The 54,351-nt window shown below is 67.7% G+C and carries 53 protein-coding genes (1 of these 53 running past the window's edge); 25 read left to right on the forward strand and 28 right to left on the reverse strand.

The annotated features are described in order from the left end of the window. Window positions 1-170: 170 nt before the first annotated feature. Window positions 171-782, reverse strand: a complete 612-nt coding sequence (locus C1I89_RS25630) for a LysE family translocator (RefSeq protein ID WP_102775197.1) — start codon at window positions 780-782, stop codon at window positions 171-173. A 106-nt stretch (window positions 783-888) separates the two neighbouring features. On the opposite strand from C1I89_RS25630, the gene C1I89_RS25635 reads away from it, so the two are divergent. Continuing rightward, the gene (locus C1I89_RS25635) at window positions 889-1,800 is read left to right on the forward strand and encodes a LysR substrate-binding domain-containing protein (RefSeq protein WP_102775198.1); all 912 of its coding nucleotides are present in this window, start codon (window positions 889-891) and stop codon (window positions 1,798-1,800) included. Here the strand turns inward: C1I89_RS25635 and C1I89_RS25640 are convergent. Beyond that, the gene (locus tag C1I89_RS25640; protein WP_102775199.1) at window positions 1,782-2,570 is read right to left on the reverse strand and encodes an exodeoxyribonuclease III; all 789 of its coding nucleotides are present in this window, start codon (window positions 2,568-2,570) and stop codon (window positions 1,782-1,784) included. The two genes, C1I89_RS25635 and C1I89_RS25640, sit on opposite strands and share 19 nt — an antisense overlap. A gap of 97 nt (window positions 2,571-2,667) precedes the next feature. On the opposite strand from C1I89_RS25640, the gene pyrE reads away from it, so the two are divergent. Next, window positions 2,668-3,384, forward strand: a complete 717-nt coding sequence (pyrE, locus tag C1I89_RS25645) for an orotate phosphoribosyltransferase (RefSeq protein WP_102775200.1) — start codon at window positions 2,668-2,670, stop codon at window positions 3,382-3,384. Here pyrE and C1I89_RS25650 read toward each other — a convergent pair. The 5 genes from C1I89_RS25650 to gatC form a co-directional block, all read right to left on the reverse strand. Beyond that, window positions 3,360-3,893 (reverse strand): type II toxin-antitoxin system VapC family toxin, encoded by a 534-nt coding sequence (locus C1I89_RS25650; protein ID WP_102775201.1) that lies wholly within the window; start codon window positions 3,891-3,893, stop codon window positions 3,360-3,362. The genes pyrE and C1I89_RS25650 overlap by 25 nt on opposite strands. Then, window positions 3,890-4,138: a hypothetical protein gene (locus tag C1I89_RS25655; protein WP_102775202.1), complete on the reverse strand. Its 249-nt coding sequence runs from the start codon at window positions 4,136-4,138 to the stop codon at window positions 3,890-3,892. Before C1I89_RS25655 ends, C1I89_RS25650 begins: the two co-directional genes overlap by 4 nt. 115 nt (window positions 4,139-4,253) lie before the next feature. After that, on the reverse strand, window positions 4,254-5,711 hold the full coding sequence (gene gatB, locus C1I89_RS25660) for an Asp-tRNA(Asn)/Glu-tRNA(Gln) amidotransferase subunit GatB (RefSeq protein ID WP_102775203.1): 1,458 nt from the start codon (window positions 5,709-5,711) through the stop codon (window positions 4,254-4,256). Between the two features lies 1 nt (window position 5,712). Further along, the gene (gatA, locus tag C1I89_RS25665; RefSeq protein WP_102775204.1) at window positions 5,713-7,251 is read right to left on the reverse strand and encodes an Asp-tRNA(Asn)/Glu-tRNA(Gln) amidotransferase subunit GatA; all 1,539 of its coding nucleotides are present in this window, start codon (window positions 7,249-7,251) and stop codon (window positions 5,713-5,715) included. A 3-nt stretch (window positions 7,252-7,254) separates the two neighbouring features. Next, a complete protein-coding gene (gatC, locus tag C1I89_RS25670) occupies window positions 7,255-7,563 on the reverse strand; it encodes an Asp-tRNA(Asn)/Glu-tRNA(Gln) amidotransferase subunit GatC (protein WP_102775205.1) in 309 nt (102 codons plus the stop codon). Window positions 7,564-7,790: 227 nt separating this feature from the next. On the opposite strand from gatC, the gene C1I89_RS25675 reads away from it, so the two are divergent. The 5 genes from C1I89_RS25675 (at window position 7,791) to rodA (ending at window position 13,442) form a co-directional block, all read left to right on the forward strand. Then, window positions 7,791-8,834 carry a rod shape-determining protein gene (locus C1I89_RS25675; protein WP_006216320.1) on the forward strand — a complete coding sequence of 348 codons (1,044 nt, stop codon included), beginning with the start codon at window positions 7,791-7,793 and terminating at the stop codon, window positions 8,832-8,834. 84 nt (window positions 8,835-8,918) lie between these two features. Next, window positions 8,919-9,803 (forward strand): rod shape-determining protein MreC, encoded by an 885-nt coding sequence (gene mreC, locus C1I89_RS25680; protein WP_102775206.1) that lies wholly within the window; start codon window positions 8,919-8,921, stop codon window positions 9,801-9,803. Further along, window positions 9,790-10,353, forward strand: a complete 564-nt coding sequence (gene mreD, locus C1I89_RS25685) for a rod shape-determining protein MreD (RefSeq protein WP_181391050.1) — start codon at window positions 9,790-9,792, stop codon at window positions 10,351-10,353. Before mreC ends, mreD begins: the two co-directional genes overlap by 14 nt. 15 nt (window positions 10,354-10,368) lie before the next feature. Continuing rightward, window positions 10,369-12,309 carry a penicillin-binding protein 2 gene (gene mrdA / locus C1I89_RS25690; RefSeq protein WP_102775208.1) on the forward strand — a complete coding sequence of 647 codons (1,941 nt, stop codon included), beginning with the start codon at window positions 10,369-10,371 and terminating at the stop codon, window positions 12,307-12,309. Further along, complete coding sequence (rodA, locus tag C1I89_RS25695) at window positions 12,306-13,442, forward strand: rod shape-determining protein RodA (protein WP_102775209.1); 1,137 nt, start codon at window positions 12,306-12,308, stop codon at window positions 13,440-13,442. Before mrdA ends, rodA begins: the two co-directional genes overlap by 4 nt. Before the next feature lie 80 nt (window positions 13,443-13,522). Here rodA and C1I89_RS25700 read toward each other — a convergent pair whose 3' ends face one another. The 5 genes from C1I89_RS25700 to argB all read right to left on the reverse strand — a co-directional run bounded on the left by C1I89_RS25700 (window position 13,523) and on the right by argB (window position 18,735). After that, complete coding sequence (locus C1I89_RS25700; protein WP_102775210.1) at window positions 13,523-14,584, reverse strand: Ldh family oxidoreductase; 1,062 nt, start codon at window positions 14,582-14,584, stop codon at window positions 13,523-13,525. A 12-nt stretch (window positions 14,585-14,596) separates the two neighbouring features. Then, complete coding sequence (locus C1I89_RS25705; RefSeq protein ID WP_102775211.1) at window positions 14,597-16,090, reverse strand: DASS family sodium-coupled anion symporter; 1,494 nt, start codon at window positions 16,088-16,090, stop codon at window positions 14,597-14,599. Between the two features lie 204 nt (window positions 16,091-16,294). Then, window positions 16,295-16,870 carry a nucleoid occlusion factor SlmA gene (gene slmA, locus C1I89_RS25710; RefSeq protein WP_102775212.1) on the reverse strand — a complete coding sequence of 192 codons (576 nt, stop codon included), beginning with the start codon at window positions 16,868-16,870 and terminating at the stop codon, window positions 16,295-16,297. Between the two features lie 54 nt (window positions 16,871-16,924). After that, window positions 16,925-17,668 carry a pyrimidine 5'-nucleotidase gene (locus C1I89_RS25715; protein ID WP_102775213.1) on the reverse strand — a complete coding sequence of 248 codons (744 nt, stop codon included), beginning with the start codon at window positions 17,666-17,668 and terminating at the stop codon, window positions 16,925-16,927. Window positions 17,669-17,832: 164 nt separating this feature from the next. Continuing rightward, window positions 17,833-18,735, reverse strand: coding sequence for an acetylglutamate kinase (argB, locus tag C1I89_RS25720; protein ID WP_102775214.1), 903 nt, complete (start codon window positions 18,733-18,735; stop codon window positions 17,833-17,835). 246 nt (window positions 18,736-18,981) lie between these two features. Here argB and C1I89_RS25725 point away from each other — a divergent pair, with 246 nt between their 5' ends. Further along, window positions 18,982-19,770 carry a MetQ/NlpA family ABC transporter substrate-binding protein gene (locus C1I89_RS25725; protein WP_102775215.1) on the forward strand — a complete coding sequence of 263 codons (789 nt, stop codon included), beginning with the start codon at window positions 18,982-18,984 and terminating at the stop codon, window positions 19,768-19,770. 23 nt (window positions 19,771-19,793) lie between these two features. On the opposite strand, the gene C1I89_RS25730 is transcribed toward C1I89_RS25725, so the two are convergent. The 4 genes from C1I89_RS25730 to C1I89_RS25745 all read right to left on the reverse strand — a co-directional run bounded on the left by C1I89_RS25730 (window position 19,794) and on the right by C1I89_RS25745 (window position 22,170). Continuing rightward, window positions 19,794-20,285, reverse strand: coding sequence for a peroxiredoxin family protein (locus tag C1I89_RS25730; protein WP_102775216.1), 492 nt, complete (start codon window positions 20,283-20,285; stop codon window positions 19,794-19,796). Beyond that, on the reverse strand, window positions 20,282-21,022 hold the full coding sequence (locus C1I89_RS25735; protein ID WP_102775217.1) for a BON domain-containing protein: 741 nt from the start codon (window positions 21,020-21,022) through the stop codon (window positions 20,282-20,284). The genes C1I89_RS25730 and C1I89_RS25735 overlap by 4 nt, the downstream gene beginning before the upstream one ends. After that, window positions 21,019-21,612 (reverse strand): phosphoheptose isomerase, encoded by a 594-nt coding sequence (locus tag C1I89_RS25740; RefSeq protein WP_165359025.1) that lies wholly within the window; start codon window positions 21,610-21,612, stop codon window positions 21,019-21,021. Before C1I89_RS25740 ends, C1I89_RS25735 begins: the two co-directional genes overlap by 4 nt. 78 nt (window positions 21,613-21,690) lie before the next feature. Further along, the gene (locus C1I89_RS25745) at window positions 21,691-22,170 is read right to left on the reverse strand and encodes a YraN family protein (protein WP_102775219.1); all 480 of its coding nucleotides are present in this window, start codon (window positions 22,168-22,170) and stop codon (window positions 21,691-21,693) included. 66 nt (window positions 22,171-22,236) lie between these two features. Between C1I89_RS25745 and rsmI the strand changes: the two genes are divergently transcribed. Both rsmI and C1I89_RS25755 read left to right on the forward strand, forming a co-directional pair. After that, the gene (rsmI, locus tag C1I89_RS25750; protein ID WP_102775220.1) at window positions 22,237-23,172 is read left to right on the forward strand and encodes a 16S rRNA (cytidine(1402)-2'-O)-methyltransferase; all 936 of its coding nucleotides are present in this window, start codon (window positions 22,237-22,239) and stop codon (window positions 23,170-23,172) included. A gap of 3 nt (window positions 23,173-23,175) precedes the next feature. Next, entirely contained in the window at window positions 23,176-23,757 is a 582-nt protein-coding gene (locus C1I89_RS25755; RefSeq protein WP_102775221.1) for a methylated-DNA--[protein]-cysteine S-methyltransferase, read from the forward strand. Window positions 23,758-23,770: 13 nt separating this feature from the next. Here C1I89_RS25755 and C1I89_RS25760 read toward each other — a convergent pair whose 3' ends face one another. Beyond that, window positions 23,771-24,727 (reverse strand): septal ring lytic transglycosylase RlpA family protein, encoded by a 957-nt coding sequence (locus C1I89_RS25760; RefSeq protein WP_102775222.1) that lies wholly within the window; start codon window positions 24,725-24,727, stop codon window positions 23,771-23,773. Then, a complete protein-coding gene (gene rapZ, locus C1I89_RS25765) occupies window positions 24,724-25,596 on the reverse strand; it encodes an RNase adapter RapZ (protein WP_102775380.1) in 873 nt (290 codons plus the stop codon). The genes C1I89_RS25760 and rapZ overlap by 4 nt, the downstream gene beginning before the upstream one ends. Window positions 25,597-25,790: 194 nt before the next feature. On the opposite strand from rapZ, the gene C1I89_RS25770 reads away from it, so the two are divergent. Both C1I89_RS25770 and C1I89_RS25775 read left to right on the forward strand, forming a co-directional pair. Continuing rightward, complete coding sequence (locus C1I89_RS25770; protein WP_102775223.1) at window positions 25,791-26,525, forward strand: c-type cytochrome; 735 nt, start codon at window positions 25,791-25,793, stop codon at window positions 26,523-26,525. Between the two features lie 9 nt (window positions 26,526-26,534). Further along, entirely contained in the window at window positions 26,535-27,818 is a 1,284-nt protein-coding gene (locus tag C1I89_RS25775) for a c-type cytochrome (RefSeq protein WP_102775224.1), read from the forward strand. 238 nt (window positions 27,819-28,056) lie between these two features. On the opposite strand, the gene hprK is transcribed toward C1I89_RS25775, so the two are convergent. The 8 genes from hprK to C1I89_RS25815 all read right to left on the reverse strand — a co-directional run bounded on the left by hprK (window position 28,057) and on the right by C1I89_RS25815 (window position 34,084). Beyond that, entirely contained in the window at window positions 28,057-28,983 is a 927-nt protein-coding gene (gene hprK, locus C1I89_RS25780) for an HPr(Ser) kinase/phosphatase (RefSeq protein WP_102775225.1), read from the reverse strand. A 21-nt stretch (window positions 28,984-29,004) separates the two neighbouring features. Beyond that, window positions 29,005-29,460, reverse strand: coding sequence for a PTS sugar transporter subunit IIA (locus C1I89_RS25785; RefSeq protein ID WP_102775226.1), 456 nt, complete (start codon window positions 29,458-29,460; stop codon window positions 29,005-29,007). 356 nt (window positions 29,461-29,816) lie between these two features. Further along, a complete protein-coding gene (gene hpf, locus C1I89_RS25790; protein WP_006391806.1) occupies window positions 29,817-30,152 on the reverse strand; it encodes a ribosome hibernation-promoting factor, HPF/YfiA family in 336 nt (111 codons plus the stop codon). A 214-nt stretch (window positions 30,153-30,366) separates the two neighbouring features. Then, entirely contained in the window at window positions 30,367-31,161 is a 795-nt protein-coding gene (lptB, locus tag C1I89_RS25795) for an LPS export ABC transporter ATP-binding protein (RefSeq protein ID WP_102775227.1), read from the reverse strand. Between the two features lie 32 nt (window positions 31,162-31,193). Then, a complete protein-coding gene (lptA, locus tag C1I89_RS25800) occupies window positions 31,194-31,823 on the reverse strand; it encodes a lipopolysaccharide transport periplasmic protein LptA (RefSeq protein ID WP_102775228.1) in 630 nt (209 codons plus the stop codon). After that, window positions 31,820-32,452, reverse strand: coding sequence for an LPS export ABC transporter periplasmic protein LptC (gene lptC, locus C1I89_RS25805; RefSeq protein ID WP_102775229.1), 633 nt, complete (start codon window positions 32,450-32,452; stop codon window positions 31,820-31,822). The genes lptA and lptC overlap by 4 nt, the downstream gene beginning before the upstream one ends. 37 nt (window positions 32,453-32,489) lie before the next feature. Beyond that, on the reverse strand, window positions 32,490-33,098 hold the full coding sequence (locus tag C1I89_RS25810) for a KdsC family phosphatase (protein WP_181391051.1): 609 nt from the start codon (window positions 33,096-33,098) through the stop codon (window positions 32,490-32,492). Further along, a complete protein-coding gene (locus C1I89_RS25815; protein ID WP_102775231.1) occupies window positions 33,095-34,084 on the reverse strand; it encodes a KpsF/GutQ family sugar-phosphate isomerase in 990 nt (329 codons plus the stop codon). Before C1I89_RS25815 ends, C1I89_RS25810 begins: the two co-directional genes overlap by 4 nt. A 102-nt stretch (window positions 34,085-34,186) precedes the next feature. On the opposite strand from C1I89_RS25815, the gene purT reads away from it, so the two are divergent. The 8 genes from purT (at window position 34,187) to C1I89_RS25855 (ending at window position 43,211) form a co-directional block, all read left to right on the forward strand. Next, window positions 34,187-35,404, forward strand: coding sequence for a formate-dependent phosphoribosylglycinamide formyltransferase (gene purT, locus C1I89_RS25820; RefSeq protein WP_102775232.1), 1,218 nt, complete (start codon window positions 34,187-34,189; stop codon window positions 35,402-35,404). Between the two features lie 216 nt (window positions 35,405-35,620). Further along, entirely contained in the window at window positions 35,621-36,166 is a 546-nt protein-coding gene (locus tag C1I89_RS25825; protein WP_102775233.1) for a GbsR/MarR family transcriptional regulator, read from the forward strand. A 121-nt stretch (window positions 36,167-36,287) separates the two neighbouring features. Beyond that, a complete protein-coding gene (locus tag C1I89_RS25830; protein WP_102775234.1) occupies window positions 36,288-37,859 on the forward strand; it encodes a cytochrome ubiquinol oxidase subunit I in 1,572 nt (523 codons plus the stop codon). 10 nt (window positions 37,860-37,869) lie between these two features. Beyond that, window positions 37,870-39,024, forward strand: coding sequence for a cytochrome d ubiquinol oxidase subunit II (gene cydB, locus C1I89_RS25835; protein WP_102775235.1), 1,155 nt, complete (start codon window positions 37,870-37,872; stop codon window positions 39,022-39,024). A 16-nt stretch (window positions 39,025-39,040) separates the two neighbouring features. Continuing rightward, window positions 39,041-39,166, forward strand: coding sequence for a cytochrome bd-I oxidase subunit CydX (gene cydX, locus C1I89_RS25840; protein ID WP_102775236.1), 126 nt, complete (start codon window positions 39,041-39,043; stop codon window positions 39,164-39,166). Beyond that, window positions 39,163-40,920: a thiol reductant ABC exporter subunit CydD gene (gene cydD / locus C1I89_RS25845; RefSeq protein ID WP_102775237.1), complete on the forward strand. Its 1,758-nt coding sequence runs from the start codon at window positions 39,163-39,165 to the stop codon at window positions 40,918-40,920. The genes cydX and cydD overlap by 4 nt, the downstream gene beginning before the upstream one ends. Then, on the forward strand, window positions 40,917-42,611 hold the full coding sequence (gene cydC / locus C1I89_RS25850) for a thiol reductant ABC exporter subunit CydC (RefSeq protein WP_102775238.1): 1,695 nt from the start codon (window positions 40,917-40,919) through the stop codon (window positions 42,609-42,611). Before cydD ends, cydC begins: the two co-directional genes overlap by 4 nt. Before the next feature lie 54 nt (window positions 42,612-42,665). Beyond that, a complete protein-coding gene (locus tag C1I89_RS25855; protein WP_102775239.1) occupies window positions 42,666-43,211 on the forward strand; it encodes an adenine phosphoribosyltransferase in 546 nt (181 codons plus the stop codon). Here C1I89_RS25855 and C1I89_RS25860 read toward each other — a convergent pair whose 3' ends face one another. Beyond that, a complete protein-coding gene (locus C1I89_RS25860; protein ID WP_102775240.1) occupies window positions 43,212-44,102 on the reverse strand; it encodes a LysR family transcriptional regulator in 891 nt (296 codons plus the stop codon). 380 nt (window positions 44,103-44,482) lie between these two features. On the opposite strand from C1I89_RS25860, the gene C1I89_RS25865 reads away from it, so the two are divergent. Both C1I89_RS25865 and C1I89_RS25870 read left to right on the forward strand, forming a co-directional pair. Then, complete coding sequence (locus C1I89_RS25865; RefSeq protein ID WP_102775241.1) at window positions 44,483-44,866, forward strand: DUF4148 domain-containing protein; 384 nt, start codon at window positions 44,483-44,485, stop codon at window positions 44,864-44,866. Window positions 44,867-45,289: 423 nt separating this feature from the next. Next, window positions 45,290-46,402, forward strand: a complete 1,113-nt coding sequence (locus C1I89_RS25870; protein WP_102775242.1) for a porin — start codon at window positions 45,290-45,292, stop codon at window positions 46,400-46,402. A gap of 178 nt (window positions 46,403-46,580) precedes the next feature. Here the strand turns inward: C1I89_RS25870 and ilvA are convergent, their stop codons facing one another. Then, window positions 46,581-48,089 carry a threonine ammonia-lyase, biosynthetic gene (gene ilvA, locus C1I89_RS25875; RefSeq protein ID WP_102775243.1) on the reverse strand — a complete coding sequence of 503 codons (1,509 nt, stop codon included), beginning with the start codon at window positions 48,087-48,089 and terminating at the stop codon, window positions 46,581-46,583. Window positions 48,090-48,158: 69 nt separating this feature from the next. On the opposite strand from ilvA, the gene C1I89_RS25880 reads away from it, so the two are divergent. From C1I89_RS25880 to C1I89_RS25890, 3 genes are all read left to right on the forward strand, one after another. Beyond that, the gene (locus C1I89_RS25880) at window positions 48,159-48,695 is read left to right on the forward strand and encodes a YqaA family protein (RefSeq protein ID WP_102775244.1); all 537 of its coding nucleotides are present in this window, start codon (window positions 48,159-48,161) and stop codon (window positions 48,693-48,695) included. 131 nt (window positions 48,696-48,826) lie between these two features. Further along, window positions 48,827-52,792 carry a DUF3683 domain-containing protein gene (locus C1I89_RS25885; RefSeq protein WP_102775245.1) on the forward strand — a complete coding sequence of 1,322 codons (3,966 nt, stop codon included), beginning with the start codon at window positions 48,827-48,829 and terminating at the stop codon, window positions 52,790-52,792. Between the two features lie 140 nt (window positions 52,793-52,932). Further along, window positions 52,933-54,351, forward strand: partial view of a DUF3857 domain-containing transglutaminase family protein gene (locus C1I89_RS25890; RefSeq protein WP_102775246.1) — the 5' portion only. It continues 453 nt past the right edge of the window; 1,419 of the gene's 1,872 nt are visible here — the first part of the coding sequence; it begins with the start codon at window positions 52,933-52,935; its stop codon lies beyond the right edge, outside the window.

Below are 54,351 nucleotides of genomic sequence, written 5' to 3' on the forward strand. Positions count from 1 at the left end.
GGGGAAAACAATATGTCCCCAAATAATTGCACAGGGAGAAATCGGCGCCGGGCAGGCCGGGCCGCACGTAAATCGGACCATTAGCCATGCCTGGAAGCCTCATCAGGCGGACAGTCCGATTTAATGCGTCCCCATTATTAATTTGAGAAAAGTCACACGCAGGCAACAGTTCAGACCTGCGCGACCGCCAGCGCGCCGCCCAGGGCCATCAGCACGGCCCCCACCACCCGGTCCGCGGTGCGCTGATGGTCCAGCAGCGCGCGGCGCAGCACGGGCGAGGAAACCGACCATGCCACGACGCTGAACCACGCCCAGTGCGCGAACGACATGAACAGCCCGTAGCCGAATTGCCGGGTCAGCGGCGTGCCCGGCGAAACCAGCTGGGTGTAGGTGCTGACCACGAACAGCGTGGTCTTGGGATTGAGGGCGTTGGTCAGAAAGCCGTCGTAAAGCGCCCGCCAGGCCGAGATGACCGGGCGCGCCGACAGGTCGCGGTCGACCGGCGTGCGGTTGAAAAACGTCTTCCAGCCCATGTAGATCAGATAACAGGCGCCGGCCAGCTTGATGCCCTGCAGCACGGGCCGGGCGTAATGGGCCAGCAGGCTGACGCCGAACATGGTGTAGAACACGTGCACCTGCACGGCCAACGCAATGCCGGCGGCGCAGGTCAGGCCGGTGCGCCGGCCATACAGATAGCTGTAGCGGGTCACCATCGCGAAGTCCGGCCCGGGGCTGATGACGGCAAGAACGGTGATCAGGGCGACGGCTATCAGTTCGGTCATGGAAGGGAAGCGCAAGCAAGAGGGAGCCGGTATTGTCCGGCGCTGGCGCACGCCCGAAAAACGATTTTTAATGCCGGATATACGTCAGAAAAACTCACCGATAGCCATGAAACTCCCGCCGCTCAACGCGCTGCGCGTCTTCGACGCCGCCGCCCGCCACCAGGCCTTCGGCAAGGCCGCAGAAGAGCTGAACGTGACCCACGGCGCGGTCAGCCGGCAGATCCGGCTGCTGGAGGACAGCCTGGGAATGCGCTTGTTCGAGCGGCGCAACCGGGGTGTTTTCCTGACTGATCGAGGCGGGCAGCTGCACGAGCTGACCCGCGCGCTTTTCGAGCAGCTCGCCACGGGCCTGGCCAGGCTGCGCCAGCCGGCGCCGGACGCGCCCCTGGTGCTGTCCTGCGAGCCCACGATCGCCATGATGTGGCTGATTCCGCGCCTGCCGGATTTCCAGCGCCTGCATCCGGCCGTGCAGGTGCACCTGTATGCGGCCGGCGGTCCGCTGGATTTCGCGGCCCAGGGCGTGGACGTGGCGCTGCGGCGCAATGATTTCGAATGGGACGCCGCGCTGCATGCCGAGCGGGTGTGCGAGGAATGGACCGGGCCGGTATGCCGGCCGGGCCTGCTGGGTCCCGCCGGCGAGGGCTGGGACGGCGCGCCGGCGCTGGGCAGCGCGACGCGGCCGCAAGCCTGGCGGCAGTGGTCCCAGGCCGCGGGCGGCAGGCCGCCCAGGCGCGCCGGGCCCGCCTATGAGCATTTCTACCTGAGCCTGCAGGCCGCCGCCGCGGGGCTGGGCGTGGCCATCGGGTCAGCCCTGATGGCCTGCGACGCCGTGCGCGACCGCCGCCTGGAGGCGCCGCGCGGCTTCGTGCGCGACGGCTCCGCCTATTTCCTGCTGTCGCCCCGGCCGTATGCCGAGGATCCGCGGGCGCGGGTCTTCCTGCAATGGCTGCGCCGGGAGGCCGCCGAGTCGCTGCGGCAATCCGGCGCCGGGGCCGGCCATCAGAGCGTGGCGTCGTAGTCGATCGTCAGCGGCGCGTGGTCCGAGAAGCGTTCGTCCTTGTAGATGGCGACGCTGCGGGCGCGGGCGGCGATGCCCGGCGTGGCGATCTGGTAGTCGATGCGCCACCCGACGTTCTTGGCCCAGGCCTGGCCGCGGTTGCTCCACCAGGTGTACTGGTCGGGCCGGTCGTCGATGGTGCGGAACACGTCCACGAAGCCGCGCTTGTCGAACACGTCGGTCAGCCAGGCCCGCTCTTCGGGCAGGAAGCCCGAATTCTTCATGTTGCCCTTCCAGTTCTTCAGGTCGATTTCCTTGTGGGCGATGTTCCAGTCGCCGCAGATGATGAACTCGCGGCCAGTGGTCCGGTGCTCGTGCATCAGGGCGTCGATCCAGGGGCCGAACCGGTCCAGGAACCGGTACTTGGCCTGTTGCCGCTCGTCGCCGCTGGAGCCGGACGGCAGGTAGGCGCTGATGACGGACAGGTTCTTCCAGTCGGCGCGGATGATGCGGCCCTCGGGGTCGAATTCCTCGCATCCCAGGCCGGTGTGCACGCGTTCGGCGGCATTGCGCAGATAGATGCCGACGCCGCTATAGCCTTTCTTCACGGCATGGTGGAAGTGGCCGGTATAGCCGGGCGGGTGGCGCAGGTCTTCGGTCAGGTCGTCGTGGGAAATCTTGATCTCCTGCAGGCACAGCACGTCCGCGGCGTGCTTTTCCATCCAGGGTTGCAGGCCCTTGCGAAAGGCGGACCGGATTCCGTTGAGGTTGATCGAGGTAATGCGCAACAAAGCGAAACTCCTATAGGCGGGGCGCGAGGCCCGGGCGATGCCAGGAATTTAACCGACTCGGCGCTCAGGCCAGGGAAAAGCCCCGACAACGGATAAAATGCCGGGGTTTGCCATCTACCGGATCCCTCGCATGACCGCCGCCCAATCCTCCGCCACCGCTCTCGACTTCGTCCGCTTCGCCTTGAACGAGGGCGTGCTGCGCTTTGGCAGCTTCAAGGTCAAGTCGGGTCGTATCAGTCCGTATTTCTTTAACGCGGGGTTGTTCAACAACGGCGGTTCGGTCGGCAAGCTGGCGCAGTTCTACGCGCAGGCGCTGCTGGATTCGGGCGTGGCCTTCGACATGCTGTTCGGCCCGGCCTACAAGGGCATTCCGCTGGCCACCGCCACCGCCGTCGCGCTGGCCGGCCACCCCGACATGCAGGGCAAGAGCGGCGTGCCCTTCGCCTACAACCGCAAGGAAGCCAAGGACCACGGCGAAGGCGGCACCCTGGTGGGCGCGCCGCTTGCGGGCAAGGTCGTCATCATCGACGACGTGATCACCGCGGGCACTTCGGTGCGCGAGTCGGTGGAAATCATCCGCGCCGCGGGCGCCGAGCCGGCGGCCGTGCTGATCGCCATGGACCGCATGGAACGCGCCGGCCCGGACGACGCCCTGTCGGCGCACTCGGCCGTGCAGGACGTGTCCAAGACCTACGGCATCCCGGTGGTGGCCATCGCCTCGCTGGCCGACATCCTGGCGCTGCTGCAGGACGACGCATCGTTTTCCGAACACCGCGACGCGGTGCTGGCCTACCGGACGAAGTACGGGGTGTAGCCGGTGCGCAGGGCGCTGCAACCGATTTCGACGTAATCGGTTGCCGGCGGGATGCCATAGTGAGCAGTGGGCTCCTCGAGCTTGTCGGCTAGCGTCGTCTCGAGGGATACGCCGCAGGTGCCGGCAGCCTGCGCCAGCCGCTTGTCAAAGGTGGCAAGTGGCGCGCCGTGGAACATGGCGAGTTCCAGATAAGTGGCGTCATAAACCGTGATCCGGTGTTCTCTTGCGATCGACACGCTGCTGGCGAGCCAGGCTTGCGTGGGGCGCGACTCGATGATGACCGGCGCGCTTTGCACCAAGTCCGAGAACCTGGCCAGTGCGCTTTCCGTCACCGCCTTGGATCGTTCCACGCGCAACGCCCCGTGAGCGACTTCCAGCGGCCATATCATCGGCACGTACGCGGGATTTTTGTGCAGGAGGCTCAGGATGGTCATGGCTTCCGAACTGAAAGGCTGGGTTGGCAGTTGCAGCCAGCTCAGGGCCACTGAGGCGTCGAGCACGAGTTTCATTCGGGCGCCCCTTTGATGATATGCCACCAGGTCGCTTCGTCCATCTCGATCTTGGGGAAACGCTTGAGTTCTTCAATCGCGTTGTGCGCCTCTTCGGTCAGCAGCGGATTGACTTGGCAGATCTGCGCATGAGCCTGGCCGTTGCGGGTGATGACGACGCGCGCGCCGTCTCGCGCAGCCTGAATCATGTCGTCCAGGCAACTGGCTAGCTCTTCCTGCGGGATGGCGACGTAAGGAATGGCCATGAAGGCGTCTCCGGTCTGGGGCGATCCGGAAATTCTTCGCCAAACAAAAGGCCGCAGCAAGATGCTGCGGCCCTTCGTTTCGTCTGGTACGGGCGCTTGCGCGGCCCGTGATCCATCAGCTGTCCAGCTTCTGCTTGAGCAGTTCGTTGACCTGCTGCGGGTTGGCCTTGCCGCGCGCGGCTTTCATGATCTGGCCGACCAGCGAGTTGAAGGCCTTCTGCTTGCCGGCCCGGTACTCTTCCACGATGGCGGGGTTGGCCGCCAGCACCTCGTCGATCATGGCGCCGATGGCGCCGGTGTCGCTGATCTGCTTCAGGCCGCGGGCCTCGATGATGGCGTCGGGCTGGCCGCCGTTTTCGCCGGCCCACATGGCGCCGAACACCTCGCGGGCCATCTTGTTGGAGATGGTGCCGTCGATGATGCGGCCGATCAGGGCGGCCAGGGCCGGGGCCTGCACGGGCGAGTCGGCGATGTCCTTTTCTTCCTTGTTCAGCGTCGCGGCCACTTCGCCCATGATCCAGTTGGCCGCCAGCTTGGCCTGGCCGGCCGGCAGGGCCTGCGCCACCGCCTCGAAGTAGGCGGCCAGGCCGCGGCTGGCGGTGAGCTGGGCCGCGTCGTAGGCGCTCAGGCCGTAGTCGGACTCGAAGCGGGCGCGCAGCGCGGCCGGCAGTTCGGGCATGGCGGCGCGCACTTCGTCGACCCAGGCGCTGGAGATCACCAGCGGGGGCAGGTCGGGGTCGGGAAAGTAGCGGTAGTCGTGCGCGTCTTCCTTGCTGCGCATGCTGCGCGTCTCGTCGCGGTCGGCGTCGTACAGGCGGGTTTCCTGCACGACCGTGCCGCCGTCCTCGATCAGCTCGATCTGGCGGCGCGCTTCATAGGTGATGGCGCGTTCCAGGAAGCGGAACGAGTTGACGTTCTTGATCTCGGTGCGGGTGCCGAATTCCTTCTGGCCCACCGGGCGCACCGACACGTTGGCGTCGCAGCGGAACGAGCCTTCCTGCATGTTGCCGTCGGAGATGCCCAGCCACACGACCAGGCTGTGCAGGGCGCGGGCATAGGCCACGGCCTCGGCGGCCGAGCGCATTTCGGGTTCCGTCACGATTTCCAGCAGCGGCGTGCCGGCGCGGTTCAGGTCGATGCCGCTGCCGGGCGAGCCGTCGGCCAGGCGGAAGTCGTCATGCAGCGATTTGCCGGCGTCTTCTTCCAGGTGCGCGCGGGTCAGGTTGACGGTTTTTTCTTCCTCGCCGACGAAGAAGGACAGCGAACCGCCCACGACCACGGGCAGTTCGTACTGGCTGATCTGGTAGCCCTTGGGCAGGTCGGGGTAGAAGTAGTTCTTGCGCGCGAACACCGAGCGCGGCGCGATGGTGGCGCCCACCGCCAGGCCGAAGCGGATGGCGCGTTCGGCCGCGCCGCGGTTCATGACCGGCAGGCTGCCCGGCAGCGCCAGGTCGACTTCGTTGGCGTGGGTATTGGGCGCGGCGCCGAATTGGGTGCTGCTGCCCGAAAAAATCTTGGAGTCGGTGGAAAGCTGGGTGTGCGTTTCCAGGCCGATGACGATTTCCCAGTTCATATTAGGCGTCCTGCTGAGCGGGCGTTTCTTTGTGCCAGCCGGTGACTTGTTGGTAGCGGTCGGCGATGGCCAGGAGGCGGCCTTCGTCGAAGTAGTTGCCGATGATCTGCAGGCCGACCGGACGGCGCTGGTCCTGCCCCCCGAAGCCGCAGGGCACGGACATGGCGGGCAGGCCGGCCAGGCTGACGCCCAGCGTGTAGACGTCGGCCAGCCAGTCGGCGGTGGGATCGTCGCGGTTGTCGCCGATGTTCTTGGCCACGGTGGGCGTGACCGGGCCCATGATGACGTCGCACTGGCCGGCGAAGGCGCGCTGGAAGTCCTGCGCGATCATGCGGCGCAGGCGCTGGGCCTGCAGGTAGTAGGCGTCGTAGTAGCCGTGGGACAGCACGTAGGTGCCGATCAGGATGCGGCGCTTGACCTCGTCGCCGAAGCCTTCGGCGCGCGAGCGGCTGATCATTTCGTTCAGGTCGCCGTACTGGGCGGCGCGATGGCCGTAGCGCACGCCGTCGTAGCGGGCCAGGTTGCTGGAGGCTTCGGCCGGCGCGATCACGTAGTAGGCGGGGATGGCCAGCTCGGTGCGCGGCAGCGACACCGGCACGCGCACGGCGCCGAGTTCTTCGTAGCGGGCCAGCGCGGCCTCGACCGCGGCGGCCACGTCCGGCGCCAGGCCGGCGCCGAAGTATTCCTCGGGCACGCCGATGCGCAGGCCCTTGAGCGGCTGGCTGCCGGCGGCGTCGAAGCGGGCCTGGGCGGCGTCGAAATCGCGCCGCACCCGGCCGGGCTCGTTGGCCGCGCCGTCGCACTGCTGCAGGCTGGTGGCGTCGCGCGGGTCGAAGCCGCTGATGACGTCCAGCAGTTCGAGCAGGTCGCGGGCGCTTTCGGCCAGGGGGCCGGCCTGGTCCAGGCTGGAGCCGAAGGCCACCATGCCGTAGCGCGAGACCGTGCCGTAGGTGGGCTTGATGCCGCTGACGCCGCACAGGGCGGCGGGCTGGCGCACCGAGCCGCCGGTGTCGGTGCCGGTGGCCGCGGCCACCAGGCGGGCCGCCACGGCGGCGGCCGAGCCGCCCGAGGAGCCGCCGGGCACGGCGGCGTGGTCCCAGGGGTTCCTGACCGCGCCGTAGGCGGAGTTCTCGTTGCCCGAGCCCATGGCGAATTCGTCGCAGTTCAGCTTGCCCAGCGACACGGCGCCGGCCTGGGCCAGGCGTTCCACGACGGTGGCGTCGAAGGGGCTGACATAGCCTTCGAGCATCTTGCTGCCGGCGGTGGTGCGCCAGCCGCGGGTGACGAACGCGTCCTTGTGGGCGATGGGGATGCCGGCCAGCGGGCCGGCCGAGCCGGCGGCCAGCGCGGCGTCGGCGGCGCGGGCCTGTGCCAGCGTCAATTCGGCGTCAATATGTAAAAAGCTATTCAGGCCGCTGGCCGCTTCGGCCGCCGCCAGGGCGCTTTGGGCCAGCTCGACGGCGCTGACCTGGCGTTGCGCGAGGGCCTCGCGCAGGCCGGCGATGCCCTTGAATTGGGTGTGCAGTGCGGGTTTCGTCATGTCTCAGTCCAGGACCTTGGGGACCAGGAACAGGCCGTCCTGGGCGTCGGGCGCGTTGGCCAGCAGTTCCTGGCGGCGGGCTTCCGAGCTGGTTTCGGTCACGGCGTCTTCACGCAGGCGCAGCACGATGTCCTCATGGGCGGACAGGGGGTGGGCCAGCGGCTCGACGCCCTGGGTGTCGACCGACTGGAGCCGTTCGATCAGGTGGAGGATGCCGTTGAGCTCGGCTTGCGCGAGGGTGCGCTGGTCGGGAGTCAGTTCGATTCTGGCCAGCCGGGCAATGCGGGCCACATCTGTGTCATTGAGCGCCATGGGGAGTGCAAAATCGATAAGCGAAGGCCGAAGGGCGGGACGGGCCAGTATGCATATGCCGAACCCGTTACAAAGCTTGAATAGCCTGCATTTATGCGCTATTTCCGCGGAAATTATAAGTTATGATTCACGGTTTAATCGTCGCGAAGACAGGCGGACCCGTCCCCATCCGGGCCCTACGCCCCGCGGCATGTACCCAATTCCCCCCCAGAGTTAGCTGAGCTCCCATGTTCGGATTCCTGCGCAGTTATTTTTCCAGCGATATGGCGATCGACCTCGGTACCGCCAATACGCTGATCTACGTCCGCGGCAAGGGCATCGTGCTCGACGAGCCGTCCGTGGTCGCGATCCGTCATGAAGGCGGCCCGCACGGCAAGAAGATCATCCAGGCCGTCGGCCACGAAGCCAAGCAGATGCTCGGCCGCGTTCCCGGCAACATCGAAGCCATCCGGCCCATGAAAGACGGCGTGATCGCCGACTTCACGGTCACCGAGCAGATGCTCAAGCAGTTCATCCGCATGGTGCATCCCCGCAACATGCTGGCTCCCAGCCCCCGGATCATCGTCTGCGTGCCCTGCGGTTCGACCCAGGTCGAGCGCCGCGCCATCCGCGAATCGGCGCTGGGCGCGGGCGCCTCGCACGTGTTCCTGATCGAGGAACCCATGGCCGCGGCCATCGGCGCCGGCCTGGCCGTCTCCGACGCCAGCGGCTCGATGGTGGTCGACATCGGCGGCGGCACCACCGAAGTGGCGGTCATCTCGCTGGGCGGCATGGTCTACAAGGGTTCGGTGCGCGTCGGCGGCGACAAGTTCGACGAGGCCATCGTCAACTACATCCGCCGCAACTACGGCATGCTGATCGGCGAGCCCACCGCCGAACTCATCAAGAAGGAAATCGGCTCGGCCTTCCCCGGCTCCGAAGTCCGCGAAATCGAGGTCAAGGGCCGCAACCTGGCCGAAGGCGTGCCGCGCAGCTTCACGGTCTCGTCCAACGAGATCCTGGAATCGCTGACCGACCCGCTCAACCAGATCGTTTCGGCCGTGAAGATCGCGCTGGAACAGACGCCTCCCGAACTGGGCGCCGACATCACCGACAAGGGCATCGCCCTGACCGGCGGCGGCGCGCTGCTGCGCGACCTGGACCGCCTGCTGCAGGAAGAAACCGGCCTGCCCGTGGTGGTGGCCGACGATCCGCTCACCTGCGTCGTGCGCGGTTGCGGCGAGGCGCTGGAACATCTTGAAAAGCTGGGCGCCATTTTCATCAACGACTAATTCCGCGCGCCAGCCCGGAGCCCCGCAGGTTCGCGGCTCCGGCCGCTGCCGCAGCGATGGGCGCGGGCGTCCGGGCTGAAATTCATGCAACGACAAGGGACTCCCCCCCTATTCAGGCGCGGCCCTCCTGCGGAGGTGCGGCTGGTCGTCCTGGTCTTGCTTGCCCTGGCCCTGATCGTCATGGATTCGCAGTGGCGCATGCTGGAACCGGCGCGCCGGGCGGTGTCCGTGGCGCTGTATCCCTTCCAGCGCGCCGTCATGGCGCCGCGCGACCTGGTCGAACAGGTCAACGAATGGGTCAACGCGGCCAATCTCATCCGCAGTGAAAACGAAGCCCTGCAGCGCCAGCGCATCGAACTGGCCCAGGTGGCCACGCACGCGGCCCAGCTGGCCGCCGAGAACGCGCAGCTGCGCCGCCTGCTGGGCGTGACCGATACCGTGGCGCAGGCCGCCGTGGTGGTCGAGGTCATGTACGAACCCACCAACGCCTTCACCCAGCGCCTGGTCTTCAACAAGGGCAGCAAGGCCGGCCTGGCGCCGGGCATGCCGGTGATCGACGAAGGCGGCGTAGTCGGCCAGATCGTGCGCGTCACGCCGATGACGGCCGAGGCCGCGCTGGTCACCGACGAGCAGGTCTCCATTCCCGTGCAGCTGCTGCGCAACGGCCTGCGGCTGATCGCCTTCGGCGGCAACTCGCCGGGCAAGATCGAAGTCCGCTACCTGGCGGCCAATGCCGACATCAAGGAAGGCGATACCATAGTCACCAGCGGCGTGGGCGGCCTGTTTCCGGCCGGCCTGCCGGTGGCCAAGGTGACCTCGGTCGAGCGCGATACGGCCTCGGGCTTCGCGCGCGCCGTGGGCGAACCGCTGGCCCATCCCGAACGCTATCGCCACTTCCTGGTGCTGCAGGTGGACGTGGCCCGCGCCGAATCCAACCGTCAGGAGGTCGATTCCGGTGGATCGGACTAATCAATCCGCGGCCCGGCCCCGCCGCCTGGGCACGCCCAGCAACGTGGAGCCCGACCGCCTGTCCGGTCCGGCGCACGGCCTGTTCGTCTGGGGCACGGTGCTGCTGGTGTGGCTGGTGTCGCTGCTGCCGTGGCGGCTGTGGCAGGGCGCGCCCGACGTGCTGCTGCTGATCATCGGCTTCTGGTGCGTGCACGAGCCGCGCCGGGTGGGCCTGTTCACCGCCTTCTTCTTCGGCCTGCTGATGGACGTGCACGACGCCGGCCTGCTGGGCGAGCACGCGCTGTCCTACACGCTGGTGGCCTACGGCGCGGTGGTGCTGCACCGCCGGCTGCAGCGCTTCGACCTGTGGAGCCAGGCGATGCACATGCTGCCGGTGTTCTTCCTGGCGCGCCTGCTGACGCAGATCATCCACGCCTGGCTGGCCGGCAAATGGCCGGGCTGGGACTGGGGCGTCAGCGTGCTGCTGACCGCGGCCCTGTGGCCCCTGGCGGGCTGGGTTCTGCACCTGCCGCAGCGCGCCGCCGACGACGCCGAATCGTCCTCCGCCTGAGGGCGGCGCCGCGTCATGTTCGAATTCAAGAAAACCGGTCAGCAGCAGAAGCAGCGGTTTCGCCTGCGCGCCTGGGTCGGCGGGCTGTTCGCGCTGGCGTGTTTCGGGGTGCTGGTCGGGCGCTTCTGGTATCTGCAGGTGGACCGCTACGAGGGCCTGTCCGAGCGCGCCGACCGCAACCGCATCGCGGTCGTGCCGATTCCGCCGCGCCGCGGTGAAATCCTGGACCGCAACGGCGAAGTGCTGGCGCGCAATTACCGCACCTATACGCTGGAAGTGGTGCCGGCGCAGGCCGGCAACCTGAACGAGCTGTTCGAGCGGCTGACCGAGGTCGTGTACATCAGCCCGGCCGACCAGCGGCGCTTCAGGCGCCGCGCCGCCGAGTCCAGCCGCTACGCCAGCCTGCAGCTGCGCAACAATCTCAACGACACCGAGGCCGCCTGGTTCGCCGCGCATTCCTTCCAGTTCCCGGGCGTGGAACTGCGCGCGCGCTGGGTGCGCGAGTATCCGCAAGGCGTGTCGGCGGCCCACGTGGTGGGCTATATCGGCCGCATCGCCGAGGGCGACATCGAAGAGCTGGACCGCACCGGCCAGATGGGCAATTACCGCGGCACCGACGTCATCGGCAAAAAGGGCATCGAGAAGACCTGGGAAGAACAGCTGCACGGCAAGACCGGGCTGGAAGAGGTCGAGGTGACCGCCGGCGGGCGTCCCATGCGCACGCTGCGCCGCATCGACCCGGTGCCCGGCTCCGACATCATGCTGTCGATCGACCTGGGCCTGCAGAAAGTGGCCGAACAGGCGTTCGAAGGGCAGCGCGGCGCGCTGGTCGCGCTCGATCCCGACACCGGCGAGGTGCTGGCCTTCGTGTCGCAGCCGTCCTTCGATCCCAATCTGTTCGTCGACGGCATCGACGTGGACAACTGGCGCATGCTGAACGAATCGCCGGACCACCCGCTGATCAACCGGCCGCTGTACGGCACCTATCCCATCGGCTCGACCTACAAGCCCTTCGTCGGCCTGGCGGCGCTGGAGCTGGGCAAGCGCCGCGCCACCGACCGCATCTCCGATCCGGGCTACTTCGAGTTCGGCGGCCAGAAGTTCCGCAACGCCGGCGGCGCGGCCTACGGCATGACCGACATGCACCGCGCCATCGTGGTGTCGTCCGACACCTACTTCTATTCGCTGGGCCCCGAGATCGGGGTGAACGCGCTGCACGATTTCACCAAGCAGTTCGGTTTCGGCCAGATCACCGGCATCGACCTGGAAGGCGAGAAGCGCGGCGTGCTGCCCTCGACCGACTGGAAGCGCTCGGCCTACAAGGACAAGGAGCGCCAGCGCTGGTACGCGGGCGAGACGATTTCGGTGGCGGTCGGCCAGGGCTACAACGCCTTCACGCTGCTGCAGCTGGCGCAGGGCACCTCCACGCTGGCCAACAACGGCCTGTACCGCCGTCCGCACCTGGTGCACGCGGTGCGCGATCCGCGCAGCGGCGTGGCCAAGCCGACCGAATCGACGCCCGACTACCGGATTCCCCTGAAGCAGGCCAACGTCGACGTCATCAAGAACGCGATGGCCGACGTGGTGCGCGTGGGCACGGCGCGGCGCGCCTTCGCCAACACGCCTTACCAGGCGGCAGGCAAGACCGGCACCGCGCAGGTGTTCAGCCTGCGCGGCGGCCATTACCGCGCCAGCGCGATCGACGAGCGCCTGCGCGACCACGCCCTGTTCATGGGCTTCGCGCCGCTGGAGCACCCCCGCATCGCGGTGGCGCTGATCGTGGAGAACGCCGGCTGGGGCGCCAGCGTGGCCGCGCCGGTCGCGCGCAAAGTGTTCGATTACTGGCTGGCCAAGGAGCGCCAGGACCAGGTCGCGCAGCCGCGGCCGCAGCCGCAGCCCGCCGATCCCCTGGCTTCGGTCGAAGCCATAGCCTCCGACGTGGTGCGCCAACGATGAAACGCCTGGGTCTCATTCTGCTGCGGGTGTTCACCGCCTTCGACTGGCCGCTGCTGGCGATCCTGCTGATGTTCGCGGCGCTGGGCCTGACCGTCATGCATTCGGCGGTGGGCGGCACCGACTGGCGCTTCGCCGAGCAGTCGCGCAATTTCGTCATCGCGTTTTTCGCGATGTGGACCATGGCCCTGATTCCGCCGAAGTGGCTGATGAAGCTGGCCCTGCCGTTTTATGTGGTGGGGGTGGTGCTGCTATTGGGAGTGGAGTTTTTCGGCGAGACCAGCAAGGGGGCGACCCGCTGGCTGAACCTGGGCGTGACCCGCATCCAGCCGTCGGAGATGATGAAGATCGCGGTGCCGATGATGCTGGCCTGGTATTTCCAGCGCCATGAGGGCGCGGTGCGTATCCGCGACTTCCTGGCCGCGGCGGCGATGCTGGCCGCGCCGTTCGGCCTGATCGTGCTGCAGCCCGACCTGGGCACGGCGCTGCTGGTGTTCGGCGCGGGCTTTTTCGTGATCTATTTCGCGGGCCTGTCGTTCAAGCTGCTGGTGCCGGTGATGCTGGCCGGCATCCTGGCCATCGGCACGCTGGTCTATTACGAGGACCAGCTGTGCGAGCCGGACGTGGACTGGGTGGTGCTGCACGACTACCAGAAGCACCGGGTCTGCACGCTGCTCAATCCCAGTTCCGATCCGCTGGGCAAGGGGTTCCACACGATCCAGTCGATGATCGCGGTGGGCTCGGGCGGGGTGTACGGCAAGGGCTACATGAAGGGCACGCAGACACATCTGGATTTCATCCCGGAACGGACGACGGACTTCATTTTCGCGGTGTACGCGGAGGAGTTCGGGTTGTACGGGGGGATTGCGCTGCTGGTGCTGTACGGCTTGATGATGGCGCGCGGGTTGACGATCGCGGCGCGGGCGTCGTCTCAGTTCGGGCGGCTGCTGGCGGGGGCGTTGACGATGATGCTGTTCATCTACGTATTCGTGAACGTGGGGATGGTGACGGGGATTCTGCCTGTGGTGGGAGTGCCGTTGCCGTTCATGAGCTATGGGGGGACGGCTTTGTTCACCATGGGGATTGCGTTCGGCATCATGATGAGTATCAGTCGGCATCGGTCGGCTAAGACCTAGCCGCATTTTGTGCGCTTGCGCGAATGCGCTGGGGGGTGATGGGTGGCGCAGGCGCCACCCATCCGGCGGTGGACGGTTGCTCAGCCTTCGTGCGGCAGGGCTTCCGGGACGCCCAGGTCCACGGCCAGTTTGGTCAGGCCTTCCCAGATGCGGGTGTCGAATTCCACGGTGTCCGCGTTGATGGCGCGGTTGCGGGCTTCGTATTCGCCGGGGTATTGCACCGATTCGACGCCGGGTTGGGGCTTGCAGGCGTGCAGGTAGTCGATGAAGGCGCCGACTTCCAGGGAGCGCCAGTCGGTGTTGAAGTCCACCTGCGGGTCCAGCAGGAGCGCGAACATGTTGTTCGTGGCCACGCCGTTGCGGGGGTGTTCCGGCTGGATCGTGCCGCCGCCGGACAGGACGCCGGCCAGCAGTTCGGCCACCAGGCCCAGGGCGTAGCCCTTGTGGCCGCCGAAGGGCAGCAGGGCGCCGGGCGGGTCGGTGAAGAGCGCGCCGGGGTCGGTGGTGGGGTTGCCCTGGGCGTCGATCAGCGCGCCTTCGGGGGCGGGTTCGCCCTTGGCGGCCAGCACGCGGGCCTTGTTGACGGCGATGGAGCTGGTGGCCATGTCCACGATGAAGGGCGGGCGGCCTCCGGGCAGGGGGCCGGCGAAGCACAGCGGGTTGGTGGTCAGGCAGGCCTGCGCGCCGCCGAAGGGGGCCACGGTGGGGGCGCGGTTGATCACGTTGGTGAAGGCCAGCAGGATCAGGCCCTTGGCCGCCACCATTTCGCCGAAGTGGCCCATGCGGCCCAGGTGGTGGCTGTGGCGCAGGGTCAGGATGCACTGGCCGTGCTCCTGGGTGCGCTCGATGGCTTTTTCGATGACCACCTTGCCGACGTACTGGCCCAGGCCGTTGTGGCCGTCGTAGGCCAGCATGGCGCCGCGGTCGTTGACCAGTTCGGGGCGGCCGTCGGGGCGGGCCAGGCCCTCGGACAGCACGCGGCGGTAGTTCGTCAGGATGGACAGGCCGTGGCTGGCGTAGCCCACGCGGTCGGATTCGACCAGGTGTTCGGCCACGTCGCGGGCGATGTCCTCGGGCACGCCTTGCGCCATCAGCACGCGGCGGCCGTATTCATAGGCTTGGGCGATGGAGAGCTTTTTCATGATGCGCGCTCCTTACAGCCAGCCCAGCCAGCGCCAGTAGGTCGCGCCCATCAGCATCATCAGCGCGTAGCCGATGATGGTGACCAGGATGCCGACCTTGGCGAACTGCTTGGCGTTGAAGGTTTCCGTGCCCAGGCACACCATGTTCTGCGGCGCGTTGATGGGCAGGATGAAGCCGTAGCTCACCACGAAGCCCAGCAGCATGGTCATGCCCAGGCGGCTGAAGTCGCCCGGCAGCGTGGCCAGCACCGAGATCAGGATGGGCAGCATCGCCGAGGTCAGCGCGGTGGCGCTGGCGAAGCCCAGGTGGATGATGATCAGGAAGGCCGACAGGATGGCGAAGATGGCCAGCGGTCCCAGGTGGTCCAGGCCGGTGTGGGCCACGACCTGGTTGCCCAGCCATTGGCCGGCCTGGGTGGTCAGCAGGGCGGTGCCCAGGCTGATGCCGACGCCGAACACGATCACGGTGCCCCATGGGATGCGCGATTGCACGTCTTTCCAGGTCATCACGCCGAAGCGCGGCAGCAAGAGGAGCACCAGGCCGAAGTAGGTGGTGGAGGTGGTGTCGAAGCGGTGCAGCTTGCCTTCGGTCGACCAGAACAGCAGCAGCAGGATGGACACGGCCATCAGGCGTTTTTGCGCGCCGGTCATGGGGCCGAGTTCGAGCAGCGATTTCTCGACGGCTTCCTTGCCTCCCGCGATGCTGTCGCTTTCCGGCGGCAGCAGCTTGAGCACGATGATGATGAGCACGGCCGACATGATCAGCGACCAGGGGGCGCCGGCGATCAGCCAGTCCGACCAGGCCACGCGCTGGCCCAGCATTTTTTCCATGAAGCCGACGGTCAGCAGGTTCTGCGCGGCGGCGGTCTGGATGCCGACGTTCCAGATGCTGGTGGCCTGAGCCACGATGATCATGATGCCGGCGGCGATGTTGGAGCGCTTGTCCACGCCGAAGGCCGCGATCACGCCCATCATGATGGGCACCACGGCCGCGCTGCGCGCGGTGGCGCTGGGCACGACCAGGCTGAGCACGATGGTCACGGCGATGCAGCCGATCAGGATGCGGCGCGTGCTGGTGCCGACCCGGGACAGGGTCACCAGCGCGATGCGGCGGTCCAGCCCGGTGAAGGTCATCGCCGCGGCGATGAACAGCGCGCCCGTGACCAGCGCGAGCGCCGAGTTGGAAAAGCCGTTGAGCGCCATGCTGATCGCGGCCGAGGTGCCGTACATCACCTGGGGGTCCTTGATCGTCGGAGCCGTTCCCAGCAGGAAAGCCATCAGCGTGGTGATCATGATCGCGCTGGCTTCGTAGGAAACGGCTTCGGTGATCCAGACCACGACGGCGAACGCGAGGATGGCGAGCATCCGGTGGCCCGCGACCGGCAGGTCGGCCGGCAGAGGCAGCATCAGCACGCCTATCAGCGCGATGATGCCGGCGATCAATCCGATGGGGATTTTGGTTTTCTTTGGCGCCTGTGTGGCAGGCGCGGCGGCTTGCGCGGTCATATCCATCTCCGGTTGAGGTCAAACTGACGACATGCCGCCCCGCGAGCTCGGGCCCTGTTCAATTCGGCATGTCGATGCTACAGAATGATCGTGACGGCATTAAGGAAAACCCGTATTGATGGAGATCAATCGAACTACGAATCACGCTTGTGGAAAACTTGCCTCGCGCATTATGCTCATCGGCCCCCGCCGGCGGCAAGGCGTCTACCCCAGCGCCAGGCGCAACTGTTCATCCAGGTGCAGCGTGGGCGCAACACGCCAGCCGCTCTGCGCATAGCGCAGCCAGCGGCCCAGCACCAGGTGCGTCAGCAGGCTGGCGTGCGCCGACACATTGGCCTGCGGCGGCAGGCCGCCGTCGCTGACCGCAATGCGCAGCGACTGCTTGAGCGAAGCCTCGATGCGGTCGTTGATGTGGTTGATGCGTTCCTGCAGGCGGTTGTCTTCGGTCACCAGGGCGTCGCCCGTAAGCACCCGCGTCATGCCTTTGTTGCGCTCGGAGAAGGTCAGCAGCATGGCGACCGTCTGGTGCGCCTGGGCCAGGCCCTGCGGCTCGGCCGCGGCGATCTGGTTGACCAGCGTGAAGATGCTGGTCTCGATGAATTCGATCAGCCCTTCGAACATCTGGGCCTTGCTGGCGAAGTGCCGGTACAGCGCGGCCTCCGAGACTTCCAGGCGCGCGGCCAGGGCGGCCGTGGTGATGCGGGAGGCGTGCGGCTGCTCCAGCATCTCGGCCAGGGTCTGCAGAATCTGGGTCTTGCGCTCGCCGGGTTTGCTCGCCATGGAAGTGTCTGCTCTCGCGCAGGCTGACGGTGGAGGGGAGGGAGGAGCGCGCCGCTACCGCAGGGGGCGTCGGCGTAACAGCAAATCACTGACGCAGTTTACCCGCAAGTCCACGTAGGCCGGACGCTGCGAGCGGCCGCGGGAGAACGGCGTGCCCGGGTGATACACATGGACGGTGCGCAGGCCGGCGCTGCGTGCGCCGCGCAGGTTGGCCAGGGTGTCCTCCACCAGCACCGCGCGGCGCGCCGGCACGCCTTCGCGCGCCAGCACGTAGCGCAGCAGGGCGGGCGAGGGCTTGGGCCGGAACTCGCCGTGCAGCCGCATGTGCTCGATGGCCCACAGGCTGTCGAACTGGCGCAGGATGCCCAGCCGCGCCAGCACCGCGCGGGCGTAGTGCAGCGGCGCGTTGGTCAGCAGCACCTTGCGCCCCGGCAGCCGGCGCAGCTTGTACGCCAGCGCCTTTTCCGCCCGCACCAGCGGATTGACGTCGAAGTCATGGCTGCGGTGCAGGAACTCGTGCGCGTTCACGCCGTGGTGCCGCACCATGCCGATCATGGTGGCGCCATAGCGTTTCCAGTACAGCGACCGCACCCGGTTGGCGGTATCGACGTCCACGCTCAGCGCCTCGGCCACCGCCATGGTCATGCCATGGTCGATCTTCGGAAAAATCGCGTGCGAAGTATCGTGCAGCGTATTGTCCAGATCGAACAGCCACAGCCGCTCGGACGCATCCGCGCCCGTGCGCCGCGACCGGCGCACCCGCACCCCCGGCCGCAGCAACTGACGATGAACCCGCATCAAACCCTCCGAAAAACGACAGCGCCCCGAATCCGGCGTCAAAAACGCAAGTGCCCCGAATCAGGCAACTCCTCCACGATCCAGGCCGCGCGGATCCGGCTCCGCCGGTCCGCAGCGGCGCCCCCCTGGGGGGGAAGCGCCCCCGGCGCTTCGGGGGGGGAAACTCAATGCGAGCTGATCATCGTGCCCACGCCCTGATCCGTCAGGATCTCCAGCAGCAGGCAGTGCGGCACGCGGCCGTCGACGATGTGCACGGAATTCACGCCGTTCTTGGCGGCGTCCAGCGCCGACGAGATCTTGGGCAGCATGCCGCCGGAAATCGTGCCGTCGGCGAACAGTTCGTCGATGGTCTGGGCCGACAGGCTGCGCAGCAGCTTGCCTCCCTTGTCCAGCACGCCCGGGGTGTTGGTCAGCATCAGCAGCTTTTCGGCGCCCAGCACCTCGGCCATCTTGCCGGCGACGACGTCGGCATTGATGTTGTAGGCCGTGCCGTCCTCGCCATAGCCGATGGGCGAGATGACGGGGATGAACTGGTCGTCCTGCAGGGCCTTGACCACGGCCGGCTCGACCGTGGTGATGTCGCCGACGAAGCCGATGTCGATGGGTTCGGACGGGTTGTCCTTGTTGTCCATCAGCTTCTTGCGGGCCTGGATCAGGCCGCCGTCCTTGCCGGTCAGGCCCACGGCCTTGCCGCCGACCTCGTTGATCATCATGACGATGTCCTGCTGGACCTGGCCGCCCAGCACCCATTCCACGACTTCCATGGTTTCGGCGTCGGTGACGCGCATGCCCTGGATGAAGGTGCCCTGCTTGCCGATGCGGCGCAGCGCGTCGTCGATCTGCGGACCGCCGCCGTGGACCACCACCGGGTTCAGGCCCACCAGCTTCAGCAGCACGACGTCGTGCGCGAAGCTGCGCTGCAATCGCTCTTCCGTCATGGCGTTGCCGCCGTACTTGACCACGATGGTCTTGCCGTGGAATCGTCGGATGTACGGCAGCGCTTCGGACAGTACGGCAGCTTTGACGGCAGGAGACGAAACGGCAGCAGGGTCGGGGGTGTCGGTCATGGCAGCTAAGTCGGCAAAATAAATATATGAAAGATTAGAAAAAATGCCTGCACAAAAACGCGTTCGGAACGCGGTAGCGCAAGCATACGACGGATTGTAGTACCCACAGGTTTCTTATGCTTTAAACCCATGTTCATATGCCCGACAAATAACCGCCATTCAGGTAAATTGTGGCGCTCAGGCCCACGGGCTATGTTGGCCGGACAAATTGTCCCCAATTTTTAATTCCTACATAAGAGGCAACACATGCGTTTGAATCTTGTCCGCTCGGCCCTGCTGGCCTCGGCCTTCCTGGTGGCGGCCAACGCGGCCCACGCCGAAAAAGTGGTGGTGGGCGCAACCCAGGTGCCGCACGCCGAGATCCTCGAAGTCGTGAAACCCAGGCTCGCCAAGGAAGGCGTGGAGCTCGACATCAAGGTCTTCAGCGACTACGTGCAGCCCAATCTGCAGCTGGCCGACAAGCAGCTCGACGCCAACTTCTTCCAGCACAAGCCCTACCTGGACTCGTTCAACAAGGACCGCAAGGCCAATCTGGTGCCGGTGGCCCTGGTGCACGTCGAGCCTTTCGGCGGCTACTCCAAGAAGGTCAAGAGCCTGGCCGAACTGAAGGACGGCGCCAGCGTCGCCATCCCGAACGACCCGTCCAACGGCGGGCGCGCGCTGGTGCTGCTGCAAAAGCAGGGCCTGATCAAGCTGAAGGACCCGGCCAATATCCTCGCGACCGCGGCCGACGTGGTCGAAAATCCCAAGAAGCTGAAGTTCCGCGAACTGGAAGCGGCGATGCTGCCGCGCTCGCTGGATGACGTGGACCTGGCGCTGATCAACACCAATTACGCGCTGGAAGCCGGCCTGGTGCCGACCAAGGACGCGCTGTTCATCGAGGGTTCCGATTCGCCCTACGCCAATATCCTGGTGACCCGCGAGGACAACAAGAACGCGCCGGGCATCAAGAAGCTGGTCGACGCCCTGCACACGCCTGAAGTCAAGACGTTCATCCAGGACAAGTACAAGGGCGCGGTGGTGCCGGCCTTCTGAGGCCGCCAGCGCGGCGGGCGGGCTCAGCCCGCCAGCGCCTTTTCCACCGTGGCGTGGAATTCGGCGACGTCGTATTCGCCCAGGTAGCGCTTGATGATGTTGCCCTTCTTGTCGATCAGGAAGGCGGTGGGCGTGAGGCGGATGTCGCCGAAGGCGCGGGCGATGTCGCCCTTGGTGTCCAGCGCCACCGGGAACGGCAGCTTGCGCGTCTCGGCGAAATTCAGCACGAAGTTGGGCGGATCGTAGTCCATGGCGACGGCGACCGCCTCATAGCCCTGGTCTGCGTACTGCTTGTAGGCCGCGATGGTCTCGGGCATCTGCTTCACGCAGGTCACGCAGCTGGTGGCCCAGAATTTGACCAGCACGACCTTGCCGCGCAGGTCCTGCATGGAGAAGGTCTTGCCTTCCAGGGTCGTGAAGGTGACGTCGGGCGCGGTCTGGGTGGGCCGCAGCACGAACCAGGCGCCGATGCCGACCGCCACCAGGACGGCGAGCGCTACGATGGCTTTTTTCATTTGATGGGCATGACCTCAACGCCGCCGCCCGTGCCGCCCGCGTTGCCGCTGGGCGCGCCGGAGCCGCTTTCGATGGGCGCTTTGGATTCCGTGGTGGGGTTGGACGAGGAACCGCTGTTCGACAGCCGGATCGCTTCCTCGCGGCTGATCGTTTCAAACAGTTTAACCACCTTGGCCACGCCGCCGACGTCGGCGGCGGCATTGGCTGCGTACTCACCTTCGGTCTGGGTCAGCTTGCCCATCAGGTAGACGACGCTGTGGTCGGTGGTGACGGCGATGGTGCCCGACGGCACGTACTTGGTGTTGAGCAGGGCGGTCTTGACCTTGGAGGTCAGCCAGGTGTCGTTGGAGCGCACGCTGAACGAGGCGATGGGGCCGACCGTCAGCTGGTTGACGACCTGTTTGACGTTTTCCACGCCCTGGGCGATGGCGGTGGCCTGGCTCTTGGCCTCTTCGGAGGGCACGTCGCCGGTCAGCAGCAGGTGGCCGCCGTAGGCCATGGCGTTGACGCGGGCGGTTTCGCCCAGCTTCTGCGAGATCTGGCTTTGCGCCTTGAAGGCGATGTTCTGGTCCTCGAGCTGGACGCCGGAGGTCCGGCGGTCGGTCACGACGACCGCCGTGGTGGCGGCGGCGCCGCCCACGATCAGCGGCGCGCAGGCCGTCAGCGACAGGGCGGCGGTGGACAGCGCCGCGGCGAGCATCAGCGGACGGGCAGCGGTACGGACGTCAGAAATCATTCGGTGTCTCCAAGCAGAAGAGCGTCTATGCCGTCGCACAGCGCGTGCAGCAGCAGAATATGGACTTCCTGGATGCGCATCGTGCGATCGCTGGGAACACATAGATGGACGTCCATGGGCGTGATGAGTTCCCCCATGACGCCGCCGCCCTTGCCGGTCAGGGCGAGCACGTGCATTTCACGGGCGCTGGCGGCCTCCATGGCGCGCACCACATTGGGAGAGTTGCCGCTGGTGGAGATCGCCACCAGCACGTCGCCGGCCTGGCCGAAGGCGTTGACCTGGCGCTCGAACACCTCGTCGAAGCCGTAGTCGTTGCCGACCGCGGTCAGGATGGAGGTGTCGGTATTGAGCGCGATGCCGGCCAGGGGCAGGCGCTCGCGCTCGAAGCGGCCCACCAGTTCGGCGATGAAGTGCTGCGCGTCGGCGGCCGAGCCGCCATTGCCGCAAGCCAGAATCTTGCCGTTGTTCGCCAGGGCGCCGAACAGCACGTCCACCGCTATCGCCAGCGGTTCGGCCAGCACGTTCATGCTTTGTTCGTAGGCAGCCATGGCGTCGCGAAAGTGCGACGTCATTCGAGAGGTCATGTCCATGGCCGCGATTATCTCACGGTGCCGTACCGCCGTTCTGTCCAGGCGTAACCGTGGCGGGCGCGGCGTTACGGCCCGGACTCAGTCCAGCGCGAAGGCCGCGCGCAGCCATTCGGCGCGGCCGGCCTCGAAGACCACGGCGTCGAAGCGGGCCGGCGGCAGCCGGCCGTGCCAGTGGCGGCGCGCCAGTTCGGGCAGCCAGTGGGCGGCGGCGCGTGCCAGCCGGGCCTGTTTTTCGGCCCCGATGCTGGCCGCGGCGCCGCCGTAGCGGCCGGCCCGGCGCGCGCGGACTTCGACGAACACCAGCGTGTCGCCATCGCGCATGGCCAGGTCGATCTCGCCGGCTGGGGTGCGCAGGTTGCGCGCCAGCAGCGTCAGGCCGCGGGCCAGCAGCAGGCGCAGGGCGGCGGCCTCGTGGCGGTCGCCGCTGCGCTGGGTGGGCGAGCGTTGCGGACAAGGGCGCGGGGCCGGCGTGCTTGGCGCGCGCCGGCGGCGTTTGGCGGCGCGGCGGCGCGCGGCCAGGGCCAGTTCGCAGGCCAGGCGCAAGGTCTCGTCGTTCATGGGAGGCTCCGGGGGCATGGGCGGCTGCGGCTACACTGACATGGTTTTCCGTGTCAGTAGGCAGCAATGAATTCAAATGTCTCACCCGCGTCCGCCGGCGATGCCTGGTCGCGCGTCGCCGAGCGCGTGACCGAGCAGCATTGGCCGGCCGCGACGCTGTACGTCGTGGCCACGCCGATCGGCAATCTGGGCGACCTGGGCCTGCGCGCCTGGCATGCCTTGCAGCGCGCCGACGTGAGCGCCGCCGAGGACACGCGCGCCAGCCGCACGCTGCTGGACGCCTGGGGCGTGGCCACGCCGCTCATGGCGGCCCACCGCCACAACGAGGCCGCGGCGGCCCAGGCCATATGCGAGCGGCTGCAGCAGGGCCAGCGCGTGGCCCTGGTGTCCGACGCCGGCGCGCCGGCGGTCAGCGATCCGGGCGCGCGCATCGTGCGCGCCGTGCGCGAGGCCGGCTTCAAGGTGGTGCCGGTGCCGGGGCCCAGCGCCGTGATCGCCGCGCTCATGGGCAGCGGCGTCACCACGGACGAAAACCCGGCCTACGCCTTCGCGGGATTCGCGCCGTCCAAGGCGGCGGCGCGCCAGCGCTGGCTGCGCACCTGGTGCGCCCTGCCGGCGCCGGTGGTGATGTTCGAGTCGCCGCACCGCCTCGCGGCGACGCTGGCCGACCTGCTGGAAGTCTGCGGGCCGCAGCGCCGCCTGACCGTGGCGCGCGAACTGACCAAGCGCTTCGAGGAAATCGCCACCTTCGCGCTGGAAGCGGGCGCGGCCTGGCTGGCCGCCGACGCCCATCGCGAGCAGGGCGAATTCGTGCTGATCGTGCACGCCGACGAAACACAGCCCGAGCAGGACGAGGCCGACCCGCGCACCGACGTGCTGCTCGACGCCCTGCTGGAATCGCTGTCGCTGCGCGACGCCGCCCGCGTCGCGGCCAAGGTCTCGGGCCTGCCGCGCGACGTGCTGTACAACCGGGCGCTGGCCCGCAAGAAATCATCGGAATAAGCCATGACGTACCCGACCGTGGTGTCCAGGCCCGCCGATTCCGGCGAACGGCTCACCTACCGCGACATCCCCACGCCGCTGGGCGACATGCGCCTGGTCGCCAGCGCCAAGGGCCTGCGCGGCGCCTGGTTCACCGACCAGGACCTGCTGCCTTCGGCCGAGGGCTGGCTGTTGACGCATTCCGATCCCATCCTGGAGCAGGCCCGCCGCGAACTGGACGAGTGGTTCGCCAGCCGCCGCCGCGGATTCGAGGTGCCGCTGGACCCCGTGGGCACGGCTTTCCAGCACCAGGTCTGGCAGGCCCTGTGCGATCTGGAGTTCGGCGTGCTGGCCAGCTACGGCGAACTGGCGCGCCGGGTCGGCCGGCCCAAGGGGGCGCAGGCGGTGGGCGGGGCGGTCGGGCGCAATCCGGTCAGCATCATCATTCCGTGCCACCGCGTGATCGGGGCGGATACCTCGCTGACAGGCTTCGGCGGCGGCTTGCCGCGCAAGCAGGCGCTGCTGGCGCACGAGGGCAACCTGTACCGCAGCCGCAATGCGCGCGCGCGCCGCGTCTGCGACGGGCAGGCGGAACTGCCCTGGTAGCGCTGCGGCCGGGTTATTGCGCGGCGATGCTGGGCAGGATGCCGATGCGCTCGGACACCAGCTGCACGGCGTCCAGCGCGCTCTGGCGGTCGGGGTAGGGCCCGATCTTGACCCGATAGAGATTGTTCGACTGTTCCATCAGGGCCGGCGGCGCGCCGGCCGTGCCCAGCTGCGTGTTGATGCGGCTGACCAGCGATTGGGCGTTGGCCGGCTGGCTGAACGCGCCCACCTGCAGATAGACATTGCCCAGGCCCGCGGCCGGCGCCTGGCGCACCGGCGCGGAGCCGGGCGCGGGCGCCGTCAGCGGCTGGGCCGTGAGCGGCGCGGGGGCGGCGGCGATGGGCGAGGGCACCGGCATCGAGCCGGTGGCGGATTCGGGTTCCGGGGCGGCGGCCGGCGCGCCCTGCGAGGCCAGGCGCCGGATCTCGTCGGGCGGGATGGCCTCGACGACCACCTGCCCGCTGCCGGGGCCGACGATGCCCAGCTTGTGCGCGGCGGCGTAGGACAGGTCCATGATGCGGTCGCTATGGAACGGGCCGCGGTCATTGACGCGGACCACGACGGTCTTACCGTTGACCATGCTGGTCACGCGCGCGTAGCTGGGCAGCGGCAGCGTGGTGTGGGCGGCGGTCATGGCGTACATGTCGTAGGTTTCGCCGATGGACGTGGAATTGCCGTGGAACTTCTTGCCGTACCACGAGGCGATGCCGCGCTTTTTATAGGGCTGGCCGCTGGTGTCCGGCACGTAGCGCTGGCCGAACACCACGTAGGGCCGGTTCGCGCCGCTGGCGTAGGGTTCGATTTTGGGCACCGCGTCGGGGATCTGGTCCAGGTTCGAGGGCGGATTCGCGTCCGGCCCGTCGTCCTTGTAGTAGCCGCCCTTCTTGCGTCCGCCGGTGGAGGAACAGGCGGCCACGGCGAAGGCCAGCAACAGCGTCAGGATCAGGCGCAGCGGTCGGGACAGGGTCATGCGGATTCGTCGGGCAGTTGGGTGCGGTGGCGCACCAGCAGCGGGTCGTGATCGGCGAAGCGCAGCGCCAGCTGCTCGACCACATAGACCGAACGGTGCTGGCCGCCGGTGCAGCCGATGGCGACGGTGAGGTAGTTGCGGGTGTCCTGCGTGTATTGCGGCAGCCAGCGGTTCAGGAAACCGGCGATGTCGTCGATCATCTGCCCGACCTGGTCGAAGCCTGCCAGCCACGCGGCCACGGGTTCGTCGCGGCCGGTCAGGGGGCGCAGGTTGCGGTCGTAATAGGGATTGGGCAGGCAGCGCACGTCGAACACCAGGTCGGCGTCGCGCGGCACGCCGCGCTTGTAGGCGAAGGATTCGAACGTCAGCACCAGCGGCGCGCGGTCGGCGTGGATCAGGTCGCGGATCCAGACCCGCAGCTGCCCCGGCGTCAGGTCCGAGGTGTCGATGACGTGTTCCTGTTCGCGCAGCGGGGCCAGCAGTTCGCGCTCCAGCGCGATGCAGTCGGTCAGCGAGGGCGCGGTGCCGCCGCGCTGCAGGCGGTCGGTGAGCGGATGGCGGCGGCGGGATTCGGAATAGCGCTGCACCAGCGTGGCGGTGCTGGCGTCCAGGAAGACCACGCGCAGGCTGGTGCCCATGGCGCGCAGCGCGGTGACCACGTCCGGCAGCTCGGCCAGTTCGCCGGGCGAGCGCACGTCGATGGCGACGGCCACGCGCTCCAGGCCCTCGTCGCGGGCGTTGGCGATGAACTCGGTCAGGAACCGCACCGGCAGGTTGTCGACGCAGGTATAGCTGGCATCCTCGAGCATGCGCAGGGCGACGGACTTGCCGGAGCCTGAGATGCCGGTGACTAGGACGACTTTCAACATGGACATGATTGTGGCACGCTTTTCCAGGGCGATGCGGCAAGGCGGCATCTGATATGGCCGTAAACTCGAAATCTGATCTGTACCTTTTTTGCGCCGGTGGCGTAAAGTTGGCCGGCATCAGACAGACTTCATCGACAGATTTCACATACGCGCCCCGCCGTCATGCGCTTCGGGGGGATTGGAATTCGACATAGATGTTAGCCTTCATTTCCTTTCGTAGTGTTTCACTGCCGCGGTTTTGGGCAATTCCGATCCTCGCCGCCGCTTTTGCGGCCACGCCAGCCCAGGCCCAGGAGACCCTGCGCCCGGACACCATGGCGGCGCGCGTGGCGGCCTGTACGGCCTGCCACGGCGAGCAGGGCCGCGCCGGCGCCGACGGCTACTATCCGCGCCTGGCCGGCAAGCCCCAGGACTATCTGTACCACCAGCTGCTGAATTTCCGCGACGACCGGCGCCAGTATCGGCCCATGACGCACCTGCTCACCGGGTTGCCGGACGAATACCTGCGTGAAATGGCGGCGTATTTCGCCGGGCAGCACGTGCCGTATCCGCCGCCGGCCCGCCCCGAGGTGTCCGCCGCCACGCTGGAGGCCGGCCGCAAGCTGGCGCTCGACGGCGACGCGGCGCGCGGGCTGCCCGCCTGCGCGGCCTGTCACGGCGCCGCGCTGGGCGGCGTGCTGCCGGCCATCCCGGGCCTGCTCGGCCTGCCGCGCGACTACATCGGCTCTCAGATCGGCGGCTGGAAGAACGGCCTGCGCCGCGCCGCCGAGCCGGACTGCATGGCCGACGTCGCCGCCAAGCTCACCCCCGCCGACATCGGCGCGCTGGCCGCGTGGCTGTCGTCGCGGCCCGTGGTCGAACCTTATGCTCCCGAGCCCGCGGGCTCGCTGCGCCTGCCGGCCGAATGCGGCAGCCAGGCGCAACGCTAGGGAGCCGCGATGAAACTCATGAAGAAGGTCCTGTGGGTCCTGTTGCTGGCGCTGGTCGTGGCGGCCGGCGGCCTTTACTGGGCGGGCACGCGCGACGACGCCAGCACCGGCCCGGCGGCCGCCGCGCAGGACGCGGCCACGCTGGTCGAGCGCGGCCGCTACCTGGCGCAGGCCGGCAACTGCATGGCCTGCCACACCAGCCGCGGCGGCCAGCCGCTGGCTGGCGGCACGCCCATCCCGACGCCGTTCGGCACGGTGTACGGCCCCAACATCACGCCCGACGAACAGACCGGCATCGGCGCCTGGACGGCCGACGATTTCTGGCAGGCGCTGCACAACGGCAAATCGCGCGACGGCACGCTGCTCTATCCCGCGTTCCCGTACACCGAGTACACGCGCATCACGCGCGCGGACGCCGACGCGTTGTACGCCTACCTGCGCAGCGTGCCGCCGGTCAGCCGCGCGAACCGGCCGCCCGAGCTCGAATTCCCGTACGACCAGCGCGCCCTGCTGGCCGCCTGGCGCGCGCTGTACTTCAAGCCCGGGGTGATGGAGCCCGACGCCGGCCAGTCGCTGCAATGGAACCGCGGCCGCTATCTGGTCGAAGGGCTGGGGCATTGCGCCGCCTGCCATACGCCGCGCAACAGCATGGGCGCGCTGCGTTCGGAGCAGCCGCTGGGCGGCGGCGTGATTCCGGTGCTGGACTGGTACGCGCCGCCGCTCACGAATGACATGCAGACCGGCATGGGGCGCTGGTCGGCCGAGGACATCGCCATGCTGCTCAAGACCGGCGTGTCGCGGCATTCCAGCGTCAGCGGGCCGATGGCCGAGGTGGTGCTGGGCAGCACGCAGCACCTGAGCGACGACGACGCGCTGGCCATCGGCGTCTACCTCAAGTCGCTGCCGGCCGCGCCGGCCGCGGCGCAGCCGCCCAAGGCGCCGGTGTCGCCGGCGGCGATGGAACTGGGCGGCAAGCTCTACCAGCAGCAATGCGTGCAATGCCACCAGGCCGAAGGCCAGGGCAGCGGCACGGCCTGGCCGGCGCTGGCCGGCAATCCCACGGTGACCGCGCCGTCGCCCGTCAACGCGATCCGCATGGTGCTGGACGGCGGCTACGCGCCCGCCACGGCGGCCAACCCGCGGCCCCACGGCATGCCGCCGTTCGGGCAATTGCTGAACGACAGCGATGTCGCCATGCTGGTGTCGTACATCCGCAATAGCTGGGGCAACGAGGCCGGGGGCGTGACGCCGCTGGAGGTCAAGCGGGCGCGCGCGGCGTCTACGCGGAATTAGGGGGTGGCGTTGCCTGATGGGTTTCGCGCGTCCGGCGCTTGATTTCTTATGTCGAATATCTCGCGCGGCACCCATCCTACGAGTTGCATCGCAGGATGGGTGCAGCGCNGTCCGGCGCTTGATTTCTTATGTCGAATATCTCGCGCGGCACCCATCCTACGAGTTGCATCGCAGGATGGGTGCAGCGCGAGAATCTTTGGACAAGAACGCCAACATCGAGCGCGCGAAACCCATCACGCTATTTACTGCTCTGCAGAATCGCCATCGCCTGGCGTTCCATGAATTCGCCCAGCGTGTCGATGCCGCGCAGCTTGAGGATGGTGTTGCGCACGGCGGCCTCGACCAGCACCGCCAGATTGCGGCCCGCGGCGACCTGCAGCATCACCTTGCGCACCGGCAGGCCCAGCATGTCCTGGGTGATGTCCTGCAGCGGCAGGCGTTCGAACTTGTCCTGCGCGGTGGCGCGCACCAGGTGCACGATGAGCTTGAGGCGCATCTTGCGGCGCACGGAGGTCTCGCCGAAGATGGTGCGGATGTCCAGCAGGCCCAGGCCGCGTACTTCCAGCAGGTTCTGCAGCAGCTGCGGGCAGTGGCCTTCGATCATGTTGGGCGCGGTGCGCGAGAACTCCACCGCGTCGTCGGCCACCAGGCCGTGGCCGCGCGAGATCAGTTCCAGCGCCAGTTCGCTCTTGCCCAGGCCGGATTCGCCGGTGATCAGCACGCCCAGGCCGAGCACGTCCAGGAACACGCCGTGGACCGTGGTGGTGGGCGCCAGCTTCTTGCCGAGGTAGATGCGCAGCAGGTCGATGAGCTGCGCGGCCGCGACCGGTGTGGACAGCAGCGGCACCTGGTGCTGGTCGCACTGGTCGATCAGGTCCTGCGGCGGGCTCAGGCCGTCGGCCAGCAGAATGGCCGGAACGCCGCCGATCAGCAGCTCGTCCATGTGGTGCATGCGCCGGCGCAGGTCGAAGCGGGTGTAGTACGCCAGTTCTTCCTGGCCGAAGACCTGGATGCGCGACGGGTGGATCAGGTTCAGGTGGCCGACCAGGTCGGCGGCCGACATGCCGTCGTCGGGAATCGCGCGGTCCGCCGCGCCCTGGCCCGAAATCCAGTTAAAGGGGATTTTGTCGGCGTTGTCGTCGACGAGTTCCTGCACCGTGAGCATGGCAGCGTGTCCGCGAGTGGATCAGAGTTGCCCGGTCGTCAGCATCTTGTGGACGACGGCCGGATCGGCTTCGGTGGCCAGGGCCTCGCGCAATGCCTTGTTGGACATGAGCTGGGCCAGTTCGGCCAGGATGTCCAGGTGCTGCTGCGTGGCCGCTTCGGGCACCAGCAGGCAGAGCAGCATCGAGACCGGCTGGCCGTCGGGCGCATCGAAGGCGATGGGCTGGGCCAGCCTGATGAAGGCCGCCAGCGCCTGCTCCAGGCCCTTCACGCGGCCGTGCGGCACCGCCACGCCCTGGCCCAGCGCGGTGGACCCCAGGCGTTCGCGGGCGAACAGGCTGTCGAAGACGAGCGCGCGCGCCAGGCCGTGGTTGTTTTCGAAGAGTAGGCCGGCTTGTTCGAACGCACGTTTCTTGCTCGTGGCGAGCATATCGAGCACGACGTTGCCGGCGGGAAGGATGCGCGACAAATGATTCATCGGATCATTATATGGTTATATGACGCAGTGCAATAATCGGCCTCTGGACGCGTCCCCTGCGAAGGCGCGCCGTGGGACGGCAAGAGCGACAGCATAGACCGTAAGCGCCGGATTGTGGGCGTTCTTGCGCCGTGCGCCACGGCGTGGACGGGGAATTCGGGGGGCGGGCGGGAAAACGGGTGCGCCGGGCGGGCCGGTACCGGGGAAAACGCTGGGGGGAGGGGGGGAAGCCGGGAGGGGGAAGTTTGCCGATGCCCCGGCTGGACGCGTGGTCTAGCGGGACACCGGGACTCAGGCAGGATTCGAGAATCGCTGTTTCGTTAGCCGCACATGGCGAGCTGTCGTGAGGCGCGTTACTACTGGGTTGGCGAGAGGTTCGCCGCTTGCCGCTTCACTGACTCGGCCGTGTGGCTTCGTACCTTGTCCTTGTGCTTGATGACCTGACGGTCGACCTTGTCTGCCAGAAGATCTATGGCCGCATAGAGATTTTCATCGGTAGCTTCACAATGAATGTCCTTACCGCTCAGACGCATGGTGATTTCGGCTCTATGCCGCAGGGGCTCTACCGAGAGCATGACCTGGGTATCGATGACGTGATCGAAATGCCGCAGCACTCGCGCCAGTTTGTTCATGACATATTCCCGGATGGCCGGGGTGACGTCGAGGTGACGACCGCAGATGCTCAGGTTCATAGTGTGCTCTCCTTCTAAAAGAGGGAAAAAAATTGCGCAGAAATGCGCGGCTTGTGCGTTAGGCGTTCTCCTTGAATTCAGCGGTTTCGGTTAGTACTAGTGTATAGACTCGGGCCGATAAAACAAGCTGAGCTAGCGCAATAACATGTCATTTTTATGGCTGAGTCTCTAGGATGTACCGGCGGCCCGCCTAGGGTCTTCCCGGACCCGCCGGTTACATGCGGAAGTGTTCGCCCAGATAGACGCGGCGCACCGCGGGATCGCCCACGATTTCCTCGGGATGGCCGTCGGTCAGCACCTTGCCCTCGCTGATGATGTAGGCGCGGTCGCAGATGCCCAGCGTCTCGCGCACGTTGTGGTCGGTGATCAGCACGCCGATGCCGCGCCCCTTCAGGAAGCGCACGATGCGCTGGATCTCGATCACGGCGATGGGGTCGACGCCGGCGAAGGGCTCGTCCAGCAGGATGAAGCGCGGGCTGGTGGCCAGCGCGCGCGCGATCTCGACGCGGCGGCGTTCGCCGCCCGACAGCGAAATGGCCGCATTGCTGCGGATATGGCCGATCTGCAGTTCTTCGAGCAGGGATTCCATCTGCTCGTTGATCTTGGCCGTGGACAGCGCGCGCCCATCCGGCCCCGTTTGAAGCTCGAGCACCGCGCGGATGTTCTGCTCCACCGTCAGGCGGCGGAACACCGAAGCATCCTGCGGCAGGTACGACAGCCCCATGCGCGCGCGCTTGTGGATGGGCATGGCCGTGATGGCGGCGCCGTCGATCTCGATGCGGCCGGCGTCGGCGGGCACCAGGCCCACGATCATGTAGAAGCTGGTGGTCTTGCCGGCGCCGTTGGGGCCGAGCAGGCCGACGACTTCGCCGCTGACGACGGACAGGGAGACGTCCTGCACCACCGTGCGGCCGTTATAGGTTTTGCGCAAGCCGGTTGCGCGCAGGCTGCCCTGCTTGACGCCCGTCGGGGCGGAGGTCACGGGAGTCTGCACTGTGGGTTGGTTCATCGTGGCTGCGTATGGTGTGGCTGGGAGGCGCTTCAACGCCCTTTCTTGGCGGCCTGCTGCTTGCGGCATTCCGCGATGGCGGCGTCGGACTTGGCGCGCGGCTCGGCGACCGAACGCACCCGCCCGCCGGGGGCCGACGAGTTGGGGCCGCCCTGGGCTTCGTAGGTGCCGGTCTTTTCGTTGTAGCGCACCCGTTCGCCGCGGATGGTGTCGAAGGGTTTGCCACAGACGTAGCGGATCACGACCGCCTGGCCGATCAGGTCGAACGTGCTCTTGGAGCCGTCGTACTCGGCGCGCAGGCCCTTGCCTTCGATGAGCTCGAAGGTCTCGGGGCGCTCCTGGCGGATGGTCACGACCTTGCCCTTGTTGGCGGTGGCCGTGCCGAACTGGTTGCCCTTCGCGTCCTCGTTGACCTCCAGCACGTCCGAGGTCAGCGTCATGAGCCCGCGCGTCAGGCTGACGTTGCCCGTGAAGACGCTTTTCTTCTTCACGTCGTCGTAGTGCAGGGTCTCCGACAGGATCAGCGTGCTGGGCTCTTCGGCCGCAGGCGCCGATTTGGAACCCTGTTCCGCGGCGTGGACCGGCGCCAGCGCCGCGGCCGCCAGCAGGGCGGCGCCGATCAGGCGGGTCGTCGGGGCAAGGAGAATCCGGAGGTCGGTCATGGTTTTTTCTGGTCAGTGTTGTTGGCGGGAACGCCGTTCCGGGGCTGCTGCTTGCCTTCGGAACCGGCGATTTCCACATCGGTCGATGCCGAAACCTGCAGCTGGCGCGTTTTGTTGTTGTAGCGCATGCCCTTGCCGTTCATGCGCGAACGGCCCTTGAGGACCTCCGCCGGCAGGTCGGTATAGACCACGTCCTCGTCGGGCAGGATGATCAGTTGCTGGCTGCGCACGTCCAGCATGTCGTTGTTGGCGTCGGGCTGGCGGTGCACGTGCGCGTCGCCGTTCATGACGATGCGCTTGCCGCCTTGCTCCATCACGGCCGTCTTGGAGACGGCCACCGTGATGGGGTTGGTCTCGCGCTGGCCCACCGCGCGCGGCGCGGTGATGTGATAGGAGTCGTCGTCGGGGAAGTGTTCCGCGTACTGGCCTTCGAGCCGGTTGATGGGCCGGCCGCTGGGATCGGTGCGCAGCATGACGAAATCGCGCGACCAGGCGTCCATCTCGTGGGTGACGCGGCGCGGCGGGTCCACCGGGATGGCCCGCTGCGCGTAATCGGCCGCCCACCAGGAGCTGGTGACCAGCACCACCAGCAGGAACAGGGCGATCAGAGAGGGAAAACGTTCTTTCATCGGGTTCGCCGCAAGGGCGTGTCGGTTGTCGCGGCGGTCATTGGATGGCGCCCGGACCCAGCAGGCCCGGCGCCGCCAGGAATGCGCCCAGGCGTCCCTGGGACGCCAGCAGCAGGTCGCAGCATTCGCGCACCGCGCCGTTGCCGCCGGCCTGCGTGGACACCCAGTGGGCGGCCTGGCTGACGTAGCCCGGGGCGTTCGGCACGCTGGCGGCGAAGCCCGCGCGCTGCATGGCCGGCAGGTCGATGATGTCATCGCCCATATAGCCGGTCTGGTTCAGTTGGACACCGCAGCGTTGCGCAAGTTCAGCCAGCGCGCCGCCCTTGTCGCGCACGCCCTGGACCACCTCGGCGATGCCCAGTTCGGCGGCGCGGCGCGCCACGATCGGGCCCGAGCGGCCGGTCATCAGCGCCACCGTCAGCCCGCCTTCCATCAGCAGGCGCAGCCCGTGGCCGTCCAGCGCGTTGAAGCGCTTCTGCAGTTCGCCGCTTTCGCCGTAATAGAGGCTGCCGTCCGTCAGCACGCCGTCCACGTCGAACACCATCAGGCGCACGGTGGCGGCGCGTTCGCGCACGGCGGCGGGGATGCGGGCGAGGACCAGCGCGTCGGCCGGGTGAGTCACGGAAGCAGGAAGAGTCATAGTCATACCACTTTAGCGGCCATCAGATCATGCATGTGCAGGGCGCCGAGCAGGGCGCCGTCGGCATCCAGCACCAGCATGTGGTTGAGCCGTTGTTCGTCCATTTGCTGCGCGGCCTCGACGGCCAGCGCGTCGGGATTGATGCTGCGCGGCGAGCGCGTCATGCCGGATTCCACGGTCAGGCTGCGGATGTCGCCGTGCCGCGCGATCAGGCGGCGCAGGTCGCCGTCGGTGAAGATACCCAGGGGGCGGTGCTGCGCGTCGGTCACGACCGTCATGCCCATGCCTTTGGCGGACATGACCTCGAGCGCCTGCGATACCGGCGTGCCGGCCAGCACGATGGGCAGGGCGTTGCCCTGGCGCATCACGTCGCGCACGTGCGTCAGCAGGCGGCGGCCCAGCGCGCCGCCGGGGTGCGAGCGCGCGAAATCCTGCGGGCCGAAGCCGCGCGCCTCCAGGCAGGCCACGGCCAGCGCGTCGCCCAGGGCCAGCGCGGCGGTGGTGCTGGCCGTGGGCGCGAGGTTCAGCGGACACGCCTCCTGGGCCACGCTGGCGTCCAGGTGCACGTCGGCCAGCTCGGCCAGTTCCGAACGCGGATTGCCCGTGATCGCGACCAGGCGCGCGCCCATGCGGCGGGCCACCGGCAGGATGGTCAGCAATTCCTGGCCGCTGCCCGAATACGAAATCGCGATGATCACGTCGTCGCGGGTGATCATGCCGAGATCGCCGTGCACGGCCTCGGCCGCGTGCAGGAAAAAGGCCGGCGTGCCGGTCGAGGCCAGCGTCGCCGCGATCTTGCGGGCGATATGGCCGGTCTTGCCGATGCCGCTCACCACCACGCGGCCGCGACAGGCCAGCAGCATGGCGACCGCCTGGGCAAAGCTGTCGTCCAGCCGGGCCGACAGGTCCAGCAGCCCCTGGCTTTCGATTTGCAGCGTTCTGCGCGCGGATGCCAGCGCGGTCTCGGACGTAGTGGTGGGATGGTCAGTCATGGGCGGATTTTAATATCAGTATGCGGGTTTGCCCCGAGCAGGGGGGTATGGCATCCTGGCGGCTCTTTTCAACGGCTTCCAAACTCTCCTGCAGGTTCGTCCATGTCCAGCCTTCCCAGCCCCGTTCTAGGCACGCCTTTGTCTCCCCTGGCCACCCGCGTCATGCTGCTCGGGGCGGGCGAGCTGGGCAAAGAGGTCATCATCGCCCTGCAGCGGCTGGGCGTGGAGGTCATCGCGGTGGATCGGTATGCCGACGCCCCGGGCCATCAGGTGGCGCACCGGGCGCATGTGGTCTCGATGACCGACCCGCAGGCCTTGCGCAAAGTCATCGAACAGGAGCGGCCGCACGTTATTGTCCCCGAAATCGAGGCCATTGCCACCAATTTGCTGGTCGACCTGGAAGCGGCCGGCGTGGCCCGGGTGACGCCGACCGCCCGCGCCGCCCAGCTCACCATGAACCGCGAGGGCATCCGCCGCCTGGCGGCCGAAACCCTGGGCCTGCCGACCTCGCCCTACCGCTTCGTCGACACCGAGGCCGAGCTTCGCCAGGCCATCGACGGCGGCATCGGCTATCCCTGCGTCATCAAGCCGGTCATGTCGTCCTCGGGCAAGGGCCAGTCCCTGATCAAGAGCGCCGACGACATCGCCGACGCCTGGCGCTACGCCCAGGAGGGCGGCCGGGTAGGGGGCGGGCGCGCCATCGTCGAGGGCTTCATCCGCTTCGACTACGAAATCACCCTGCTCACCGTGCGCGCCCGCGGCGCCGACGGCCAGATCGAGACCCGCTACTGCGAGCCCATCGGCCACAAGCAGGTCGACGGCGACTACGTGGAAAGCTGGCAGCCGCACCCGATGTCGCCCGCGGCGCTGGAGCGCGCGCGCGAGATCGCGCTGGCCGTCACGTCCAACCTGGGCGGTTTGGGCATCTTCGGGGTGGAACTGTTCGTCGCCGGCGACCAGATCTGGTTCTCGGAAGTCAGCCCGCGCCCGCATGACACCGGCCTGGTCACCCTGATCACCCAGGTCCAGAGCGAGTTCGAACTGCACGCCCGCGCGCTGCTGGGGCTGCCGGTGGACACCAGCCTGCGCCAGCCGGGCGCCAGCAGCGTCATCTACGGCGGCGTCGACGCCGCGGCCGTGTCGTTCCACGGCGTGGCCGAGGCGCTGGCCGAGCCCGGCACCGATATCCGCCTCTTCGGCAAGCCCGAATCCTTCGTCAAGCGCCGCATGGGCGTGGGCCTGGCCGTGGCCGACGACGTCGCGGCCGCGCGCGCCAAGGCCAAGCGGGTGGCCGCCGCCGTGTCGGTCCAGGCCGGCTAGCCGCTTTTTCCCCGGTTTTCACCAGCAGCCCCCGCCCAGGCGGGGGCTGCTTGCGTTCGTCCGCCGTCGATGGCCGGGCCGCTTGCGCGCATCCCCATGCCGCCGGTGTGGTTTGCGCTTTCTCAGGGTTTGTTCGATAATTTCAGAAATTTCTGAAAGTGACGTAACTGGATTTGTCTGGTTCACCGCTTCCGTACCGCTGGCGCAGGATCGATCATGGCTCTCACCCCGCAAAACGAACGCTTCATCCTGCATTTCGGGGAAATGGGCAGCCGCTGGGGCGTGAACCGCACGGTCGGCCAGATCTACGCCCTGCTGTTCCTCTCCCCCAAGCCCCTGAACGCCGACGACATCGCCGACGCGCTGGGCTTTTCGCGCTCCAACGTCAGCCTCGGCCTGAAAGAGCTGCAGTCCTGGCGCCTGGTCAAGCTCATCCACCAGGTGGGCGATCGCCGCGACTACTTCGAAACCCCCAAGGATGTCTGGGAGATCTTCCGCACCCTGATGGAAGAAAAGCGCAAGCGCGAGATCGATCCCACGCTCTCGCTGCTGCGGGACACCCTGCTGGAGCCGCCATCCGGGCCGGATGAGGCTTACGCGCAACAGCGCATGACCGAGATGCTGGAGCTCATCGAGCTCTCCACCGGATGGTTCGACGAGGTCCAGCGCCTGCCTCCCGAAACCCTGCAGAACCTGATGAAACTGGGTTCCAAGGTGCAGAAGGTGCTGGGCTTCGCCGGCAAATTGCGCGGCAAGGAATGAAAGTGATCTGTCCTGAATTTATGGATAACCCCTATGAAGTTGTATCCAACGCCCTTACCATTGGGCGCAGACGGCCTGGGAACCATGCCGGTTGCCGTGGCATCTCTTTGGGAGCGCCCCGATGATTGATCTCGACGTCGTGAACCTGTCGCGATTCCAGTTTGCCGCGACCGTCCTCTACCACTTCCTGTTCGTTCCCCTCACGCTCGGCCTGTCTTTCATCCTGGCCATCATGGAAAGCGTGTACGTCATGACCGGCCGCCCCATCTGGCGAAAGATGACCATGTTCTGGGGCACGCTGTTCGGCATCAACTTCGCGCTGGGCGTGGCCACGGGCGTCGTGATGGAATTCCAGTTCGGCATGAACTGGTCCTACTACAGCCACTACGTGGGCGACATCTTCGGCGCGCCGCTGGCCCTCGAGGGGCTGATGGCCTTCTTCCTCGAAGCCACCTTCGTCGGCCTGTTCTTCTTCGGCTGGAACCGCATGTCCAAGGTCAGCCACCTGGTGGTGACCTGGCTGGTGGCGTTCGGCACCAACTTCTCGGCGCTGTGGATCCTGATCGCCAACGGCTGGATGCAGAACCCGGTGGGCGCGGTCTTCAATCCCGACACCATGCGCATGGAGATGACCGACTTCGCCGCGGTGATCCTCAACCCGGTGGCCCAGGCCAAGTTCGTGCACACGGTCAGCGCGGGCTACGTCGCCGGCGCCATGTTCGTCATGTCGATCAGCGCGTGGTACCTGCTGAAGGGTCGCCACATCGACCTGGCCAAGCGCTCGATGGCGGTCGCGGCCAGCTTCGGCCTGGCCTCGGCGCTGTCGGTCGTGGTGCTGGGCGACGAAAGCGGCTACCTCACCACCGAACACCAGAAGATGAAGATCGCGGCCATCGAGTCCATGTGGCACACCGAGCCGGCGCCCGCGTCCTTCAACCTGGTGGCCTGGCCCAACCAGGAAGAGCGCAAGAACGACTTCGCCATCGAGATCCCGTACGTCATGGGCATCATCGGCACGCGCTCGCTGACCACGCCGCTGCTGGGCATCGACGACCTGATCCTGCGCGCCGAGAACCGCATCCGCGACGGCATCGTGGCGTACGACGCGCTGCAGAAGATCCGCGCCAATCCCAAGGACGTGGACGCGCGCATGGTGTTCGACCGGACCTGGCCCGATCTGGGCTACGCGCTGCTGGTCAAGCGCTACCAGCCCGACATGAGCAAGGTCACCGAGGCCGACATCAAGCAGGCCGCGGTGGACACGGTGCCCACGGTGGCGCCGCTGTTCTGGACCTTCCGCATCATGGTGGCGGTGGGCATGTACCTGATCGTGTTCTTCGCCGTGGCCTTCTGGCTGGCCTCGCGCGGCCGCCTGGACAGCCGCCGCGGCCTGCTCAAGGTGGCGCTGTGGAGCCTGCCGCTGCCCTGGATCGCCATCGAAAGCGGCTGGTTCGTGGCCGAGTACGGACGCCAGCCCTGGGTGATCGAAGGCGTGCTGCCGACCTACTACGCGGCCTCGGGCCTGACCGTCATGGACCTGGTCATCTCCCTGGCGATCTACCTGGTGCTGTACACGGTGCTGGCCATCATCGGCGTCAAGGTGATGCTGCACGCCATCAAGGCCGGACCGAAGTCCGATCAGCCGGCGCCCGACAGCGCCGCCGATCCCGTCCACGCCGCCGTGCGCGCCTGAGGAAAGCATCATGGAAAATCTGATTCCCTTCGACTACGGCACCCTGCGCGTGGTGTGGTGGGTGCTGATGGGCGCGCTGCTCATCGGCTTCGCCGTGATGGACGGCTTCGACCTCGGCGTGGCCGCGCTGCTGCCGGTGGTCGCCAAGACCGACGTGGAGCGCCGGGTGGTGATCAACGTGGTCGGCCCCGTCTGGGAAGGCAACCAGGTGTGGCTCATCACCGCGGGCGGCGCCATCTTCGCCGCGTGGCCGCTGCTGTACGCGGCCTCGTTCTCCGGGTTCTACCTGGCGATGATGCTGGTGCTGATCGCGCTGATCCTGCGGCCCGTGGGCTTCAAGTACCGCAGCAAGATGGAAGACACCCGCTGGCGCAGCCGCTGGGACGCCGTGCTGTGCTTTTCGGGCGTGCTGGCCTCGCTGGTGTTCGGCGTGGCCATGGGCAACATCATCCTGGGCGTGCCGTTCACGTTCGACCCCGTCACGCTGCGTCCCATCTACGAAGGCCACTTCTACCAGCTGTTCATGCCGTTCGCCTTGCTGGCCGGCGTGCTGAGCGTGGTGATGCTGGCCATGCACGGCGCCGTGCTGCTGGCCTGGCGCACCGAGGGCGCGGTGGCCGAGCGCGCCCGCAACTGGGGCCGGCTGTGCGCGTTGCTGACCGCCGCGCTTTTCATCGTCGGCGGCTTCTGGGTGGCCGGTGGCATCGGCGGCCACGTGATCACCAGCGCCATCGACGTGGCGGCCCCTTCCAATCCCATGCAGAAGACCGTGTCGGTGCAGGACGGGGCATGGATGGCCAATTACGCCAAGTGGCCGCTGATGTGGATCGCGCCCGCGCTGGGCGTGGCCGGGGCGGTGCTGGCGGCGCTGCTGCTGAGCGTGCGCGCCAACATGCTGGCGTTCCTGGCCTCGGCTACGTCCATCACCGGCGTGATCCTGACGGCGGGCTTTTCGCTGTTCCCGTTCATCATGCCCTCGTCGACCAGACCGCAGGCCGGGCTTACGGTCTGGGACGGCTCGTCCAGCCACTTGACGCTGTGGATCATGGTCATCGCGGTCGCCGTCTTCCTGCCGATCGTCACCGTCTACACCGCCTGGGTCTACCGCGTCATGCGCGGCAAGGTCACCGAGGAATCGGTCGGCGGCACGCCCAACTCATACTGACTTAGGAGCCTCCACCATGTGGTATTTCTCGTGGATACTCGGCCTGGGCCTGGCGTGCGCGTTCGCCATCCTCAACGCGATGTGGTTCGAACTGCGCGAAGGCCATGCGCATGACCCGCGCGCCGGCCGCGACGACGAGTGAGGGGCGACACCAGCGCCCTCGAGCACGATCCCTCCGCAACGCTGGGCAAACCGCCGCGTGAACAGTCGCGGTGGCTGGCGGCGCTTGCCAGGGCCGCCCGGCTGCCGCTGATACTGGCGGGCGCCGCGCCGCTCGTCGGCGGCATCCTGATGGTGGCGCAGGCCTGGCTGCTGGCCAGCGTGCTGGACGCGGCCATCGTCGGGCAGGCGCCCCGGCACGAACTGATCGGCGGCATTCTCGGCATCGCCGCGCTCATGCTGGTCCGCGCGGCCATCGCCTGGGCGGGCGAGCGCGCCGGCGCCGAGGCCGCGGAACGCATCAAGCTGCACGTGCGGCTGTCGCTGTTCCGGCGCCTGCTGCGCCTCGGGCCGCACTGGAGCCGGGGCCGCGCCGCGGGCGAACTGGCCAGCGCGGTGGTGGACCAGGTCGAGGCGCTCGACGGCTATTTCGCCAAGTACCTGCCGGCCATGGCGGCGGCGGCCATGCTGCCGGTGGCGTTCTCCGTGGTGCTGCTGCCGGTGGACGTGATCGCCGGGCTGCTGCTGCTGGTCACCGCGCCGCTGATTCCGCTTTTCATGGCCCTGGTGGGCTGGGGCGCCCAGGGCGCCAGCCGCCGCCACCTGCGCGCGTTCGCGCGGCTGTCGGGTTTTTTCGCCGACCGCCTGCGCGGCCTGTCGACCCTGAAGCTGTATGGCCGGGCCGAGGCCGAAGCCGCCTCGGTGGCCGCGGCCAGCGACGCCCTGCGCCAACGCACCATGTCGGTATTGCGCATCGCCTTCCTGTCGTCGGCGGTGCTGGAGTTCTTCGCCGCGCTGGGCGTGGCGGGCGTGGCCGTCTATATCGGCCTGACCTATCTGGGCTTTCTGGACGTGCGCTGGACGCCGCTGACCCTGCAGGCGGGCCTGTTCTGTCTGCTGATGGCGCCGGAGGTCTATGCGCCGCTGCGCCAGTTCGCGGCGCACTACCACGACCGCGCCACGGCGCTGGCGGCGGTCACGCAGATCGCCGCCTTGTTCGACGGCCTGCCGCAGGACGACGGAACCGGCGATCGCGTCGAAACCGGCGCCCGTGCCGCGCCCGCATCGCGCGGCGCGGGCGCGGCGGTGGCCGTGGCGGGCCTGGGCGTGCAGGCGCCGGGGCGCAGCCGCCCGGTGCTGTCCGGCGCCGCGCTGGCGCTGGCCCCGGGCGAGCATGTGGCGCTGATGGGGCCCAGCGGCATCGGCAAGTCCACGCTGCTGGAGGCGCTTGCGCGCCTGCGCCCGGCCGAAGGGGACATCCGCATCGACGGCCTGCCGCTGGCCGAATGGCGCGAAGCGGACCTGCGCGAACGCGTGGTGCTGATCGGGCAGAAGCCGCAGCTGCTGGCGGGCTCCATCGCCGACAACATCCGCCTGGGCCGGCCCGACGCCAGCGACGCCGAGCTGCGCGAAGCCGCCAGGCGCGCCTGCGTGCTGGAATTCGCCGAGGCGCTGCCGCAAGGGCTGCAGACGCGGCTGGGCGGGCGCGGCCACGGGCTGTCCGGCGGGCAGGCGCAGCGCGTGGCGCTGGCGCGCCTGTTCCTGCGCGATCCGGGCCTGATCCTGCTCGACGAGCCCACGGCGCACCTGGACGAGGATACGCAGGCGCGCGTGCTGGACGAGATTCTGGCCTTTTCGGCCGGCCGCAGCCTGTTGCTGGCGACGCATGCGCCGGCCGTGGCGGCGCGGCTGGGCCGGACCTTGCGCGTGGCCGACGCGAAAGTGGAAGACGCATGAAGAACCTGTTGCTGCTGCTGCCGCTGTATGCCCGCCGAAAAAGCGGGTTTTTGCTCGCATTATTCTGCGCGCTGGCCACGGTGGCGGCGGGCGTGGGCCTGCTGGGCGTGTCGGGATGGTTCCTGACCGGGGCCGCGCTGGCCGGCGCGGGCGCCGCGTTCAATCTGTTCGCGCCGTCGGCGCTGGTGCGCGCGCTGTCGTTCCTGCGCATCGTGGCGCGCTACGCCGACCGCGTCGTCGGCCATGCCGCCACGCTGCGCCTGCTGGCGGACCTGCGCGCCGTGGTGTTCGCGGCGCTCACGCGGCTGACGCCGCGGCAACTGGCGCGCTACCGCGACGGCGACCTGGTGGCGCGCATGACGGGCGACGTGGACGCGCTGGACACGGTATTCCTGTTCGTGCTGGCGCCGCTGGCCACCGCGCTGCTGGGCGGCGCCATCCTGACCGCGGTGCTGGGGCGCTGGGTGCCCGCCGCCGCGCTGGCGTTCGCGCTGGCGCTGTTGACGGCCTGCGTGCTGGTGCCCCTGTGGCTGTTGCGGGCCGCGCGCCGGCCGGGCGCGGCGGCGCAGGAAAGCGCGGCCGGACTGCGCGCGGCCACGCTGGACGCGGTGGACGGCCATGCCGACATGGTGGCGCTGCACGCGCAGGCGCAGACCACGGCGCACTTCGAGCAGCTGTGCCAGGCCAGCGCGGCCGCGCGCGGCGGCCAGGCGCGGGTCGCGGCCCGGGGCCAGTTCTTCCTGCAGTTCGCCGCCGGCGCGGCGGTGCTGGCCTGGCTCTGGTTCGGCCTGGACACGCTGGCCACCGGACGGATCAGCGGTCCGGTGCTGGCCGGCCTGCTGCTGGCGGTCATCGGCATCTTCGAAGTGGCCGGTCCCATCATGCGCGGCGTCTCGCGCATGGGCTCGGCGATGTCGGCGGCGGCGCGCATCCGCGAGGTGACGCAAAGCCAGCCCGACATGCTCGATCCCGATGCGCCGCAGGCCCTGCCCGAGACTGGCGCGCTGGAACTGGACGGCGTGCGCTTCGCCTATCCCGCCGCGCCCGGGGAGCCGGCGCCGGCGGTGCTGGAAGACGTGAGCCTGCGCGTGGCGCCGGGCGAAAGCGTGGCCATCCTGGGGGCGAGCGGCGCCGGCAAATCGACCCTGCTGCATCTGCTGCTGCGCCTGGAAGATCCGCAGGCCGGGCAGGTGCGTTTCGGCGGCGTGGACGCGCGCGCCTGCGCGCAGGCCGACTGGCACCGCCGCGTCGCCTTGCTGTCGCAGGAGGCGCCGGTGTTCCTGGGCACGCTGCGCACCAATCTGCTCATCGGCGATCCGCAGGCCGACGACGCCGCGCTGTGGCGCGCGCTGGACGCGGCGCGCCTGGGCGATTTCGTACGCGGCCTGCCCGAAGGGCTGGACACCTGGGCGGGCGAAACCGGTTCGCGGCTGTCGGCAGGCCAGGCGCGCCGCCTGTGCCTGGCGCGCGCGCTGCTGTCGCCGGCCGCGGTCATCGTGCTGGACGAGCCCACCGCCGGCCTGGACGCCGCCGCCGAAACCGCGTTCTTCCAGGACCTGCGAGCCGCGGTGCGCGGGCGCGCCGTGGTGCTCGCCACCCACGCGGCCTTGCCGCCGGGGGCGGTCGACCGAAGCTACCGATTACGCGCCGGCCGCCTGCATGAACATGGTCGGAACGCCGTCCTGGCTTAAGCGCGGCCGCGAGGTTATAGTTCGCCTTGCTTCAATTCTTCAGGGCCGTCTTCCATGCAGACCGACTACGCCGAGTACATCCGGCGCACCATCCGCAGCGTTCCAGACTGGCCCCAACCCGGTGTCGTTTTTCGCGATATCACGCCGGTGCTGCAGGATCCGCGCGCATTCCGGGTGCTGATCGATCTCTTCGTCTACCGTTACATGCGCCAGCGCCTGGACCTGGTGGCGGGGATCGACGCGCGCGGGTTCATCGTGGGCAGCGTGCTGGCCTATGAACTGAACCTGGGCTTCGTGCCCGTGCGCAAGAAGGGCAAGCTGCCGTTTCGCACGGTGGCCGAGGAATACTCGCTGGAGTACGGCAACGCGTCCGTCGAAATGCACACGGACGCGGTGCGCACCGGCCAGCGCGTCCTGCTGGTGGATGACCTGATCGCCACCGGCGGCACCATGCTGGCCGCCATCAACCTGCTGCAGCGCCTGGGCGCCAACGTGGTCGAGGCCGCGGCCATCATCGACCTGCCCGGCCTGGGCGGTTCGGCCAAGGTCGCCGCCACCGGCACGCCGCTTTTCACGGTCTGTCAGTACGGGGACGATTGATCACGCATCCAGCAACCGCGGCTGGATGAAGTCCAGGAACGCCTTGGTCTTGGCCGGCAGCATGCGCGAGGGCAGCAGCGCGAACAGCGGCAGCGGCGTCAGGCTCCAGTCGGGCAGCACGCGCACCAGGCTGGATTGCTGGATGGCGCGCTCCATGGCATCGAACACCAGCAGCGGCGTGATGCCCAGGCCCTGGCTGGCCAGGCGGGCGAGCATGCCGACGTTGTTGGCCGACAGCCGCCCCGACACCTGCACGCGTTCCACCTTGTCGCCCGAATGCAGCATCCAGAAGGATGAGTCCTCGCGCATGGTGGGCCGCAGGCATTCGTGGTGGGCGAGATCGGCCGGCGTGCGCGGTTCGCCGTGGCGGGCCAGGTAGTCGGGCGAGGCGTACAGCTGGTGCGCCATCAGCACGATCTTGCGCGATATCAGGCTGGAGTCCGGCTGCTGGCCGAAGCGCAGCACCAGGTCGAACGGATTGCTGATGGGATCGATCGGCCGCATGCTCAGATCGAAATCGCATTCGATGTCCGGATGCTGTTCGCGGAATTCGCGGATCACGGCGGGCAGGAATAGCTGCGCCAGGCTGGTGAGCAGGGAAATGCGCAGCCGGCCCTTGGGCTGCACCGCCATGTCCAGCAGCTGGTCGTGCGCGATGCGCGCCTCTTCCACGATGTGGCGGCAGCGCTCGAAATAGACGGCGCCGGCTTCGGTCAGGTCGATCTTGCGGGTGCTGCGGTTGAGCAGCCGCATTCCGATGCTGCGTTCCAGTTCGCTGACCCGGCGCGAGAGGGTGGAGGTTGGAATATTCAAGGCTTCGGCCGCGTGGCTGAAGTTCTTGCGCTTGGCGACTTCGACGAACAGGGCGATGTCGTTAAGCTGTATATCCATAGATCCTCGTCATTCAAAATTCCATTTCTGGCAGATTCATATCATAAATGTAATTATTGTCCCGCCAGCAGGAATGTCTATTCAGCGCGGGATAAAAGTCCGGGGCGCGCATGGCGTAATCCGGCGCCGTTACGTAGCTTGCGCGTGGCTGAATGCCGGACAGGCTTGCGGCACAACGGTTTTCCCAAATCTTGTGCAAAAATTGATCGGGTTTGGCCGGCGATAGCCAGGAATTATCCCGTTCATGAAAATATGTTCGCCAAATTAAGGGTTTTTACTAGGTCGCAATCGCCAGATACTTCGTCCCAGCAATCAAATTGTCATATCGCGGCGCCAGCCTGGCGCCTGCGGTGTGCAAGGTTTAGGATGGAGTCGTCTCAATGAAAGCCCTAGCTACCGCCCTTATGGTTACCGCCACGCTGGTAGGCATGTCCGCCGCTCACGCCGATGGCAAGACGCGTGAACAAGTCCAACAGGAACTGCAGGCCGCCAAGGCCGCCGGCCAGGTCACGTTCGGTGAACTGGATTACCCGCCTGTCGCCGCCGAGCGCAGCGGCATGTCGCGCGAGCAGGTCCAACAGGAACTGCAAGCCGCCCAGGCCGCCGGCCAGGTGACCTCGGCCGAGCTGGACTACCCGCCCAAGGCCGCCGTGTCGCAATCGGCCGGCAAGACCCGCGAGCAGGTCCGCCAGGAACTGGCCGAGGCCAAGGCGCGCGGCGAATACACCTTCGGCGAACTGGATTACCCGCCCCAAGGCAAGTAAGCCGCTCGCGCCGCAAGGCCGTCGAGAACCCCTCGCGCATGCAGGCCGAGGGGTTTTTCTTTGGCGCGCGCGGATCGATAGTGTTGCGCGCGCGCATCGGAATTGGACGGCGGCCGCGACAACTGTTGTGGGTCGGCCTGGGCGCGCCAACAATGTCCAGGACGGTCGTCTTCCGAATGCGTGCAATGATTCACATTTGATATCAGTGCGTTAGCGGCGGTTTCCAGAAATCGCCTGACCGGCGGCGCCGGCCATTATTCCAACCATGGAAAGTTGTTCTTCGAAATCCGGGTTACTTCGAATTGGCGCAGGCAGGACACTAGCTTCAGTGCATGCGCCGCGGCGTGCCGCGGCACGCAAATTCCGGCCCGCTTGCGTGGTGGGTTTGCGATTTGCCTTTATCTCGCCATATTGGGGACTTATATGAAGAAGACGTTATTGGCCGCAACGCTGCTGGCCGGCTTTGCCGGCGCAGCGCAGGCCGCCGACTCCGTGACGCTGTACGGCTTGATCGACGCCGGCGTCGGCTACGAAAGAGTGAAGTTCGACGGCCATGCGCAAAGCCGCTTCGGCGGCGTGCAGGGCGTGAGCAGCGGCTCGCGTTTCGGCCTGCGCGGCACGGAAGACCTGGGCGACGGCCTGCGCGCCGTCTTCACGCTGGAAGGCGGCTTCGGCCCGATGAACGGCAACTCGCTGCAGAACGGCCGCCTCTGGGGCCGCCAGGCCACCGTCGGCCTGGACAGCGATAGCTGGGGCCGTCTGGAATTCGGCCGCCAGACCAACCTGGCGTCCAAGTATTTCGGTTCGATCGACCCGTTCTCGATCAGCTACAACACCGCCAACATGGGCACCACGTTCGGCAGCGCCAACACGATGCGCCTGGACAACATGGTGCTGTACCAGACCCCCAGCATGGGCGGCTTCAAGGTTGGCGTGGGCTACTCGTTCAGCGCCGATGACACGGTCACGGACAGCAAGCAGACCGGCTTCGAAAGCGGCAACAACAACCGCGTGCTGACCGCCGGCATCCAGTACGTCAACGGCCCGCTGAACCTGGCCGCCGCGTACGACCGCTTCAACCCGTCCAACGACAGCGCCGGCGGCAAGTCGTCCGCGCGCATCCAGGAATACATCGTCGGCGGTTCGTACGACTTCGAAGTCGTGAAGCTGGCCGCCGCGTTCGGCCAGACCCGCGACGGCTGGTTCGTGGGCCAGAACATGGGCACCACGCCGGACGGCATGGAGAAGCTGGGCACGTTCAAGCTGGCCGATGGCTTTCGCGCCAACTCGTACATGATCGGCGCGACCGTGCCGCTGGGCCGCCACGCCGTGTTCGGCTCGTGGCAGCGCGCGACCCCCAGCAACGACAGGCTGACCGGCGACGACGCGACCTTCAACGTCTACAGCCTGGGCTACACCTACGACCTCTCCAAGCGCACCAACCTGTACGCGTACGCCTCCTACGGCGACAACTACGCGTTCCAGCGCGATGCGACCGACACCGCTGTTGCGGTGGGCGTGCGCCACCGTTTCTGAGCGACAGTACGTCCGGCCGATACCTTGCTGAATGCGCGGCCCGTCTCCGCGGGCCGCCGAGTGACAGCGAACCCCCCTCCCAGGTTGGGGCCGGACGTATCTGGAGCAGGAAAGGGAAGGGCCTCCGCAAGGAGGCCCTCTCGTTTTTTCGCGGCCGCGCCGAGGCGCGCGCCGCCCGCTACAGGAACAGCTTGTAGGCCGGGTTGTCGGTCTCGTTCCAGTGCGGATAGCCGAGTTCGGCCACGAAGCTGCGGAACTGCTTCTTGTCGGCCGGCGGCACCTGGATGCCGATCAGGATGCGGCCGTAGTCGGCGCCCTGGTTGCGGTAATGGAACAGGCTGATGTTCCAGTCCGGATTCATCGCGTTCAGAAAGCGCATCAGCGCGCCCGGGCGTTCCGGGAACTCGAAGCGGTACAGCAGTTCGTTGCGCGCCAGCGCCGAACGTCCGCCCACCATGTGGCGCAGGTGGGTCTTGGCCATTTCGTCATGCGTCAGGTCCAGCGTATCGAAGCCGTGGCGGCGGAAGTTGGCCGCGATCTTGTCCGGCTCGGCCGCCGACGACACCTGGATGCCGACGAAGACGTGCGCGCGGTCCGAATCCGAGATGCGGTAGTTGAACTCGGTGACGCTGCGCTCGCCCACCAGTTCGCAGAAGCGGCGGAAGCTGCCGCGCTGCTCGGGCATGGTGACGGCGAAGATGGCTTCGCGCATTTCGCCCACTTCGGCGCGTTCGGACACGAAGCGCAGGCGGTCGAAATTCATGTTGGCCCCGCAGGCGATGGCCACCAGGGTCTTGCCCTTCAGGTTCTGCTCGGCCGCGTATTGCTTGGCGCCGGCCACCGCCATTGCGCCAGCCGGCTCGAGCACGCTGCGCGTGTCCTGGAACACGTCCTTGATGGCTGCGCAGATCGCGTCGGTATTGACCACAACGAAGTCGTCGACGTACTGGCGCGTGAGCTTGAAGGTTTCCGCGCCCACCATCTTCACCGCCGTGCCGTCGGAAAACAGCCCCACGTCGTTCAACTGCACCCGCCGGCCCGCGCGCACGCTGCGCAGCATGGCGTCGGAGTCTTCGGTCTGCACGCCGATGATCTTGATTTCCGGGCGCAGCTGCTTGATGTAGGCCGCCACGCCCGCGATCAGGCCGCCGCCGCCGATGGCCACGAAGATGGCGTCGATCGGGCCGGGATGCTGGCGCAGGATCTCCATGCCCACCGTGCCCTGGCCGGCGATGACATCGGGATCGTCGAAGGGATGGACGAAGGTCAGCTTTTCCTTCTTTTCCAGCACCTGCGCGTGCGCGTAGGCGTCGGAGAAGCTCTCGCCGGCCAGCACCACCTCGCCGCCCAGCCGGCGCACCGCGTCGATCTTCACCTGCGGGCTGGTGGTGGGCATGACGATGACGGCCCGGCAGCCCAGCCGGCTGGCCGCCAGCGCCACGCCTTGCGCGTGGTTGCCGGCGGAAGCGGCGATCACGCCGCGGCTGCGCGCCGCCGGGCTCAGGTTGGCCATCTTGTTGTACGCCCCGCGCAGCTTGAAGCTGAACACCGCCTGGGTATCTTCGCGTTTGAGCAGGACCGTGTTCGAAATCCGCTGCGACAGCAGCGGGGCCGCCTCCAGCGGGGATTCGACCGCGACGTCGTAAACCTTGGAAGTCAGGATGCGTTTCAGGTAATCGGTGGACATGGAGCGTGCAGAGTAGGGAAGTGGGGGAGATTATTGCAGACGGCCGGGCGCGGCTACACTCGCCCCACTATGGAAGAAAGTCTGTTGTCCGCCGTTCACTGGATGCTGGGGGTGCTGGCGCTGCCCTCGGTCGGCCTGTCCGCGATCTTCACGGTTTCGCTGGTGTCGGCGACCCTGCTGCCGATGGGCTCCGAGCCGGCCGTGTTCGGCTATATCAAGCTCGCGCCCGACATGTTCTGGCCGGCCGTGCTGGTGGCCACGCTGGGCAACACCATAGGCGGGGCCATCAGCTACGCGATGGGGCTGGGCGCCGAGCGCGCCGTGCAGCGCTGGAAGGAAAAACACCCCCATCCGCACCCCGACGCCACCGAAAGCGGACGCATGCGCGGGCGCTGGAACGAGCGGGCCCACGACTGGATCCACCGCATGGGCCCGCCGGCCCTGCTGCTGTCCTGGCTGCCCGCGGTGGGCGATCCGCTGTGCGCGGTGGCGGGATGGCTGCGGCTGCCCTTCTGGCCCTGCGTGCTCTACATGGCCATCGGCAAGTTCCTGCGCTACCTGGTCATGACGGCCAGCCTGCTGTGGTTTTTCCCGGGGCAGATCTAGCGCCGGCGTCCCGATAAATAGGGGACGCATAATTTCGGATTTTCCACGGTTCCATGCCCGTTCCTGGGGGTATTCAGGGACAGACATGAACGATGGCATAAAATGTTTTTTTACGGGCCCCTCTTGCAGCCATGAACGCCCCACTCGCTAGCCACATCTTGAACGGGGCGATGCCGCCCGCAGCACCCGCGCGCTTGCGCGAAATCCCCTACAACTACACCTCGTTCTCCGACCGCGAGATCGTCGGCCGGTTGCTGGGCGACGATGCCTGGAGCCTGTTGACCGACCTGCGCGGCGAACGCCGCACCGGGCGCTCGGCCCGCATGCTGTACGAGGTGCTGGGCGACATCTGGGTGGTGCGCCGCAATCCCTATCTGCAGGACGACCTGCTCGACAACCCCAAGCGCCGCAAGCAGCTCATCGAGGCCTTGCATCACCGCCTGGCCGAGATCGACCGCCGCCGCGAGCCCGACGTGCCCGCCGAGGCCGGTCACGACCCGCACCGCGACGAGAAGGTCGTCGGCCTGCTGGCGCGGGCCCGTTCGGCCATCGCCGCCTTCGAGGGCGAGTTCGACCAGACCGCCATGATGCGCAAGCAGGCGCAGAAGGCGCTGGGCCGCATCACCGCGCGCGACAACATCAAGTTCGACGGCCTGTCGCGGGTCTCGCACGTCACCGACGCCACCGACTGGCGCGTGGAGTATCCCTTCGTGGTGCTGACGCCGGACTCGGAAGACGAAGTCGCGGCGCTGGTCACGGCCTGTATCGAGCTGGGCCTGACCATCATCCCGCGCGGCGGCGGCACCGGCTATACCGGCGGCGCGATTCCGCTGACCTGGAAGTCGGCGGTCATCAACACCGAGAAATTCGACAAGCTGGGCCAGGTCGAGTCCTGTATCCTGCCCGGGCTCACCGAGCCCGTGGCGGTCATCCATGCCGGCGCCGGCGTGGTGACCAAGCGGGTCTCCGAGGCCGCCGAGGCGGCGGGCTTCGTCTTCGCTGTCGACCCGACCTCGGCCGAGGCCTCGTGCGTGGGCGGCAACATCGCCATGAACGCCGGCGGCAAGAAAGCCGTGCTGTGGGGCACCGCGCTGGACAACCTGGCCTGGTGGCGCATGGTCGACCCCAACGGCAACTGGCTCGAAGTCAGCCGCCTCGACCACAACATGGGCAAGATCCACGACGTGGACGTGGCCCGCTTCGAACTCAAGTGGTTCGACGGCCGCGGCAAGCCGGGCGAGCGCCTGCTCAAGACCGAGACGCTGGAGATCCAGGGCCGCGTGTTCCGCAAGGAAGGCCTGGGCAAGGACGTCACCGACAAGTTCCTGGCCGGCCTGCCGGGCATCCAGAAAGAAGGCTGCGACGGCCTGATCACGTCGGCGCGCTGGGTGCTGCACCGCATGCCGCGCCACACGCGCACGGTCTGCATGGAATTCTTCGGCCAGGCGCGCGACGCGATCCCGTCGATCGTCGAGGTCAAGGGCTACCTGGACGGCGAGGGCCGCGCGCGCGGCGCCATCCTGGCCGGCCTGGAGCACCTGGACGAACGCTACCTGCGCGCCGTGGGCTACGCCACCAAGAGCAAGCGCGGCGTGCTGCCCAAGATGGTCCTGATCGGCGACATCGTCGGCGATGACGAGGACGCGGTGGCCGCGGCGGCCAGCGAGGTCGTGCGCCTGGCCAACACCCGCCACGGCGAGGGCTTCGTGGCCGTCAGCCCCGAAGCGCGCAAGAAGTTCTGGCTGGACCGCTCGCGCACCGCCGCCATCGCGCGCCACACCAACGCCTTCAAGATCAACGAAGACGTGGTGATCCCGCTGCCGCGCATGGGCGAATACACCGATCACATCGAGCGCATCAACATCGAGCTCTCGACCCGCAACAAGCTCAAGCTGCTGGGCGCGCTGGAGGCCTATCTGCGCACGCCGCTGCCGGTGGGCAAGGCCGACGACAGCGAGACCGACATCGCGGACACCCGCGCCGAGGCGCTGGCCGAGCGCACCCGCCAGGCGCTGGAGCTGCTGGCCGGCGCGCGCCGCCGCTGGCAGTGGCTGCTGGACAACCTGGACATGCCGCTGGCGCAGGCCTTGCCCGAGCTGCATGGCCTGGGCATGGGCGAACTGCAGGCCACGCTGTCGGACCGCGTGGCGGCCCAGCCCGGCGCGCGCCTGTTCGACGTGGTGCAGGACCGCAGCATCCGCGTGTCCTGGAAGGCCGAAGTGCTGGCCGGGCTGCAGCGCACCTACTCGGGCGCGGCCTACAAGAAGATCGTCGACGAGCTGATCGCCATCCACGGCCGCGTGCTCAAGAGCCGCGTGTTCGTCGCGCTGCACATGCACGCCGGCGACGGCAACGTGCACACCAACATCCCCGTCAACTCGGACGACTACGAGATGCTGCAGGAGGCCCATCAGGCCGTCGAGCGCATCATGCAGATCGCCCGCGACCTGGACGGCGTGATCTCCGGCGAGCACGGCATCGGCCTGACCAAGTACGAATTCCTGACCGACGCCGAACTGGCGCCATTCCAGGAATACAAGCGCCGCGTGGACCCCAACGGCCACTTCAACGCCGGCAAGCTCATGCCCGGCGCCGACCTGCGCCACGCCTGGACGCCCAGCTTCAACCTGATGGGCCACGAGTCGCTCATCATGCAGCAAAGCGACATCGGCGCGATCTCGGAATCCATCAAGGACTGCCTGCGCTGCGGCAAGTGCAAGCCGGTGTGCGCCACGCACGTGCCGCGCGCCAACCTGCTTTATTCGCCGCGCAACAAGATCCTGGCGACCTCGCTGCTGGTGGAGGCTTTCCTGTACGAAGAGCAGACCCGCCGCGGCGTGAGCCTGAAGCACTGGGAAGAATTCGAGGACGTGGCCGACCACTGCACGGTCTGCCACAAGTGCTACAACCCCTGTCCGGTCGACATCGACTTCGGCGACGTGTCCATGAACATGCGCGCCGTGCTGCGGCGCATGGGCCGCAAGTCCTTCAATCCCGGCACGGCCAGCGCCATGTTCTTCCTGAACGCCAAGGACCCGGCCACCATCAATGCCACCCGCAAGGCGATGGTGGGCGTGGGCTACAAGGTGCAGCGCGCCGCGCACGACCTGCTCTCGGGCCTGGTCAAGAAGCAGACGTCGGCGCCGCCGGCCACGGTCGGCAAGCCGCCGCTGCGCGAGCAGGTGGTGCACTTCGTCAACAAGAAGATGCCGGGCGGGCTGCCCAAGCAGGCCGCGCGCAAGCTGCTGGACATCGAAGACGCCAACTACGTGCCCATCATCCGCGACCCCAAGGCCACCACGGCCGACACGGAAGCGGTGTTCTACTTCCCGGGCTGCGGCTCGGAGCGCCTGTTCTCGCAGGTCGGCCTGGCCACCCAGGCCATGCTGTGGCATGCGGGCGTGCAGACCGTGCTGCCGCCGGGCTACCTGTGCTGCGGCTATCCCCAGCGCGGCAACGGCATGACCGACAAGGCCGAGCAGATCATCACCGATAATCGGGTGCTGTTCCACCGCGTCGCCAACACGCTGAACTACCTGGACATCAAGACCGTGGTGGTCAGCTGCGGCACCTGCTACGACCAGCTGGCCGGCTACGAGTTCGACAAGATCTTCCCCGGCTGCCGCCTGATCGACATCCACGAATACCTGCTGGAAAAAGGCATCAGGCTCGAAGGCGCCAAGGGCGTGCGCTACATGTACCACGACCCCTGCCACACGCCCATGAAGCTGCAGGAGCCGATGAAGACCGTGCGCGCGCTGGTGGGCGAGGGCGCGGTCAAGAGCGACCGCTGCTGCGGCGAATCCGGCACGCTGGCAGTCACCCGGCCGGACATCTCCACGCAGGTGCGCTTCCGCAAGCAGGAGGAACTGCTCAAGGGCGACGCCGCGCTGCGCAGCGACGGTTTCACGGGCGACGTGAAGGTGCTGACCTCGTGCCCGTCGTGCCTGCAGGGCCTGTCGCGCTATCAGGGCGACACCGGCATGGACGCCGACTACATCGTGGTCGAGATGGCGCGCCACATCCTGGGCGAAAGCTGGATGGAGGACTACGTCCGCCGCGCCAACGCGGGCGGCATCGAGCGCGTGCTGGTGTAAGTCGGACACACGCGCCCGGCGGCATTGCGCCGGGCGCGTTCATTGACGGGGCGCAATGCGGCGCGGCCCGGCTTCATGTTGAGATTCGTTTTTAAATAAAATCGATTCTCATTATTGAGTCCGGACACCCGTATTGCGCCATGCCCGCTTCTTCCAGAACCACCATCCTCGCCGCCGCCCTGGCGGCCGCGGCCAGCCTGCCTGCCGGCGCCGCCCTGCAGCCCATGTCCGAAGCGCCGCTGGCCGGGGAGGCCGAACTCCAGTGCCGCTTCGGCGAGGACAACAGCACCGAGTGCGTCAGCACCTACCGGTACACCATTCTGACGCCGGCCGGGCGCGACGTGGTCTCGCGCATCGACCGCAGCTATCCGGAGACCGACAGCCTGGAAGTCTTGCGCGCGGAGCTGATCCAGCCGGGCGAGCCGCCGGCGCCGCTGGCCGACGAACAGATCGACACCCGCATGGCGCCCAATCCGGACCAGGGCTTTCTGCGGTTCAAGCAGACCTCGCTGGCCTTTCGCAATCTGCGGGTGGGCAGCACCATCGTCTTCACGCTGCGGGAACGTTCCGCCGGCATCGCGCAGGCCACGCAATTCCATTACCGGCTCAATCTGACGCCGGCGCAGGTGCGCCAGGACCGCTTCCGGGCCGAGTTCAGCGCCGGCCGTCCGATGGTCTGGCGCGCCGAAGCCATGGACGACTATCGCATCGAGGCCTCGCCCGACGCCAGGCGCATCACCGTGGCGCTGAAAACCACGCCGTACTACCACGCCTACGTCAATGAATCCGACAACGGCTATCTGCGCCGGCCCCCGCGCCTGGAGATCGGCAGCGCCGCCGGGCTGCAGGATTATTTCGGCCCGTTCGCCGCGCGCTACAACGAGATCCTGTCGGCGCCGCTGCCGCCGGCCGCCGCCCAGGCCGTCCAGGCGCAGCGCGGCAAGACGCCGCAGCAGGCCGTGGCCGGCCTGATGCGCCACATCCACGAACGCTACCGCTACCTGGCCGACTGGCGCGGCAGCGAACGCGGGTTCATTCCGTTCACGCTGGACGAGATCGAGCGCCGCGGCTACGGCGACTGCAAAGACCTGACCGTGCTGCTGACCGCCATGCTGCGCGCGGCCGGCATCGCGGCCGAGCCCGCCCTGGTGGTGCGCGGCGCCGTGGCCCCGAGCGTGCTGCTGCCGGGCATGGCGGCGCCCAACCACTCGGTCGTGCGGGCCCGCGTGCAGGGCAAGACCTGGTGGCTGGACCCGACCAATCCGGTCTTCGTGCCCGACTTCATCATGCCCGACATCCAGCAGCGTTGGGCCTTCGTCATGGACGCTCAGGGCCGCATGCGGCGCGAGGACATTCCGCTGGAGCGGCCGATGCCCAGCTTCGCCGCCACCCGCCGCGAGCGCTTCCTCCAGGACGGGCAGGCCGAGGTCCGCGCCTCGGTGGATCTGGCCGGCATGGCGGCGGTGCAATTGAGCCTGGGCGACCGGCAAGCGGGCACGACGGCGATGGACCAGGTCCTGTGCCGCAGCTTTGCCCCCGAAAACCGCGATTGCAGCCTG

The organism is Achromobacter pulmonis (genome assembly GCF_002885955.2).
Lineage (GTDB): Bacteria > Pseudomonadota > Gammaproteobacteria > Burkholderiales > Burkholderiaceae_B > Achromobacter > Achromobacter pulmonis_A.

What these genes read in the sequence shown, in the direction of transcription:
- C1I89_RS25655 (WP_102775202.1), bottom strand. Translation starts at nt 4,138, where the DNA reads ATGGCCATTCCTTACGTCGCCATCCCGCAGGAAGAGCTAGCCAGTTGC.
- C1I89_RS25855 (WP_102775239.1), top strand. Translation starts at nt 42,666, where the DNA reads ATGCAGACCGACTACGCCGAGTACATCCGGCGCACCATCCGCAGCGTT.
- cydC (WP_102775238.1), top strand. Translation starts at nt 40,917, where the DNA reads ATGAAGAACCTGTTGCTGCTGCTGCCGCTGTATGCCCGCCGAAAAAGC.
- C1I89_RS25705 (WP_102775211.1), bottom strand. Translation starts at nt 16,090, where the DNA reads ATGACCGCGCAAGCCGCCGCGCCTGCCACACAGGCGCCAAAGAAAACC.
- C1I89_RS25770 (WP_102775223.1), top strand. Translation starts at nt 25,791, where the DNA reads ATGTTAGCCTTCATTTCCTTTCGTAGTGTTTCACTGCCGCGGTTTTGG.
- C1I89_RS25700 (WP_102775210.1), bottom strand. Translation starts at nt 14,584, where the DNA reads ATGAAAAAGCTCTCCATCGCCCAAGCCTATGAATACGGCCGCCGCGTG.
- gatB (WP_102775203.1), bottom strand. Translation starts at nt 5,711, where the DNA reads ATGAACTGGGAAATCGTCATCGGCCTGGAAACGCACACCCAGCTTTCC.
- C1I89_RS25675 (WP_006216320.1), top strand. Translation starts at nt 7,791, where the DNA reads ATGTTCGGATTCCTGCGCAGTTATTTTTCCAGCGATATGGCGATCGAC.
- purT (WP_102775232.1), top strand. Translation starts at nt 34,187, where the DNA reads ATGTCCAGCCTTCCCAGCCCCGTTCTAGGCACGCCTTTGTCTCCCCTG.
- hprK (WP_102775225.1), bottom strand. Translation starts at nt 28,983, where the DNA reads ATGCTCACGGTGCAGGAACTCGTCGACGACAACGCCGACAAAATCCCC.
- C1I89_RS25825 (WP_102775233.1), top strand. Translation starts at nt 35,621, where the DNA reads ATGGCTCTCACCCCGCAAAACGAACGCTTCATCCTGCATTTCGGGGAA.
- C1I89_RS25725 (WP_102775215.1), top strand. Translation starts at nt 18,982, where the DNA reads ATGCGTTTGAATCTTGTCCGCTCGGCCCTGCTGGCCTCGGCCTTCCTG.
- gatC (WP_102775205.1), bottom strand. Translation starts at nt 7,563, where the DNA reads ATGGCGCTCAATGACACAGATGTGGCCCGCATTGCCCGGCTGGCCAGA.
- C1I89_RS25775 (WP_102775224.1), top strand. Translation starts at nt 26,535, where the DNA reads ATGAAACTCATGAAGAAGGTCCTGTGGGTCCTGTTGCTGGCGCTGGTC.
- C1I89_RS25865 (WP_102775241.1), top strand. Translation starts at nt 44,483, where the DNA reads ATGAAAGCCCTAGCTACCGCCCTTATGGTTACCGCCACGCTGGTAGGC.
- C1I89_RS25885 (WP_102775245.1), top strand. Translation starts at nt 48,827, where the DNA reads ATGAACGCCCCACTCGCTAGCCACATCTTGAACGGGGCGATGCCGCCC.
- rodA (WP_102775209.1), top strand. Translation starts at nt 12,306, where the DNA reads ATGAAACGCCTGGGTCTCATTCTGCTGCGGGTGTTCACCGCCTTCGAC.
- C1I89_RS25740 (WP_165359025.1), bottom strand. Translation starts at nt 21,612, where the DNA reads ATGGACATGACCTCTCGAATGACGTCGCACTTTCGCGACGCCATGGCT.
- ilvA (WP_102775243.1), bottom strand. Translation starts at nt 48,089, where the DNA reads ATGTCCACCGATTACCTGAAACGCATCCTGACTTCCAAGGTTTACGAC.
- C1I89_RS25715 (WP_102775213.1), bottom strand. Translation starts at nt 17,668, where the DNA reads ATGCGGGTTCATCGTCAGTTGCTGCGGCCGGGGGTGCGGGTGCGCCGG.
- C1I89_RS25785 (WP_102775226.1), bottom strand. Translation starts at nt 29,460, where the DNA reads ATGAATCATTTGTCGCGCATCCTTCCCGCCGGCAACGTCGTGCTCGAT.
- C1I89_RS25735 (WP_102775217.1), bottom strand. Translation starts at nt 21,022, where the DNA reads ATGATTTCTGACGTCCGTACCGCTGCCCGTCCGCTGATGCTCGCCGCG.
- C1I89_RS25650 (WP_102775201.1), bottom strand. Translation starts at nt 3,893, where the DNA reads ATGAAACTCGTGCTCGACGCCTCAGTGGCCCTGAGCTGGCTGCAACTG.
- slmA (WP_102775212.1), bottom strand. Translation starts at nt 16,870, where the DNA reads ATGGCGAGCAAACCCGGCGAGCGCAAGACCCAGATTCTGCAGACCCTG.
- mreC (WP_102775206.1), top strand. Translation starts at nt 8,919, where the DNA reads ATGCAACGACAAGGGACTCCCCCCCTATTCAGGCGCGGCCCTCCTGCG.
- lptB (WP_102775227.1), bottom strand. Translation starts at nt 31,161, where the DNA reads ATGAACCAACCCACAGTGCAGACTCCCGTGACCTCCGCCCCGACGGGC.
- mrdA (WP_102775208.1), top strand. Translation starts at nt 10,369, where the DNA reads ATGTTCGAATTCAAGAAAACCGGTCAGCAGCAGAAGCAGCGGTTTCGC.
- lptA (WP_102775228.1), bottom strand. Translation starts at nt 31,823, where the DNA reads ATGACCGACCTCCGGATTCTCCTTGCCCCGACGACCCGCCTGATCGGC.
- C1I89_RS25870 (WP_102775242.1), top strand. Translation starts at nt 45,290, where the DNA reads ATGAAGAAGACGTTATTGGCCGCAACGCTGCTGGCCGGCTTTGCCGGC.
- C1I89_RS25830 (WP_102775234.1), top strand. Translation starts at nt 36,288, where the DNA reads ATGATTGATCTCGACGTCGTGAACCTGTCGCGATTCCAGTTTGCCGCG.
- C1I89_RS25630 (WP_102775197.1), bottom strand. Translation starts at nt 782, where the DNA reads ATGACCGAACTGATAGCCGTCGCCCTGATCACCGTTCTTGCCGTCATC.
- C1I89_RS25730 (WP_102775216.1), bottom strand. Translation starts at nt 20,285, where the DNA reads ATGAAAAAAGCCATCGTAGCGCTCGCCGTCCTGGTGGCGGTCGGCATC.
- C1I89_RS25755 (WP_102775221.1), top strand. Translation starts at nt 23,176, where the DNA reads ATGACGTACCCGACCGTGGTGTCCAGGCCCGCCGATTCCGGCGAACGG.
- gatA (WP_102775204.1), bottom strand. Translation starts at nt 7,251, where the DNA reads ATGACGAAACCCGCACTGCACACCCAATTCAAGGGCATCGCCGGCCTG.
- C1I89_RS25860 (WP_102775240.1), bottom strand. Translation starts at nt 44,102, where the DNA reads ATGGATATACAGCTTAACGACATCGCCCTGTTCGTCGAAGTCGCCAAG.
- C1I89_RS25880 (WP_102775244.1), top strand. Translation starts at nt 48,159, where the DNA reads ATGGAAGAAAGTCTGTTGTCCGCCGTTCACTGGATGCTGGGGGTGCTG.
- C1I89_RS25745 (WP_102775219.1), bottom strand. Translation starts at nt 22,170, where the DNA reads ATGAACGACGAGACCTTGCGCCTGGCCTGCGAACTGGCCCTGGCCGCG.
- C1I89_RS25760 (WP_102775222.1), bottom strand. Translation starts at nt 24,727, where the DNA reads ATGACCCTGTCCCGACCGCTGCGCCTGATCCTGACGCTGTTGCTGGCC.
- rapZ (WP_102775380.1), bottom strand. Translation starts at nt 25,596, where the DNA reads ATGTTGAAAGTCGTCCTAGTCACCGGCATCTCAGGCTCCGGCAAGTCC.
- cydX (WP_102775236.1), top strand. Translation starts at nt 39,041, where the DNA reads ATGTGGTATTTCTCGTGGATACTCGGCCTGGGCCTGGCGTGCGCGTTC.
- C1I89_RS25635 (WP_102775198.1), top strand. Translation starts at nt 889, where the DNA reads ATGAAACTCCCGCCGCTCAACGCGCTGCGCGTCTTCGACGCCGCCGCC.
- rsmI (WP_102775220.1), top strand. Translation starts at nt 22,237, where the DNA reads ATGAATTCAAATGTCTCACCCGCGTCCGCCGGCGATGCCTGGTCGCGC.
- C1I89_RS25815 (WP_102775231.1), bottom strand. Translation starts at nt 34,084, where the DNA reads ATGACTGACCATCCCACCACTACGTCCGAGACCGCGCTGGCATCCGCG.
- hpf (WP_006391806.1), bottom strand. Translation starts at nt 30,152, where the DNA reads ATGAACCTGAGCATCTGCGGTCGTCACCTCGACGTCACCCCGGCCATC.
- cydB (WP_102775235.1), top strand. Translation starts at nt 37,870, where the DNA reads ATGGAAAATCTGATTCCCTTCGACTACGGCACCCTGCGCGTGGTGTGG.
- C1I89_RS25810 (WP_181391051.1), bottom strand. Translation starts at nt 33,098, where the DNA reads ATGACTATGACTCTTCCTGCTTCCGTGACTCACCCGGCCGACGCGCTG.
- lptC (WP_102775229.1), bottom strand. Translation starts at nt 32,452, where the DNA reads ATGAAAGAACGTTTTCCCTCTCTGATCGCCCTGTTCCTGCTGGTGGTG.
- pyrE (WP_102775200.1), top strand. Translation starts at nt 2,668, where the DNA reads ATGCCGGGGTTTGCCATCTACCGGATCCCTCGCATGACCGCCGCCCAA.
- argB (WP_102775214.1), bottom strand. Translation starts at nt 18,735, where the DNA reads ATGACCGACACCCCCGACCCTGCTGCCGTTTCGTCTCCTGCCGTCAAA.